Source organism: Mucilaginibacter galii, from assembly GCF_014635825.1.
Classification (GTDB): Bacteria; Bacteroidota; Bacteroidia; order Sphingobacteriales; family Sphingobacteriaceae; genus Mucilaginibacter; species Mucilaginibacter galii.
Genome location: NZ_BMDO01000004.1, coordinates 57672 through 115342, shown reverse-complemented (window position 1 = coordinate 115342; position 57671 = coordinate 57672). Strand labels below are relative to the sequence as shown.

General features: G+C 43.5%; 45 protein-coding genes and 1 pseudogene (1 of these 46 only partly in view). 22 read left to right on the top strand and 24 right to left on the bottom strand.

The window, feature by feature from the left end; all coding sequences use genetic code 11:
* On the top strand, positions 1-1665 hold the 3' portion of the coding sequence (locus IEV61_RS08980) for an Nramp family divalent metal transporter (protein ID WP_188415827.1). Its footprint begins 219 nt before the window's first position; 1665 of the gene's 1884 nt are visible here — the last part of the coding sequence; its start codon lies beyond the left edge, outside the window; its stop codon occupies positions 1663-1665.
* Between the two features lie 23 nt (positions 1666-1688).
* Positions 1689-2138 (top strand): SsrA-binding protein SmpB, encoded by a 450-nt coding sequence (gene smpB / locus IEV61_RS08975; protein WP_188415825.1) that lies wholly within the window; start codon positions 1689-1691, stop codon positions 2136-2138.
* A gap of 83 nt (positions 2139-2221) precedes the next feature.
* Here smpB and IEV61_RS08970 read toward each other — a convergent pair whose 3' ends face one another.
* From IEV61_RS08970 to IEV61_RS08960, 3 genes are all read right to left on the bottom strand, one after another.
* Positions 2222-2878 (bottom strand): protein-L-isoaspartate(D-aspartate) O-methyltransferase, encoded by a 657-nt coding sequence (locus IEV61_RS08970; RefSeq protein ID WP_188415817.1) that lies wholly within the window; start codon positions 2876-2878, stop codon positions 2222-2224.
* Between the two features lie 186 nt (positions 2879-3064).
* On the bottom strand, positions 3065-5551 hold the full coding sequence (gene priA / locus IEV61_RS08965; RefSeq protein WP_188415815.1) for a replication restart helicase PriA: 2487 nt from the start codon (positions 5549-5551) through the stop codon (positions 3065-3067).
* Between the two features lies 1 nt (position 5552).
* Positions 5553-5939 carry a DUF423 domain-containing protein gene (locus IEV61_RS08960; RefSeq protein ID WP_188415813.1) on the bottom strand — a complete coding sequence of 129 codons (387 nt, stop codon included), beginning with the start codon at positions 5937-5939 and terminating at the stop codon, positions 5553-5555.
* 90 nt (positions 5940-6029) lie between these two features.
* Between IEV61_RS08960 and IEV61_RS08955 the strand changes: the two genes are divergently transcribed.
* Both IEV61_RS08955 and IEV61_RS08950 read left to right on the top strand, forming a co-directional pair.
* Positions 6030-7616 carry a hypothetical protein gene (locus IEV61_RS08955; RefSeq protein WP_188415811.1) on the top strand — a complete coding sequence of 529 codons (1587 nt, stop codon included), beginning with the start codon at positions 6030-6032 and terminating at the stop codon, positions 7614-7616.
* Positions 7617-7690: 74 nt separating this feature from the next.
* Positions 7691-9127 (top strand): DUF5723 family protein, encoded by a 1437-nt coding sequence (locus tag IEV61_RS08950; protein WP_188415809.1) that lies wholly within the window; start codon positions 7691-7693, stop codon positions 9125-9127.
* Between the two features lie 6 nt (positions 9128-9133).
* On the opposite strand, the gene tsaB is transcribed toward IEV61_RS08950, so the two are convergent.
* From tsaB to rpmH, 4 genes are all read right to left on the bottom strand, one after another.
* On the bottom strand, positions 9134-9826 hold the full coding sequence (tsaB, locus tag IEV61_RS08945; RefSeq protein ID WP_188415807.1) for a tRNA (adenosine(37)-N6)-threonylcarbamoyltransferase complex dimerization subunit type 1 TsaB: 693 nt from the start codon (positions 9824-9826) through the stop codon (positions 9134-9136).
* An 11-nt stretch (positions 9827-9837) separates the two neighbouring features.
* On the bottom strand, positions 9838-10080 hold the full coding sequence (gene yidD / locus IEV61_RS08940; protein ID WP_188415805.1) for a membrane protein insertion efficiency factor YidD: 243 nt from the start codon (positions 10078-10080) through the stop codon (positions 9838-9840).
* The gene (locus IEV61_RS08935) at positions 10055-10456 is read right to left on the bottom strand and encodes a ribonuclease P protein component (RefSeq protein WP_188415803.1); all 402 of its coding nucleotides are present in this window, start codon (positions 10454-10456) and stop codon (positions 10055-10057) included. The genes yidD and IEV61_RS08935 overlap by 26 nt, the downstream gene beginning before the upstream one ends.
* A gap of 74 nt (positions 10457-10530) precedes the next feature.
* Positions 10531-10689, bottom strand: coding sequence for a 50S ribosomal protein L34 (rpmH, locus tag IEV61_RS08930; RefSeq protein ID WP_188415801.1), 159 nt, complete (start codon positions 10687-10689; stop codon positions 10531-10533).
* 139 nt (positions 10690-10828) lie between these two features.
* On the opposite strand from rpmH, the gene IEV61_RS08925 reads away from it, so the two are divergent.
* Entirely contained in the window at positions 10829-11695 is an 867-nt protein-coding gene (locus tag IEV61_RS08925; RefSeq protein WP_188415799.1) for a ChaN family lipoprotein, read from the top strand.
* Here the strand turns inward: IEV61_RS08925 and mscL are convergent.
* Positions 11692-12081, bottom strand: a complete 390-nt coding sequence (mscL, locus tag IEV61_RS08920) for a large-conductance mechanosensitive channel protein MscL (protein WP_188415797.1) — start codon at positions 12079-12081, stop codon at positions 11692-11694. The genes IEV61_RS08925 and mscL overlap by 4 nt on opposite strands.
* Before the next feature lie 169 nt (positions 12082-12250).
* Here mscL and rpoN point away from each other — a divergent pair, with 169 nt between their 5' ends.
* Both rpoN and IEV61_RS08910 read left to right on the top strand, forming a co-directional pair.
* Complete coding sequence (gene rpoN / locus IEV61_RS08915; protein ID WP_188415795.1) at positions 12251-13726, top strand: RNA polymerase factor sigma-54; 1476 nt, start codon at positions 12251-12253, stop codon at positions 13724-13726.
* A 319-nt stretch (positions 13727-14045) separates the two neighbouring features.
* Positions 14046-14564 carry a DUF892 family protein gene (locus tag IEV61_RS08910; protein WP_188415793.1) on the top strand — a complete coding sequence of 173 codons (519 nt, stop codon included), beginning with the start codon at positions 14046-14048 and terminating at the stop codon, positions 14562-14564.
* A gap of 57 nt (positions 14565-14621) precedes the next feature.
* Here IEV61_RS08910 and IEV61_RS08905 read toward each other — a convergent pair whose 3' ends face one another.
* Positions 14622-14996 (bottom strand): YtxH domain-containing protein, encoded by a 375-nt coding sequence (locus IEV61_RS08905; protein WP_188415791.1) that lies wholly within the window; start codon positions 14994-14996, stop codon positions 14622-14624.
* A 143-nt stretch (positions 14997-15139) separates the two neighbouring features.
* A complete protein-coding gene (locus IEV61_RS08900) occupies positions 15140-17014 on the bottom strand; it encodes a PAS domain-containing sensor histidine kinase (protein ID WP_188415789.1) in 1875 nt (624 codons plus the stop codon).
* Positions 17015-17279: 265 nt separating this feature from the next.
* Between IEV61_RS08900 and IEV61_RS08895 the strand changes: the two genes are divergently transcribed.
* Together IEV61_RS08895 and IEV61_RS08890 are read left to right on the top strand one after the other, a co-directional pair.
* The gene (locus tag IEV61_RS08895) at positions 17280-19511 is read left to right on the top strand and encodes an ATP-binding protein (protein ID WP_188415787.1); all 2232 of its coding nucleotides are present in this window, start codon (positions 17280-17282) and stop codon (positions 19509-19511) included.
* Positions 19511-19930: a response regulator gene (locus tag IEV61_RS08890; RefSeq protein WP_188415785.1), complete on the top strand. Its 420-nt coding sequence runs from the start codon at positions 19511-19513 to the stop codon at positions 19928-19930. Before IEV61_RS08895 ends, IEV61_RS08890 begins: the two co-directional genes overlap by 1 nt.
* Before the next feature lie 114 nt (positions 19931-20044).
* Here IEV61_RS08890 and IEV61_RS08885 read toward each other — a convergent pair.
* Positions 20045-20266 (bottom strand): annotated as a pseudogene (locus IEV61_RS08885) (hypothetical protein); the annotation flags it as partial.
* A 133-nt stretch (positions 20267-20399) separates the two neighbouring features.
* Here IEV61_RS08885 and IEV61_RS08880 point away from each other — a divergent pair.
* Both IEV61_RS08880 and IEV61_RS08875 read left to right on the top strand, forming a co-directional pair.
* Entirely contained in the window at positions 20400-21542 is a 1143-nt protein-coding gene (locus tag IEV61_RS08880) for a putative sensor domain DACNV-containing protein (protein ID WP_188415783.1), read from the top strand.
* A 119-nt stretch (positions 21543-21661) separates the two neighbouring features.
* A complete protein-coding gene (locus tag IEV61_RS08875) occupies positions 21662-24019 on the top strand; it encodes a glycoside hydrolase family 127 protein (protein ID WP_188415781.1) in 2358 nt (785 codons plus the stop codon).
* 60 nt (positions 24020-24079) lie between these two features.
* On the opposite strand, the gene IEV61_RS08870 is transcribed toward IEV61_RS08875, so the two are convergent.
* From IEV61_RS08870 to IEV61_RS08855, 4 genes are all read right to left on the bottom strand, one after another.
* Positions 24080-25483: a glycoside hydrolase family 30 protein gene (locus tag IEV61_RS08870; protein ID WP_188415778.1), complete on the bottom strand. Its 1404-nt coding sequence runs from the start codon at positions 25481-25483 to the stop codon at positions 24080-24082.
* 6 nt (positions 25484-25489) lie between these two features.
* Complete coding sequence (locus IEV61_RS08865) at positions 25490-26950, bottom strand: glycoside hydrolase family 30 protein (RefSeq protein WP_188415776.1); 1461 nt, start codon at positions 26948-26950, stop codon at positions 25490-25492.
* 89 nt (positions 26951-27039) lie between these two features.
* Positions 27040-28908 (bottom strand): RagB/SusD family nutrient uptake outer membrane protein, encoded by a 1869-nt coding sequence (locus tag IEV61_RS08860; RefSeq protein WP_188415774.1) that lies wholly within the window; start codon positions 28906-28908, stop codon positions 27040-27042.
* 21 nt (positions 28909-28929) lie between these two features.
* Entirely contained in the window at positions 28930-32097 is a 3168-nt protein-coding gene (locus IEV61_RS08855; RefSeq protein WP_188415772.1) for a SusC/RagA family TonB-linked outer membrane protein, read from the bottom strand.
* Positions 32098-32809: 712 nt separating this feature from the next.
* Between IEV61_RS08855 and IEV61_RS08850 the strand changes: the two genes are divergently transcribed.
* From IEV61_RS08850 to IEV61_RS08840, 3 genes are all read left to right on the top strand, one after another.
* Positions 32810-34723 (top strand): 7TM diverse intracellular signaling domain-containing protein, encoded by a 1914-nt coding sequence (locus tag IEV61_RS08850; RefSeq protein ID WP_229747078.1) that lies wholly within the window; start codon positions 32810-32812, stop codon positions 34721-34723.
* 64 nt (positions 34724-34787) lie between these two features.
* Positions 34788-35594 carry an alpha/beta hydrolase gene (locus IEV61_RS08845; RefSeq protein ID WP_188415768.1) on the top strand — a complete coding sequence of 269 codons (807 nt, stop codon included), beginning with the start codon at positions 34788-34790 and terminating at the stop codon, positions 35592-35594.
* Between the two features lie 153 nt (positions 35595-35747).
* The gene (locus IEV61_RS08840) at positions 35748-36746 is read left to right on the top strand and encodes a fatty acid desaturase (protein ID WP_188415766.1); all 999 of its coding nucleotides are present in this window, start codon (positions 35748-35750) and stop codon (positions 36744-36746) included.
* A gap of 71 nt (positions 36747-36817) precedes the next feature.
* On the opposite strand, the gene IEV61_RS08835 is transcribed toward IEV61_RS08840, so the two are convergent.
* Both IEV61_RS08835 and IEV61_RS08830 read right to left on the bottom strand, forming a co-directional pair.
* Positions 36818-37522 (bottom strand): DsbA family oxidoreductase, encoded by a 705-nt coding sequence (locus IEV61_RS08835; protein ID WP_188415765.1) that lies wholly within the window; start codon positions 37520-37522, stop codon positions 36818-36820.
* A 91-nt stretch (positions 37523-37613) separates the two neighbouring features.
* A complete protein-coding gene (locus tag IEV61_RS08830) occupies positions 37614-38528 on the bottom strand; it encodes a hypothetical protein (protein ID WP_188415764.1) in 915 nt (304 codons plus the stop codon).
* 212 nt (positions 38529-38740) lie between these two features.
* Between IEV61_RS08830 and IEV61_RS08825 the strand changes: the two genes are divergently transcribed.
* Both IEV61_RS08825 and IEV61_RS08820 read left to right on the top strand, forming a co-directional pair.
* Complete coding sequence (locus IEV61_RS08825; RefSeq protein WP_188415763.1) at positions 38741-38935, top strand: hypothetical protein; 195 nt, start codon at positions 38741-38743, stop codon at positions 38933-38935.
* A 70-nt stretch (positions 38936-39005) separates the two neighbouring features.
* Positions 39006-40163, top strand: a complete 1158-nt coding sequence (locus tag IEV61_RS08820; RefSeq protein WP_188415762.1) for a DUF3810 domain-containing protein — start codon at positions 39006-39008, stop codon at positions 40161-40163.
* Here the strand turns inward: IEV61_RS08820 and IEV61_RS08815 are convergent.
* The 4 genes from IEV61_RS08815 to IEV61_RS08800 all read right to left on the bottom strand — a co-directional run bounded on the left by IEV61_RS08815 (position 40160) and on the right by IEV61_RS08800 (position 43760).
* Positions 40160-40804, bottom strand: coding sequence for a DUF47 domain-containing protein (locus IEV61_RS08815; protein ID WP_188415761.1), 645 nt, complete (start codon positions 40802-40804; stop codon positions 40160-40162). The genes IEV61_RS08820 and IEV61_RS08815 overlap by 4 nt on opposite strands.
* A 158-nt stretch (positions 40805-40962) precedes the next feature.
* Entirely contained in the window at positions 40963-41955 is a 993-nt protein-coding gene (locus IEV61_RS08810; RefSeq protein WP_188415760.1) for an SDR family oxidoreductase, read from the bottom strand.
* 98 nt (positions 41956-42053) lie between these two features.
* Positions 42054-42707 carry a rhomboid family intramembrane serine protease gene (locus tag IEV61_RS08805; protein ID WP_188415759.1) on the bottom strand — a complete coding sequence of 218 codons (654 nt, stop codon included), beginning with the start codon at positions 42705-42707 and terminating at the stop codon, positions 42054-42056.
* Between the two features lie 198 nt (positions 42708-42905).
* Positions 42906-43760 carry a pirin family protein gene (locus IEV61_RS08800; RefSeq protein ID WP_188415757.1) on the bottom strand — a complete coding sequence of 285 codons (855 nt, stop codon included), beginning with the start codon at positions 43758-43760 and terminating at the stop codon, positions 42906-42908.
* Positions 43761-44037: 277 nt separating this feature from the next.
* Between IEV61_RS08800 and IEV61_RS08795 the strand changes: the two genes are divergently transcribed.
* The 5 genes from IEV61_RS08795 to pbpC all read left to right on the top strand — a co-directional run bounded on the left by IEV61_RS08795 (position 44038) and on the right by pbpC (position 53836).
* A complete protein-coding gene (locus IEV61_RS08795; RefSeq protein ID WP_188415755.1) occupies positions 44038-46374 on the top strand; it encodes a TonB-dependent receptor in 2337 nt (778 codons plus the stop codon).
* 20 nt (positions 46375-46394) lie between these two features.
* Entirely contained in the window at positions 46395-47207 is an 813-nt protein-coding gene (locus IEV61_RS08790; protein ID WP_188415753.1) for a DUF4249 domain-containing protein, read from the top strand.
* A 317-nt stretch (positions 47208-47524) separates the two neighbouring features.
* On the top strand, positions 47525-49975 hold the full coding sequence (locus IEV61_RS08785) for a glycoside hydrolase family 2 TIM barrel-domain containing protein (RefSeq protein WP_188415750.1): 2451 nt from the start codon (positions 47525-47527) through the stop codon (positions 49973-49975).
* Between the two features lie 19 nt (positions 49976-49994).
* Positions 49995-51185 carry a mannonate dehydratase gene (uxuA, locus tag IEV61_RS08780; RefSeq protein ID WP_188415748.1) on the top strand — a complete coding sequence of 397 codons (1191 nt, stop codon included), beginning with the start codon at positions 49995-49997 and terminating at the stop codon, positions 51183-51185.
* A gap of 152 nt (positions 51186-51337) precedes the next feature.
* Entirely contained in the window at positions 51338-53836 is a 2499-nt protein-coding gene (gene pbpC / locus IEV61_RS08775) for a penicillin-binding protein 1C (RefSeq protein WP_229747077.1), read from the top strand.
* A gap of 222 nt (positions 53837-54058) precedes the next feature.
* On the opposite strand, the gene fabF is transcribed toward pbpC, so the two are convergent.
* Together fabF and IEV61_RS08765 are read right to left on the bottom strand one after the other, a co-directional pair.
* Complete coding sequence (gene fabF / locus IEV61_RS08770) at positions 54059-55300, bottom strand: beta-ketoacyl-ACP synthase II (RefSeq protein WP_188415740.1); 1242 nt, start codon at positions 55298-55300, stop codon at positions 54059-54061.
* A gap of 132 nt (positions 55301-55432) precedes the next feature.
* Entirely contained in the window at positions 55433-56380 is a 948-nt protein-coding gene (locus IEV61_RS08765) for a Smr/MutS family protein (RefSeq protein WP_188415735.1), read from the bottom strand.
* Between the two features lie 141 nt (positions 56381-56521).
* Here IEV61_RS08765 and IEV61_RS08760 point away from each other — a divergent pair, with 141 nt between their 5' ends.
* Positions 56522-57175 (top strand): phosphatase PAP2-related protein, encoded by a 654-nt coding sequence (locus IEV61_RS08760; RefSeq protein ID WP_188415732.1) that lies wholly within the window; start codon positions 56522-56524, stop codon positions 57173-57175.
* An 83-nt stretch (positions 57176-57258) separates the two neighbouring features.
* Here IEV61_RS08760 and IEV61_RS08755 read toward each other — a convergent pair whose 3' ends face one another.
* Complete coding sequence (locus IEV61_RS08755) at positions 57259-57618, bottom strand: hypothetical protein (RefSeq protein WP_188415730.1); 360 nt, start codon at positions 57616-57618, stop codon at positions 57259-57261.
* Positions 57619-57671 lie beyond the last annotated feature (53 nt).

Below are 57671 nucleotides of genomic sequence, written 5' to 3'. Positions count from 1 at the left end.
TTGCAATCGTTAAGCGCAAGGTTGGGTATTGTACGCGGATTGGATATTGCACAAGCCTCAAAAAAAACCTACCCACGCTTTGTTAATTTTTGTCTGTACGTACTGGCTCAAATAGCCATTATAGCCTGCGATTTGGCCGAGATCATTGGTATGGCTATTGGCTTGCAATTACTATTCGGACTACCGCTAATATGGGGTGTTTCTATTACGATGCTTGATACCTTGCTCCTGCTATTCTTGCTCAATAAAGGTATGCGCCGTTTAGAAGGGTTTATTGTATCGCTCATTTTCATTGTAGGTTTATCTTTCCTGATAGAGATGATCATTGTAAAACCCGATTTGCCCGAACTGGCTAAGGGCTTTTTACCAACGGCCATGAACAATGATGCCCTGTACATTGCCATTGGTATTATTGGAGCCACGGTAATGCCGCATAACCTGTACCTTCACTCCTCGCTGGTGCAAACCCGTAAAATTGACCGCAGCGATAAGGGCATCCGCAGTGCTTTAAAGTTTAATTTATGGGATACCACCATTGCACTAAACCTGGCATTTTTAGTAAACGCCGCCATTTTAATACTGGCCGCCAGTGCATTTTTCAGAAATGGCTACCATCAAATTGCTGAAATAGAAGATGCTCATAAATTGTTGAGCAATATATTCGGCAGTTTAGCACCTAAATTGTTTGCCATTGCGTTGATAGCTGCCGGACAAAGCTCTACCATTACAGGAACTCTTGCTGGCCAAATCATTATGGAGGGGCACTTAAACTTACGTATAGCTCCATGGCTACGTAGGTTGCTTACCCGAATGCTGGCCATTATACCAGCTTTTTTAACCTTGCTGTACGCCGGCGAAACCGGTTTAAGCCGCTTGCTGGTACTAAGCCAAGTAATATTGAGCTTGCAGTTAGGCTTTGCGGTGATACCGCTTATCCATTTCACGTCGGATAAGCTAACGATGGGCAACTTTGTAATTAAGCCGTATATTAAAGTGCTGGCCTGGCTTTGTGCCTTACTTATTGTGGTTTTAAACGGCCGCTTGGTAATTGAAGAAATCACAAAATGGAGCGAAGCTAATCGCGATTCGGGCTTTATCATCCACTTCCTGGTTGTTCCGCTGGCTTTGGCTGTAGGTGTGTTGCTGGTTTACGTGTTCGTAAAACCCTTTATTAGCAAGCGGCAAACCGAGGTGGCCAGTATTCCTCATGGTATTGCATCTGCAATTGGTGATGTGGATGTAATTGCATATAGCCATATTGGCGTAGCTATCGACTTTTCAAAAAACGACCAAACTTCTATTAAACATGCGCTAATGCAGGGAGGCAAAAAAGCCTCTTACACGCTTATCCATGTGGTTGAAACTGCAGGTGCACGTTATCATGGCACACAGGTTATGGATTATGAAACGCAAAGCGACTTTGATAATATGGAGCAGTATGTGAGCGCGCTAAAAGAGTTGGGCTACAATGCCGTAGCACATATTGGTTATGGTGCACGTGGACAAGCGATAGCCGCAGTAGTAAACCAGGAAGCTATCGATTTTTTGGTCATGGGGTCGCACGGGCATAAAGCGGTTAAAGATCTCATTTATGGCACTACTGTTGATACAGTAAGGCACTTGGTAAATGTACCGGTGCTGGTGGTAAAAGCACCCAAAAAATAATTTGCATATTTGCAGGCTCAGCCATGAACGAACAACTTTACATTAAAAATAAAAAAGCATATTTTGAATACGCTATATTAGATGAGTATACCGCCGGTATTAAGTTACTTGGCACCGAGATCAAATCTATCCGCGAAGGCAAAGTAAACCTGGGCGATGCCTTTTGTACTTTCATTAACGAGCAGTTGTATGTGCGAAACATGCACATATCTGAATATACGCATGGCTCATTTTACAACCACGAGTACAAACGCGACCGCGTATTGCTCCTCAATAAAAAAGAACTTAAAAAGCTAAAAACCCGTACCGAAGAAAAAGGGTTGACCATTATCCCACTGGCGATGTTTATTAGCGAGCGTGGTTTTGCCAAATTAAAGATTGGTCTTGCCCAAGGTAAAAAAACCTTTGATAAACGCGAAACCATGAAAGAGCGCGATGTAAAAGTGGAAATGGATAGGGCAATGAAGAGATAATTAACGAAAGAACCGAGAGATAAGAGACAAGAAACAAGACTACTTAGTTTTCAATCTTGGCTCTCGTTTCTTGGCTCTTAGCTCTACCAAGCCTTATCTCCTACTAAAGGCACAAATCTGAAAGTATCTAAAACTACCTTTTCATAGTCGTTTTCAGCAACCTTTAAAATGGTGATCATCTTTTGCTCCTTTTCGTCTCCTACAGGTATAACCAATAAGCCACCTATATTGAGCTGGCGCAATAAAACCTCGGGTACCGTTGGTGCTCCGGCAGTTACAATAATCTTATCGTAAGGGGCGTGTGCCTCAATACCTTTGGAGCCATCGCCCAGGAAGAAGTGCGGTTTATAGCCCATGTAAGGCAGTACCTGTATAGTACGCTCGTAAAGTTTTTCCTGGCGTTCAATGGTATAAACGCTGGCACCTAACTCTAACAAAACGCAAGTTTGGTAGCCGCAGCCGGTACCTATTTCTAATACCTTTTGTCCTTTGTGAATATGCAACAATTCAGACTGGTAAGCCACCGTGTAGGGCTGCGAAATGGTTTGCCCCTCACCTATCGGGAAGGCAATATCTTTATAGGCCTGATTCCAGAAAGTTTCATCAAAAAAGAAATGACGGGGTACTTTATTAATAGCCTGCAACACCTGCTCATCTTCAATACCTTTCTTTTTCAGCAGTTCAACAAGCCGTTTACGTGCACCTTTTTCGCGATAATTATCTATAAACTTATAAGCCATTTCTACGACAAATCTAAGCTAAAAATGACCATTTGAGAAGATTTGCCGTCAACAATTAACCCTCATTCATTTAATGGATTGGTAAATAGCCAAGTAAAAATAATTCTTATTCAATAGAATCAAGCAAGTCCCTGTATAGGCTACACAGCTATTATCACGGCAAATCAGGTTAAGGAGGCAATCGATTTAATAAGGATCAACATCGGGTTGCACAATGCAGCCTTTGCTTAGCTTGGTGGTTTGAAACTCCTGTATAACATCGCGGATAACGGCTTTCACTTTCACGATGGAAATAGTATCGCGCTCAAATTTGAGCATGATAGATTTAATGTAGAAATTACGGATACGGCTGATAAGCGGATACTCGGGCCCTATAACCCGGTCGCCGAAATGCTTGCGCAGCTCAACGCCCAAATATTCTGCCTGGTGATACAGCTTCTCGGCATCCCGGTGTTTGATATCCATTTGTATAATGCGGTAAAACGGAGGATACTTAAAGCTTTTTCGCTCTTCTATCTCAGTTAAATACAGCTCCTTATAATCATTACGAATCACCTGGTCAATTACGCGGTGCTCGGGGTTGTATGTTTGTATAACTACCTTTCCCTGCTTACCACGGCGCCCTGCCCTACCGCTTACCTGTGCCAGCATTTGAAAACTGCGTTCGTTAGCACGGTAGTCGGGGTATTTTAATAAGCTGTCGGCGTTGATGATGCCAATAACCGTTACGTCCGAAAAATCCAGCCCCTTAGCCACCATCTGGGTACCCACCAATATGTCTATACGTTTTTCTTCTAAGTCGTTCAGCAGGTTTTGATAAGCATTACGTGCACGGGTGGTATCCAGGTCCATACGGGCAATGCGAGCATCAGGCAAAAGCACCTGCAGTTCGTCCTCGATCTTCTCGGTACCGAAGCCTTTATACTCCAGATGCGTAGAGCCGCAAGCGGGGCAAATACTCAATGATTCTTCTTTATAGCCGCAATAATGGCAATGCAAATGGCTGCTGCTTTTATGGTAAGTTAAGCTTACATCGCAATTAATGCAACGGGGTGTGAAAGCACAAACGCGGCAAACCAGCACAGGAGCATAACCGCGGCGGTTTTGAAAAAGAATTACCTGTTCTTTACTTTTTAAGGCTTCCTCAATAGCTTCCATGAGCACACTGGTAAAATGCGACTGCATGGTTTTACGTTTCATCTCTTCGGTAATGCTAACCACTTTCGTTTCGGGCAAGCTTACACCGCCAAAGCGCTCCGTTAACTCGGCGAAGCCGTACTTTTTGGTACGGGCGTTAAAATAAGATTCGAACGAAGGTGTGGCCGAACCCAGCAGCACTTTGGCCTGATAACGGTTGGCCAGGTAGATGGCAGCATCGCGTGCATTATAACGCGGGGCAGGGTCAAACTGCTTGTACGAGGTTTCGTGCTCCTCATCAATAATCACTAATCCCAAATTATCGAACGGTAAAAATACGGACGACCGGGCACCCAGCACTACCTTATACTCATGGTTTAAAACTTTTTGCCAAACCTCTACCCGCTCATTATCATTAAAACGGGAATGGTAAACACCAATATCGTTACCGAAATATTTGCGCAAACGCTCAATTACATGCGTGGTCAAAGCAATTTCGGGTAGTAGATACAACACCTGTTTACCAGCAGCAATGGCCTCTTCTACCAGCCTGATGTAGATCTCCGTCTTACCCGAGGATGTTACGCCATGCAGCAAAACCACTTCTTTTTGCTTGAACTGGTCTTGTATATCTTCTAAAACATTTTGCTGCACATCGCTTAACTCAAAAGTTGCAAACTCACTGTTATCTTCATAGTAAAGCCGGCTAACATTCTTTTCTTCGATGAAGAATACCTCTTTTTCTGTCAGCGATTTTATGATGGACGCACCTACTCCGCTGGCTTCCATCAAATCATTTTTGGAGATCTGCTTCTGCTCGCGCGATAGTTTGATGTAGGCGAGTACCGCATCGGCTTGCTTGGGCGCCCGACGTTCTAACTGAACAAACAACTCCTTTAGCATTTCCTGATCCTGATAAAAAGGATTGAGCCTGACGTAGGCACGTTTACGAGGTTTATACCGCTCGCTTACTTCTTCAGAAATATGAATAATGTTCTTATCGAACATCGATTTGAGCACCGGCATCACGATCTTTTGCCCCAGCAGTTTTACAATATCGCTCACGGTGAGTATAGGCTGAATGTCGAGCGCATCAACAATTAAAAACTCTTTATCGTGCAGCAGCGAGCGGTCTACCTCGCCGTCAGGGTTTAACATGATGCGGGTTTCGCTGGCCAGTTTGAGGGCCGCAGGCAGGGCAGCGGCCATTACTTCGCCGGTATTGCATAGGTAATAATCGGCCAGCCATTTCCAAAAGTCGAGTTGCTGGGTGGTAACCACGGGGCGGTCGTCCAGCACTTCCATTAAGTATTTGGCCTGGTATCTTTCGGGAGCAACCTCGGTAATATCATTAATAACAGCAGTATACAATTTGCTTTTGCCAAACTGCACTACTACCCGCTTACCTACTTCTACCACATCATTCAACTCGTAAGGCACACGGTACGTATAGTTTTTGGAAATAGCCAAAGGCAGTATTACCTCGGCAAAAAGCGTAATTCGATCGGTATGTTGAGTTTCATTAAATTCTAACATGTTATTTTTCTTTCCAGGCAGCCAGCGCCAGGGTAAACCAGCCGACTATGAACAGTACACCGCCTAAGGGTGTTATAGGGCCAAGTATACTCATTACGCCCGATGGATGAATACTAAGGAGCGTTAACGCATACAACGAGCCCGAAAACAAAAGAATGCCTAAGGTAAATAACCAGTAACTGGTGTTTATTAGTTTACTACTTGAGCGATTGAGAACTGCCAGAAATAATAACGCAAAAACATGGTAAAAATGATATTGAACAGCTGTACCCCAGGTTTGCAAATATTTGGGAGTTACCAGCTCTTTAAGCGCGTGTGCACCAAAAGCCCCGGTAATAACAGCCACCATACCTAATATAGCCGCAGTTACAACAATTTTTTTATTCATGTACAGGTTATATGCAGCTAAATTAACCAATTGCACGTATTCCTTTATTGGCACAAGGTAAAAATTCTACATTTGCCTAATTATAAAATTATGAAACGACAGATTATCATCACCCTTATTTTATTAGCGGCTACCGTGATGATAACGCTTACCTATTTCAAACACCTCAACCCTCCGGGCAAGCGGGTAAACCAGGTTGTTAATACTATTCCTGCATCCGCAGCTTTCATTTTTCAGTTTAATAACGACAGCAGCTTTTACGACATCTATAGCAAAAGTGAACTGTTCTCCTCAATAACCGGTAAGCAAAAAATGCGAGAGCTGGATGCTTTGCGTCATACCCTGTTAGGTTACCCATTGCTTAAAGAACACTTTTCGGCAGAAGATATTTTTATTTCTATTCATCCACAGGCAACCGATAGTTTAGATTACCTGCTTACCGTGCCTGCGTCAAGCCTCGTAGATCAAGGGTTAACTGAATGGCTAAAAAGCAAGACCGCAGCAAACATTAAATTATCTTCACTTAATATTTCAGGCAAAAAGGCTTACAGCATTCACATAGATTCGCTCGATAAAAATTTTTTCTTTGCCAACCGCGGCAGCAATATATGGATAGGAAGCTTTTCGCGAGCCTTAATTGAAGAAGACTTAAAATATAAACCCAGCGAAAAAAGTGCCTTCAGTTTACTGCCCGACCAGCAAAACTCTACCCTGTTGAGCAGTTTGTATATCAACTATTCACAACTTAATCCGCTACTTGCCCAATTATACAAAACCGACAATACTGACCTTTGGAAAGGTTTAGATTTACTACCGGCCACTACGGCACTCAGCCTCAATTATAAAAGCGATGCCCTGATGTTTAACGGTTTTACCAGCGTTAACAAAAATAAGGCGACCAGCTATCTCAATCTGTTCACGGGGATGAAACCTGTCCCTATGTCGCTCGTAAACTTGTTTCCTGTAACTACTGCGTACAGCAACAGTTACGCAGTCGACGATATGAAACATTTTTTGCAGTTACTGGCCGCATGGCAGCAAAAAGCAGGTTTTGATAAAGAAAAATCTAAACTGTTTTCTCAAATTAAAGCGGAAACCGGCGTACAGTTAGATAAAGAATTTAAAAGCCTGATTGATAATGAATTTGCTGTAGTGACTACTCGTTTTCAGGAAAGGCTGGCTATTATTAAAGTTAAGAACGGCGCATCGCTCAGGCCGTTTTTTAATAACGTTAGTAATATGGTTAATGATGAAATTGGCCAGCTTAATTACAACCAGGTACCCTTATTTTTATTAGGTGATGCTCTTGCACCTTTCAGGCGGCCATATTTCATGATCATGGATAACTACATGGTGTTAGCTAATACCCAGCGCGAACTAAGCAACTACAAGGAAAACTACCTTAACAATGCATTTATTAGCAAGGGCGAAGAGTTTATTGAGTTTAACAACTTAACGGCGCAACGCTGTAATGTAAGCTTCTTTATCCATTTTAAAAATGCCGGCAGTGTATTTAAGCAAACATTGAAAAAGCCTTATGCAAAAGCATACCAACAGCAGCCCGGATTTAAAAATTACTACGCAGCATCTTACCAGCTATCCGCATCCGATAACCAGTTTTATACAAACCTTTGCGTTAAACTCATTACACCCGATACAACCACTGTGCGCAAGTAATGGTCTTGTTACAATAAAGGTAACAAATACAAAAATTTATCGTTCTTTAACAATTACTATTGCTTATACCCTGAATGACTAAACTCTTGATTTGTTGCCTGCTAAGCTTGTTTAGCTTTGCTGCTTATGCGCAGCGTTTTGCCCAATACAATACAGGCACATTGTTCGATTCTTTTGAAAATCCATCTCAAGCAGCTTTTATCCCTGATTCGAGCAGGAATATTGCATTTAATTTTCTAATACCTAATTTTACCATTAACACTTACTTGCAAGGAAACACCCAGTACACCTTAAAATCGAGGCTCTTTTTAGGCAAGTATAATAACGAAGCCATTACTGTAGGGCAAAATCAATACAATAATGCCTTAGCCAACGTAAATGTGTATTTAGGCATGTTAAAGCTGTATACCAGCGTTGGAGGACGGCAGGAAATAGGTATATCATACCAAATTAAAGGCAATGGCCGCGGTCATGTAACCGATGAAACAGTAGCCCTGTTTAACGGGATTCAAAAATTTACTGACAATAATTATCAGGATATATTTAACAACAAAGCCTTCTACGAGAGCTTTCACCAGTTTAGCGCCACGTACCGCGAAAAGGTGACCAAAGATTTTTCAGTGGGGATCAAATTGAGCTTACTATCGGGTATAGCTTACAACAATTTAAAGATCGACGAATCGGCGTTGAACATTATTGATCGTGGCACTAACAATCCGGCGGCAGGTGGCACTGCCGACTGGCGGTTAAAAGGCATATTTCAAAGTACTTACCAATTAGGTAAATTCAGCAAACGCAGTTTATTACCAACCTTTAAAAATATTGGTTTGGCCGGAAGCATAGGTGCTACCTACATTGCCCCCGGCGGCATTATTTTGCAGGGCAACCTTAAAGACCTGGGCTTTATACGCTGGGCAGGCAATGCCACTACCTACACATTCAATAATACTACCCGCATACAAGGACTTAACACTACCAGGCGCGAAATAAATGTAAGCGATGCCTTAACAAGGCTGATAGAAAAAATGCCCGAAACCAAACCCTTCACCAAACCTATTGTAGGGAGGGCTGAGTTTTCGGCGGCTAAAAAGTTTCAGTTCGGTACTATTACTTATTTGCCTACGGCCATTATATCCAGGCAGGTATACGGCTATGGTACAGCGGCAGCTTTAGTTAACAATGTTCAATTCGGCAGTTTTGGAACTACTGTGAGTGGTATAATGAACGAGGATAAGTTGTTTGACCTGGGCCTGCAACTCATGTATAAAACACCCAATTTTGAGTTTTTTATTGGCAGCGAACAACTTAACCGCAGCATGAACCTATATAGTGCCAGTGGTGAGAACGAAGACGCCATTACCAAAACCATGTCGCACTCGGGCGGCAGCATTTACCTTGGCTTCTCCTTCAAATTTGGAAAGAAAATAGAGCGCTGGAAAACGGAAAGCTATTACTCTAATGGTGGGGAACAAGGGCCTTTAGGCAAGGCATGGCGTAAAGCCTTTAATTAAATACTATTATCTCTGCGGTGCAGCCTTTTTACCGGCAATAAAATCTTTCAGGTAAAATGGCTCATAGTAAGCCACATCTGCAAATGCTTGATTGTTGAAGGCGGCTATAGCACCTTGGGTAAGATAAACGGCCGAATTGGCAAATTCAATATCAAAGCTGGCGTTTGCATGTTTACCCAAGACCTCGCGGCATTTAGCAGCGCCATCGCCAAAAAACAAGATCTTGCGTGTGCTAAGCAGTTCGGCGTAGCTGTTTTCGCCAATAATTTCGGCAGATGTTGGCCGGATACGGTTACCCTCAGCATCAAACAAAGCAGTATAAACCTCCATACGGCGGGCATCAATCATAGGGCAAAGCAAAAGGTCCTTATCATTTATAGCGGCAGCCATTCCATCGGCCATGGCTTGCAGCGTTTCTACGGCAATAAGCGGCTTGTCCAAACCGTAGCATAATCCTTTGGCGGTAGATACCCCAATGCGCAAACCGGTATAAGAACCGGGCCCGCTACTAACCGCAATAGCGTCTAATTCTGCGTAAGATTTTTGAGCTTGCTTAAAGAGTTCTTCAATAAAAACGGTAATAACTTCGGCGTGTATATTACGCTCGTTAAGCTCCTTTACAGCCAAAACCTCTCCTTGTTGTACTAAAGCAACTGAGCAGGCCGTGGTGGCAGTTTCTATTTGCAGCAATAAACTCATGTAAGAAACAATTAAGGTACCGGATCTGGACCGTGACCACCCCATGGATGGCAACGGCCTATTCTTTTTAACGTAAGCCATCCACCCTTAAAGGGCCCATGTTTACGAATGGCTTCTAAACCATAGTGCGAACAAGTTGGCGTAAACCTGCACGAAGCTCCTAATATAGGCGATAAAGTAAATTGATACAATTTAATTAAACCAATAAACAATGCGCTTATAGCCCGTTTAAACAACTTTAAGATGGCTTGCATTAATTTGTTCGCTTAATTGAACCAAAAGCTTCACCATCTTTTTATCCATCAAAGCAAAATCATTGATCTCTTTACCAATGTAATTGACCGATAAAATGATTTGCCTGTTTTGCTCCTGTAGCGCATCATACAACAGTTCCTCCTTGTGCATACGGTAAGCCTCGCGTGTACGCCTCTTAATGAGGTTACGATCAACCGCGCGGCGATAACGCTTTTTAGCAACTGCAAATACTACTTGTACAGCAACGGGCTCGGGTAGCGTTGCCTGTAACCACGATACCCGGAAAGGATAGCACAAAAAGGAAGAACCGCTACTAAAAAGCTGTTCTAAAAGCCTTTTATTACATAGCCGTTCTTCCTTTTTAAAAGTGTACATTATTGCTTATACTGGTAAACCGAAAGTATTAAATAACGGCACCAACCCCATTAACATAGGGCAAGCAACCTATATTATGCTTTGTGACGACGTTCGTCAGAAACTGATAATCTTGATCTGCCTTTAGCTCTTCTTGCAGCTAAAATTCTTCTGCCGTTAGCAGTTGACATGCGCTCACGGAAACCGTGTTTGTTTCTTCTTTTACGTTGAGACGGCTGAAACGTTCTTTTCATGATTGTTATGTTGTGTAATCGTTATTCCTTAAAAACGGGAGTGCAAATTTAGCGTTTATTTTTAAGTAATCAAATATAATTATTACTATTTAGTTTTATCAGTTTTTGCCCGTAATTTAACCATTCAAATACCTGCTGAATGAAAAAAACACTATTCATCTTAATGCTTTGCCTGCCTCTTTTAGGCATAGCTCAAGTTAATTATAAAATATATAACACCGCTACACAAAAGCCAGCCACGCTTGATGACATCATTAATGACATGGCCAAAGCCGACGTGTTATTCTATGGTGAAGAGCACAACGATTCAATTGGCCACACCATTGAGTTGGCTTTGCTTACTAAGCTCGCAGAAAAGCATCCGGCTAAAGCTGCATTGTCTTTAGAAATGTTTGAGACAGACACGCAGCCTATCTTAAACGAATATCTTAACGGGCTGATACGTGAGAAAAACCTTATTAGTGATGCACGTGCCTGGCCAAATTATAAAGACTACAGGCCATTGGTAGAACTGGCCAAAGCCAATAAACTGCCTGTTATTGCAGCCAATGCGCCAAGCCGTTATACCAATCGCGTTACCCGCCTTGGGCTAAAAAGCCTGGAACAACTGGATGCAGCCGCTAAAGCATACCTACCTCCCCTGCCTGTTGATACAGCTACAGGCGCTTATTACAACAAGTTTGTAGAAATTATGGGCGGCCATGCCGGTATGGGTGGTATGCAAATTTATCAATCGCAAAATCTGTGGGATGCTACCATGGCCTGGTCAATAGCTAAATACCTTAAAAACCACAGCAGCAGTAAAGTAATGCAGGTTAACGGCGGTTTTCACAGCGAAGATAAGTTAGGCGCAGCAGCACAACTTAAAAAGTATGCACCTGCTGCGCGTATAATCAACGTTGCGGCTTTTGCCAGCGAGCAATTTGACCAGCCCGATTGGAGCAAGTATAACAAAAGCAACAGTTATATCATCATTACCGACGGAAGGCTGCGTAAAAGCTTTTAGGCTTTAGCTGCTAATATATCGCGAATCTCGGTCAGCAATACTTCTTCTTTGGTTGGGGCAGGAACTACTGTTGGTGCTACAGCTTCTTTTTTGTTAAAGCGATTTATGGCTTTAATAAATAAAAATAAAGCAAAAGCTACGATAATAAAAGAGATAATTTGCGACAGGAAATTACCATACTTAATAGCTGTGCCCGGTATTACCAGTTGACTAAGATTTGATAAATTTGCTGCCTTTAATGCAGGAGTCAATATGGCCGGGGTTATAATATCCTCTACCAACGAACTTACAATTTTACCAAAAGCACCGCCTATTACAACAGCAACGGCTAAATCTAATACATTGCCTTTAACGGCAAATTCTTTAAACTCTTTAATAAACGACATGGCAGCAAGTATTTAGTTTGTATAAGGCTAAATTACTATTTCCACGGTCACATTAAAAATTTTTGTTTAGCCAAACAAAAGAACGGCTTTAACATTAACCAATAATCTAACTCAAATTTACTTTTTGTTAATACCGCCTATTCATGTATTTTTGGCGTAGTCTACTCTTATGTTAAAACAGAACCTTCAACAAAAACTTTTACAAAAGCTATCACCTCAGCAAATACAGTTTATAAAGCTGCTACAGGTGCCTACAGTATCGCTTGACACGCGTATTAAGGAGGAGCTGGAAGAAAATCCTGCACTTGAAGACCTGAGCCTCACTAACATGACCGAGCCGGAGGAACAATATCCGGATCGCGACCCGGATGAAGATTATTCATCTGGCAATGAGGAAAGCAATGATTTTGACGAGTTTAATATAGACGATTACCTGCAGGAAGACAATGTAAACGAATACGGCTCACGCTACGACCAAAACGGCGACGATGAGGAAGAGCGTAAAGAAATGCCGATAGCTATTCAGAGTTCTTTTTTTGAAAACTTACAGGCGCAACTTGATCTGTTGCCTTTAGCGGATAAAGACTTTCGTATTGGCCAGCAAATTATTGGTAGTTTAGATGACGATGGTTACCTCCGCAGGCCTATTATGTCGTTAACCGACGATCTGGCCTTTTCGCAGAACGTAATGGCCGAGGATGAAGAGGTGGAAGAAATGCTGAAGGTAATTCAAAGTTTTGACCCCCCGGGAGTGGGTGCACGAACTTTACAGGAATGCCTGCTTATACAGTTACGGCGAAAAGACACCGGCGACCCCATTACTACTAAAGCTATATTGGTAGTTGAACATTACCTCGACGAGTTTACCCGCAAACACTATGATAAGCTGGAAAAATCGTTAAACATGAACTCTATAGAGTTGCGTGGGGTAATTAACGAGATATTAAAGCTGAACCCTAAACCTGGCGACTCTAACGAAGTAAATACAAAACAACACCAGGTAATCCCCGATTTTCACATCAGTAATAACGATGGAGTACTTATATTAACGCTGAACTCTAAAAACGCGCCTGAACTCCGTGTAAGCCGCTCTTACCAGGAAATGTTTGAGCATTACGACAAGGCTTCTCAGCGTGATAAAAAGATGAAAGAGGCGGTGCAATTTGTAAAGCAAAAACTCGATTCGGCGAAATGGTTTATTGATGCCATTAAGCAGCGCCAGCAAACGCTGCTGAAAACCATGAATGCCATTATGCAGTATCAATACGAGTTCTTCCTTACAGGTGATGAAAAGAACCTGCGCCCCATGATATTGAAAGATATAGCCGACCGTATTGGCATGGATATATCAACGGTATCGCGTGTGGCTAACTCTAAATATGTGCAAACTGAATTTGGTACATTCCTGCTAAAATCATTTTTCTCCGAAGCAATTCAAACCGAAAGCGGCGAAGAAGTATCGAACAAAGAGGTTAAAAAGATTCTGGAAGAACACATTGGCGGCGAAGACAAGCGCCATCCGCTGGCAGATGAAAAGCTGACCGAGATCTTAAAGGAACAGGGTTACAACATTGCCCGCCGTACAGTAGCCAAATACCGCGAGCAAATGAACATTCCGGTGGCACGTTTGCGTAAAGAGCTTTAGAAGAGATTGGGTTTTGAAGAGCGAGTTCGGTGTAAAGAGCGGAGACTAACAATGCTTATTTTTCCTTTGCTTTACCGTTGCTAAAATCTCATTTTTTATACTCAAAGCCTTACTGTAATCGCATACATATTAAAAAAAATCAGCCTCTATTTTCAAAAACTTTTCTTTTTTGGCAGCTTGGAAATATAAGTCGGCTAAATTATCCTCTTACATAATTATATTGCAACACAGTTAATTTACGGTTTTTTAAATACAAAATCACTTCTTTATTGTTACAGCATTAATAAGAAAAAAAGCTTAACACTCACCTCACAGACGCATGGATGCAAACTTAATTAACCCCGCAAATTCAGAAGTGATCAAAGAACACTTTGTACACCACCTTAACCGGATTTACTTTGGTAAAAGATATCTTCAAAAACACCTCCCCGATTTAAACAAACTTTCGTCGTTCAAAAAGTTAAAGCAGGGTTTGGACGAAACTTGGGAAGATGTGAATAAGCAGGTTAAGCGTATTGAAAAAATATACGACCTGATTGACGCACAACCTGCCAAAGAAAACTGTGTGCCCATTATAACCGTGTTTAAAGATGCTTTTGAACCGCAGGAATATGGCTTGCAAAGCACGTTATTAAACGATATAGATATTATTCTTTACCTGCAACTTTTAGAGCATATTAACATGACCTCTTACCGCATGCTCAAAATACTGGCGGCAAATATGGGTAAAACCGAAGTTGAGCAATTACTGCTCGAAAGCTTTGACGAATCGAGCGATAACGATAAACTTTTTGTAATGATTGCTGATGAATATGTGCAATTACGGCATAACAACTAGTCATAAAAAAAGCCTTTAGCAACTCACTAAAGGCTTTTTTTATATTATGCTTTTCGCTTATGCGTTTTGAACGGTGCTATTCAAATCATCGGCTTCGCCTTTGAATTTTGATTTACCTTCTTCGTAAGCATCACCTGCGTAAGCTTTAGCCTGGTCAATTTTACCTTCTGCTTCGTCTTTATAGTCAGACAAAGTACCTAATACACCATTAAATTTGGTTTTAGCTTTGTCTACCAAAGTGGTGCTATACTCTTTCACATCGTCGGCAGTAACTTTGGCTTTGTCTTTAGTTTTCTCAACTAAATCGTTCACGTAATCGGCAATGTCTTCTCTAAGCTCAGAGCCACTTTCGGGGGCTAATAATAAACCTATTGCCGCACCTGCTGCAGCACCTACTAAAAGCGCTGCAATAATTTTAGTTTGATCTTTCATATTTTATCTTTTTAGTAGATGATATAATGCTTAACACGAATTGGCCCTTACTGTTTACACATTTTATTAAAATAATTAATTTGAATGGCTTTTAATCAGTAAAGTACAAACATGGCGCTAAAGCATTGTTGGCCTAAAAAAGATCAGTCCTCGAAATTCTGTGGTATGGTAAAATAGAATACCGACCCTTTGTCTTTCTGGCTTTCTACCCAAACGTTACCATCGTGCCGTTTTACAATTTCGGCAGCCACATACAAGCCTATACCAAAACCCGAAAACGTTTGTTCGTTACGCCCTTCAACACGGTAAAAACGGTTGAATATCTTACTTTGCTCGTCGGGGCTTATGCCTATACCATAATCTTGCACGGCTATAACCGCCTCGTTATTATTGATTGATAGGATAACGTCAACCCTGTCGCTCTCAGGAGAATATTTAATGGCATTAGTTAAAAAGTTGGTAATTACCTGGCCAATCCGGTCGCGATCGGCATATATGGTTACCTGCTGTGGGGTACTCATTACAATATCGTGCTGAGTGGCGGTATGCTGTACTTCTTCTACAATTTCTTTGAGCAGGTCATTCAGCACAAATAATTCGCAATTGAGGCTTAAACGGCCTGTTTCCATTTTTGAAACATCGAGCAAGTCGGTTATTAGCCGGGTAAGCTTATTGATCTGCTTATTCACCGTGTTTAAAGATTTCATCAGGAAATCATCATCAGTTTTGTTACGGTAAATAGTTAATAATAACTGTATGTAGGCTTTAATGGAGGTAATAGGTGTTTTAAGCTCATGACTGGCCATGCCAATAAAATCATTCTTAATTTGCTCGTGTTCCTTCATCGCGCTAATATCCATACCCGAACCAATGTAGCCCTCAAACGTACCATCGGCACCAATACACGGAACGCCCTTCATTCCTATCCACCGGTAGCGGTCATCATAACGGCTTTTCATACGATACTCCATATAAAACTCGTGCCGCGCATCAAAAGCTTGCGTATAAGTATCCAATACCCTGTCACGGTCATGTTCGTGCAGCAGATCGCTTTGCAGGTAGCTGCTATCTGATAATAGCTGCATCTCGCTGCCGTAGTGGGTCCAGCTTTTATTTAAGAAAGTAGTATGTTTATTTACCCCGGCCATCCAAATAAGCACCGGTGCCGAATCGGCAATGCTGCGAAAGCGCTCTTCGCTGGCCTTCAGCATCTGCTCTGATTTTTTCCGTTCGGTAATATCCATACACGAGCCTACATAGCCTGCAAACTCGCCGTTAGGTAAATAGCGCGGCTTGCCGGTTGCGGCCACCCACTGTGTTTTACCATCGCTGCGCAGCACCCTAAAGTCTACCTCGTAAGGTGCCCTGTGGTTTACTTCGCGTATATAGCCGCCTATTACACGGTCGCGGTCTTCGGGTTGTACATATTCTATCCAGCCGCGGCCTAAATGAGCCTCGTACGGGCTGCCCGTCCAGTCTATCCAGGTATGGTTAACAAAGGTTATGTTACCACGGGTATCAACCGTCCAGAGGGCGGTGCCGGCAGCATCGGTAATATCTTTAAAAAGCAATTGCTGCTCGGCCAGTTCGCGCCGGGCCTGTACCTTGGCAGTAACATCAAAACCCATTACCATCACCCCTTCAATATCTCCCTGATGGCTGGTATAAGGGGAGTATACAAAATCAAAGAATGCTTCGCTATACTCAGGCTCACTTCCTTTTTTAACATCTACGGCATACTCATAGCTGTGCCTGGTTTTACCGGTATCAAAAACCTGCTCCACCTTTTTATAAAAGCAATGCCCCAACTCGGGCCAGGCTTGGCGCATAGGTATATTAAGCACCTCACGATTTGCCCACAAGCTTTTAAACATGGGGTTTATAAGCTCGCACACCCCTTCACGCCATTTTAAAATAGCCATTAAACTTTGCGTTTGCATAAACAACCGCTTAAGCTGATTATCGGTTTGATAGAAACTACCGGCAGAAAATTCGGGCTCTTCGGTGTCTGGTAACATATGTTGGCTGCTTGTAAACTAATCTCACCATTAAAAAACACAATACCAAAATTAATTTATAATTAACTACCGGTTACAAAAAAAGCATTCGGCAAGCAATTACTCCAACCTCATGAATATTCGCAAACGTTTTAACACTACATTTTTAAAATTAAATAAAGTGATATGTTAATCTATTTAATAATTTTACATTCAAAGTAAAAGATAGGAACCACAAGAAGACGTAGTTATGTACGTTAACAAATCACAATCCTAAGTTATTTAAATGATTGATTATAAGGTAGACTTAACTAACTGCGACCGCGAACCTATACACATTCCCGGAAAGGTTCAATCGCATGGTTTTTTGGTAGCTTTTGATAGCACCGACGTAGTTAGTTACGTTAGTGAGAACGTATTGCAATATCTTAACGTTAAAGCACAAGATGTTTTAGGCAAAACCGTTGCTGAGTTTGAGCCGCTATTACAGCACGCCGAAACGCCAGGTTTCATCAATCATATTTTGCAGTTAGGGCATCACTCCAAGGGTTCTGAAACAATTAATCATTATACCATCGATCTGCGTGAGAAAAGCTTTAACATGATTTTTTCAAAATCCGGTAAACACGCTTTACTCGAATTTGAACCAAATACCTCTGCCAACGACGTTGATTTGCAAAAAACAATAGGCCGCTCGGTTAGCGAAATGCTTTCGGGAAAACAATTGAATGAGTTATTAGATAATGCAGCTCTGCAAATCAAGAGTTTGATAGGTTATGATCGCATTATGATCTACAAGTTTTTAGATGGCGGACATGGAGAGGTAATAGCCGAAGTAAAAGAAGATCATCTCGAGCCTTTTTTAGGCTTACATTACCCCGCCAGCGATATACCGAAGCAAGCACGCGAATTATACAAGGTCAACCTCACCCGGATAATTACTGATGTAAATACTGATGCATCGCCTATTTTAACGCTGGGCACTAATGGCGAGGCCGAACCACTTGATCTTACCCATTCAGAACTAAGGGCTGTATCTCCTATTCATATTCAATATTTAAAGAATATGGGTGTGGCCTCCAGCTTTAGTATCTCTTTACTTTATAAAGATGAGCTATGGGGTTTAATTGCCTGCCATAACTATACACCCCGGTTTATAAATTTCAAGGCACGAGAGGCCTCTAAGTTAATTGGCCAAATCATATCATCGGCTTTAGAGTATAAACAGGATGAAGAAAACGTAGTAAAAAGCCTCAACTATAATGTGGCTTACGATAGCCTTTCGCTTATTTTGCGTAACGGCGGTAACGTAGCCTATGCAATTTCAGGCCATGATACCACCTTGTTAGATATTACCGATGCTACGGGAGCAGCGGTGATTTATGAAGACAAGGTAACCATGTTGGGCAAAACGCCCGGTAAAGAGCAGATAGAGGAATTGGTTAATTGGCTTATTGACCATATGGAAGACCGTATTTTTTACACCCACCAGCTTCCCGAAATATACCAACCGGCGCAGGCTTACAGCGAGTTGGCCAGTGGTGTAATGGTTTGCACCCTATCAAAGGAAATGGGCGAATTTTTGATTTGGTTTAAACCCGAACAAATTGCCACCATAAACTGGGCGGGTAACCCGGATAAGCCCGTTGAAGTTGACAATAACGGCCTGGCCAACTTATCGCCCAGAACATCGTTCGAGGTTTGGTCGCAAACGGTAAAAAACACTTCGGCCCGCTGGAACCGGGAAGAAATCAGCAATGTGCTACGCTTGCGCGAAGAAGTAGTTTATGCCATTAATCGCCAGGCTAATGAGATAAGAACGCTTAATGAGAAACTGAAACAGGCGTACGAAGAGCTGGATACCTTCAGTTTTACCATATCTCACGATTTGCGCACGCCGCTGTCTACCATTAAAAATTATTCAGAGCTTCTGTTAGAATCTAACACCAGTTTAGACGAAGACGCGCGCCGGATATTGAAAAAGGTAATTGGTGGTGCCGATAAGCTTAACTACCTGATCAAAGAAGTATTAAATTACTCAAGGGTTGGTAGAACTGAGGTTATCTACACCGAAATTCCAATGGAGAGCCTCATACATGAGTTGAAAAATGATTTAACTGTAGCTTTTAACACCCACGATTTACAATTTGAGGTAGACAACACACCAGCTGTGTATGGCGATAAAACGATGGTTAGCCAGGTATTTGCGAATGTTATTAACAACGCCATCAAATATTCCAGTAAATCAAATCCTCCTAAAGTAAAAATTGACGGACGAGAGACCAATAGCGAAGTCATTTATACTATTAGCGATAATGGAGTGGGTATTGATTTAAACTACTATGACCGTATATTTGATTTATTTAAACGTATGGATAATGTACGTAAATATGAAGGTACAGGTGTTGGCCTGGCTATAGTAAAACGCATTATTGAGAAACATAATGCTCGTATTTGGGTAGAGAGCGAGCTTGGAGTTGGCACGGTATTTTATATAGCATTTAAAAGAAATATGTAATGGCAGCACCCGATATTTTTTATATTGAAGATAACGAAGACTTTATTGACGTTGTAGAGCGCGCCATAAGCCAGATAGACAATAAGACTATCATGCAAACCATAGATGATGGTGCCCTGGCATTAACAACCCTCAATAGCTTAGCAGAAAACCGTGTTAAACCACGGCTAATATTAATAGACCTGAACTTACCCGGCTTATCTGGCCTCGACCTGCTCAAAAGGATCAAAGAAAACCAGGCGCTGCGCTATGTGCCTACGGTTATGTTTTCAACTTCAGATAACCCCAAGGACATTAAAACATCGCTTGAGTTTGGAGCCAACGCTTACGTAACCAAGCCTATGGGCTATAATAATTTAATTAAATGCTTAAGTGCTGTACACGAGTTTTGGTTGAATACTACTTGCCTGGCCAGTTAAATCTTTTTTTTGCTAAAATTTAATTTTTAAACCGGCATGTATACTGTTTGAGACACAGTTAAGACATTTAGTAGCGTTACAGGCCTTTGACCATTAAATAAGCACAACAAGTCTCTACCCCCCTTCCTGTACTCCATTTACCATACATTGCAGTAACTGTAAAGTTATCAAATCTGAAAGTTTAGTATTTAACGTTCCGGAGGCTTGTATACCATAACCTTCGGCGTTATGCTGAAAGCTAAGCGGATGCTCAAACTCAGAAACCAAATTCCAGTTGGCCTTGGCCGAATACATTACTTGGTGGTAAGTAACCCTACCCGATAAGTTAATCTTATCAGAGACCTGATAGGTACAGAAAAATTAATTTGCTGATCATAAAAATCATTTAAGCGTTATATTAACATCGCAATAGGCTACAACTTTTGTTATGCGGCCGTACATTGTTATCATTGTTCTAAAATAAACCTGTATGTTTTCCGAACCGTCATACCTGGCTGCACGCATGGTGGCCGAAACCATTGAAACTCATTTTGCCGAACATTTGGCTATTGCACGCCAGCTTGGCGAAAAAGATTTGGCTACGGCGCTTAGTTCAAACATTATTGAGGCGGTAATTGATGTGGCATTTTGGGCCAGCTTAAGGCGAGAGGAAGGCCACTCCCCTGCTATTTCCCTGGCATTATTACAACCTTCGCAGGCAGATAAGCCTTTGATTTTTGGCCAACGCTTACGCCTTACCCCGCAAAGTCTGGTTAAGCTTGCCCCTGCGGTTGAACAGCCGGGCATTCACCTTGGTGTTTGGCATGAGGGCGATGAACTTTATATTTGGGGAACCACGCATACCGTTCCGGGCATTTGCTTCGTGCTGGAGGTGGTAGAACCGGGCCTCTTAGTAATTAAACACCGCCGACTGGCCGGCTTCGGTAAATTTGTGAATATTGCCGTGCTGCAGGGGGATCAGATCAAGGTGCTTGACGAAAAATCGATGGGAATAGCTGAGTGCCCGGCGTTGATGGCTTCTTTAGACAGTATGTCGCTCCCCTCTTTTATGGGCGAATCGTTTAACGTGCTTTTACAACTGGCTGCTGCTGTGCGTATACACAAGCGCGGCGGACTGGTGCTTATCGTTCCAAGAAATTCGGAAGAATGGAAAACCTCTATTGTACACCCTGTAAAATACGAGGTTACCCCACCATACACCGTTATTGCCGATTTAATGAACGAAGAGGAACAGGAGCATAAGAAGTTTGAATGGCAGGAATCGCTTTTGCAGGCTATTGATATCATCGGCGGCTTTACTGCTGTAGATGGTGCCACGGTAATTACCCAACAATACGATCTGCTGGCCTTTGGTGCCAAGGTAGCCCGGTCTGACAAGAGCGTGCCTGTTGGGCAGATCATTATTACCGAACCTGTAGCAGGCGTACAAGCCAGCCGCGTACATCCGGCACAAAATGGTGGCACCAGGCATTTAGCGGCCGCACAATTTGTGCATGACCAGCACGATGCCGTGGCATTAGTTGCATCGCAAGACGGACAGTTTACCGTGTTTGCCTGGTCAGAAAAATTAAAGATGGTGCACGCTCACCGCATAGATGTATTGTTGATGTAAATGAATTATTTAATTCGAAATATTGTCGAAAAATATATTTTATGGGTTAAATGGATATTTCAATCGATTTAACTATAATTGTATAATTGACAATTATAAACCACCTATAACTTCTTGTTATGCATTTAAATAAGCTTGGTTGCACACTTGCCTTAGCTTTATCGGCTTTAACCGGTTTTAGCCAGGTAAAACCGCTGGAGGCATTTCCATTATCATCTGTACATTTATTAGAAAGCCCTTTTAAGCAGGCGCAGCAAACCGATATGAAATATATGCTGGCGCTTAACCCCGATCGCTTGCTGGCACCGTATCGTCGTGATGCTGGGATAGAAACATCAACAGCCTCCTACGGCAACTGGGAAAACACCGGGTTAGATGGCCACATTGGCGGACATTACTTGTCAGCGTTGTCGTTAATGTATGCATCAACCGGCAACGCAGTTGTTAAGCAACGACTCGATTATATGATTACCGAACTGCAAAAATGCCAGCAAAAGAACGGTAACGGGTACGTTGGCGGCATCCCGGGTGGCAAGGCCATGTGGAAAGAAATTGAAGCAGGCAATATTAACGCCAATAGCTTTTCGCTTAATGGTAAATGGGTGCCCTTGTATAACATTCATAAGCTGTATTCAGGGCTGTACGATGCCTGGGCGGTTGCAGGGAATGCTACGGCTAAAGATGTACTGATCAAGTTAACCGATTGGTTTATGAATCTGACTGCTAATTTATCTGAAAAGCAGATACAGCAGATGCTACGCAGCGAGCATGGTGGATTAAATGAGGCTTTTGCCAATGTGTACGCCATTACCGGCAATAAAAAATACCTGGAACTGGCACGCAAATTCTCTCACCAGGCCATACTAAACCCGCTATTGCAAGATAAAGATGCGTTGAACGGCATACATGCCAATACGCAAATACCTAAAGTAATTGGCTACGAACGCATCGCCCAACTAAGTGGCGATACATCGTGGAGCAATGCAGCAACTTTCTTCTGGAATACGGTAGTTAACCACCGTACAGTAGCTATTGGCGGTAATAGTGTGCAGGAACATTTCAACCCGGCCAATAATTTCTCGTCGATGATAGAATCGCGCGAGGGACCGGAAACCTGCAACTCCTATAATATGCTCAAACTTACCAAGGAGTTGTTTTTATCGAACCCATCGGGCGCTTATATGGATTATTACGAGCGCACCTTGTATAACCACATTCTTTCTTCGCAACGGCCCGAGGGTGGTTTTGTGTATTTTACCCCTATGCGCCCCGGCCATTACAAAGTTTACTCGCAACCACAGGAAGGTTTTTGGTGTTGCGTAGGCTCCGGGCTGGAAAACCATGGTAAATATGGAGAGCTGATTTACGCTCACCAAAACAAAGATCTTTTCGTTAACCTGTTTATTGCTTCATCGCTTAAGTGGAAAGAAAAAGGCCTTACCCTATTGCAAGAAACAGCATTTCCATACAGCGAAAGTTCTAAAATATCTTTAAAGCTTAATAAGCCAAGCCGCTTTGCTATGCACTTTCGCTATCCTTCATGGGTAGAAAAAGGTAAATTAAAGATCAATGTGAATGGCAAGGATCAACCTATAAAAACAGACTCTGAAGCATACGCAAGTGTAGAACGAACATGGAAAACCGGCGATGTTGTGACCGTAACTTTACCTATGCATACCAGCACCGAGTTTTTGCCCGATGGCTCTAATTGGGTTGCCTTTTTACATGGCCCAATTGTATTGGCCGCCGATATGGGCAAGAAAGACCTTGTAGGATTAAATGCTGATGCCAGCCGCATGGGCCATATTGCTTCGGGTCCGCTTATGCCGCTTGACGAGGCGCCGCTGATCGTTTCTGCCACCAAAAACATGGAGCCGGAAGTAACCCCGGTTTCTACTGCAGCCATGAACTACGGTGCATCCAAATTGATCTATCAGGAAAAATATAAAGATCTAAAACTGGTGCCTTTTTATACCCTGCAAGATACGCGCTATGTAGTATACTGGCCGTTTACCACCACATCAGACTTGCCTAAGATTATTGCAGCAAGAAAAGCGGAAGAAAAAATTAAGCAAGAGCTTGATGCACAAACGGTAGACAGGGTGAGCACCGGCGAACAACAACCCGAATCGGACCATAATTTCAAAGGAGAAAAAACGGAGAATGGCACCTTTGCCGACAGACACTTTAGAAATGCCACGGGTTGGTTTAGCTACGATTTAAAAAATGATGCCGGTAATGCTACCAAACTCAGGGTAATTTACTTTGGCCGCGAAAAGAATAAAAACTTTAATATACTGGTAAATAACGTATTGCTTAAAAACGTTACTCTCGAAGGAACAGGTGAAAATAAATTTGTAGAAGTATTTTATAACCTGCCTGCTGAAGCAATAAAAGCTAAAGTGTTGACCGTAAAATTTGAAGCCGCGCCACAATCGTCGGTAGCTAACGTATACGAAGTAAGGCTAATGAAATAAAGTAACTGTTTGTGCCTGATATAGAATCATATTCAGGCACAAACAGTTAATCAGTTGCAGTTACCAAATATAGGTAGCTACCGATCCGGCTGCTAAACCGGCCTTTGTTGTTGTTCCCTTATATTTAATGTTGAAATTGCTTGCCGCAGTTCCGTTGTTAATTACAATGAGTACCGTTTTACCATCGGGCGTTCTAAAGGCAACGTTTGGCAAATCGGTCAACATATTGGTGGCAATACGTACCGAACCCGGCCTTACAAATTTAGCCGCATGGGCAACCACGTAATAGGCGGGATTGCGCATCACATTGTCTTTATCAATGGTAATACCTCCCATGCATGATGAACAACCGCCCCTATCGGTATGCGGGTTGCTGTTTGCGTCGGCGGCAAGGTTCCATTCAATAACGGTACGGCTCCAGTTACGTGTGGCACCAATGGTAAGTTTGGTAATGTGGCTGGAAATATCTCTTTTGAAATTAGCAGGAGTACCCATCCATTGCTCAGTGAAATAAACGGCTTTATCGGGGTGAGCATTGTGCACCTCGCTTAACGCTTCAATTTTCCCGGCATACAGGTGAAATGCCGACCCTACAATGTACTTCTTAGCATCCGGATCGTTCAGGATGCTGATCGGATACTCAGGCTTATCGCAGTTATGATCGTAAATGATGATCTTGGTCTTCAAACCCGCCGCTTTAAAAGCTGGTCCTAAATTAGCCTTTACAAATTGAGCCTGATCGGGTGCCAGCATTAGCATACTGGGGTTATTGCCCGGGTGCAGAGGTTCGTTTTGTACGGTGATAGCATCTATGGGAATGCCTTCGGCTTCCATCGCCTTAATATATTTAACGAGGTAACGGGCATATACATCGAAGCAATCTGGCTTTAAACTACCACCACGGGTGTCGCCGGTGGTTTTCATCCACACCGGTGCCGACCATGGCGAACCTAATATTTTAATTTTAGGGTTAACTGCCAAGATTTCTTTCAGTACCGGTACTACATCTTTTTTATCGGGCCCTAAGTTGAATTTGGCTAACGTAGGATCGGTTTGCCCGGCAGGCAGATCATCGTACGAAAACACAAACTCGTTAAGGTCTGATGCCCCAATACTCACCCGCAGGTAGCTGATACCTACATTGCGGCCATTGATTGCGAACAATTCCTGAATTAACGCCTTGCGAGCCGCAGGTGTCATTTTCATCATCAGTTGGGCGCTGCCACCTGTTAGGGTAAACCCAAATCCGTCTATGGATTGATAAGTTTGCTTAACATCCACCACAATGGTAGAATCGTTACCAGAATTTTTGCTAAACACCAGCGGTTGTGCTTGTTTTGCAAACAGTGCAGATTGATCGGCATTGGTGAGCCAAACATCGGCCGTACCTTTTTTTTGAGCATATGAAGATGTGATGCTCAAGGCAAGGGTGCCCGTAATCACAATTTTAGAGAGAGTTATCATATTCAATTAGTAGACCATTAAAGTGGCTATAGAGTGTGGTAAGCTTGATACAGCGACGGTTTTGCCCTTGATCCATAAGCTGTAATCAACTTTAGCATCGTTAGGGTTCATGACCACCACTGCAATTTTGCCATCGGGGTTAAGGTAAGCGGTAGTTAACAATTTATCGCGGCTGGAAGAGCTTACAATGCGCTTAGCACCGGGTTTGATGTATTTGGAGAAATGGCCTATGTAATAATATTCGTTGGTGTAGTGCAGACTGCCATTACGGGTGTCGGCATGTATGGGGGCAAAGCAAAAATTACCCACATGGTTTGGGCCGCCCTTTTCGTCCAACAGTATGTTCCAGTCTGTCCAGGCTACGGTGCCGCTGTTGAAATCGTTGATCATAGATAAACCGTACCGCTCGCCCAATGCCCAATCGTCTAAACGGTTGTAGTCAAACTTTTCGATACAGCCTTCGGTGAAAACCAGATTTTTACCAGGAAAAGCCTCATGCGTGCGGCGTGTACTTTCAAACTGCATGCCGCCGCCGGTCCAGGTTTCGTACCAGTGAAAGCCTATCCCCCAAACGTATTTTGCAGCCTCTGGGTCTTCTAAAATGGTGCTGGCGCGCTGGTACATGAGGTCGCGGTTATGATCCCATACAATAAGTTTCTTGTTTGCCAAGCCTTCTTTGCGAAGCGTTGGACCTAAATACTGCTTCACAAAATCGCGCTCTTCTTCGGCTGTATACATGCACGATTCCCACTTTTGTTTAGCCATGGGTTCGTTTTGCACACTCAGGCCCCAAACAGGAATGCCCTCCTTTTCATAAGACTTAATAAATTTAGTGTAGAAAGTTGCCCAGCTTTGGCGATACTCGGCCTTTAGCCTGCCGCCATGCAGCATATCATTGTTATCCTTCATCCAGGCAGGTGGACTCCATGGACTTACAAACAAGTTAAGCTTTCCCCCTGCCGCTTGCTGCGCTTTTTTAATAAACGGAATGCGGTATTTTCTATCGTGACTTATATCGAAACTCTTTAACGTAACATCGTTTGTTGATACATAGCTATAAGTATCGCTCGAAAAATCGCAGCTTTGAATATTGGTGCGGGCAAAGGTGTAACCTATCCCCTTTTCCTTACCGTAATAGGCCGCTAAAAACTCCCGTTGCTTGTCGGCAGGTAATTTGGCAAAGGTTTCGGCCGAGGCATCGGTTAGTGCCCCTCCTATCCCTATCATGGTTTGAAAGGTTTTAGCCGGGTCTACAAATACCACTGTCTCTGTTTCGAGCGGCTGCGCTTTGGGTTGCAGGTTGAGGGTTTCGGTGGATTTAAGACGGTAATCGGTCCCCTTAGCGGTAACATAAACCGTTACATGATTTACGCTTTTAACAGTCGGCTTTTTAGCGGTAGGTTTTACTTGTGCACTTGCCGTTAGCGCACAACCTACTAACAAAGGAACTATAAAATATTTTTTCATCAGGATATAAAGATGCATGCGTGTTACCTAAAAAAACGTATGCAGCCATTACGCTGCATACGTTAAGATAAATTGTGATATGTTTAGAATTATTGAATTTTATCTAATGCCGGAACATTAAGTTCTGCACCTGCATAGCCCTTATTTTGGTTAATGCGGCCGCTGGTATTCAAATCAATGTCATGTTGCGGAATAGGCCATAATACGTGATAAGGGGAAATAGTGTAATGGTTACCCGAGTTAGTTACCACATTAGGATTTTTGTAGAAATCGTTCTTCTCCATGATGCGATCATAAAAGAAGTTGTTGGTAGAGAAACTGGCCATGTTGTACGATTTACCATTGTAAGCCGCAATACCTGTTTGGGCAAATATGTAAGCCATACGTGTAAGCTCGGTTTTACGCGGTTCTTCCCAATACAATTCACGTTGGCGCTCGTCAAGCACGGTTCCAATATTTACAGCACCTGCATCTGTTAAAAGCTGTGCTTGTGCACGTGCTCTTACCATATTAATATCGGCCATAGCCGATGCCGTTTGCCCTTTCCAGATATAGGCTTCGGCGCGCAGCAAATAGGTTTCGGCTAAGCGGAATATATACCAGTCGGTATTGGTACCGCGTGGCGGGCTCCACCATTTATCGCTCGCAAACTGCGAAGAACCGATAAACACTTTATAATGCGGCCAGCTAAACCAGGCACGGATGGTATCTTTGGCACCGTTTAGAAAACGTTGATTAACATTAGCCGGGGTGTATTGCTCCAGCTTCTTACCGTACCAGGTAGGGTCGCTGGTCTTGATAGCTGAGTTATTATACACGAGGTCGGTCATGTTCATCCAGTTACCGGGTGCATGGCGAAGGTCGGTATTATCGGTCCAGATATATTTGGTGGCATAAGGTGTAGGGCGCAAACGGCCAATACCTCTTCCGTATAACAAAGTAAGCGGAAACTCGGCGGTAACAGCATCAGACATACCGGGTTTCAGCGCACCGGGAGTTAAGATGGTACCGTTGTGCCACATAGGGCAGCAGTTACGCATTACTTGTGATCCGCTTGGCGTTGCACCGTCTAAGGTTTCGCGGTCTAAAACTACGTACAGTGCCTCGGTGTTGGTAGCCATGGCCTTGTTTTCCGGGCGATGCATATCCCATATCACGTTTTTCGACGCATCAACGGCATTGACTCCAAAACGGGCTGTCATTAACTTATAAGGACCGTTGATGGCTACGTTACAAGCCGCAATAGCATCATCAAATAAACCCAAGGCTAAATCTACCTTGGCCAGCAGGTGAGCTGCTCCACCTTTGGAAATATCCCCTTTGGCATTGCCATCGGTTAAGTTAGCCACGGCAAATTCCAGGTCTGCTTTCATCTGGCGCAAAATAACCATGCGCTGTGTGCTGAAGTAAGATTTATTGATGGTGCTTTCTTCTTTTAACACCAAAGGCACATCTCCAAACTCATGCACTAAACGATAGTAACGGTAAGCCCGGTGAAAATAAGCTGAAGCTAACACGCTATTACGATCTGCCGGTGAAGACCAGGTAGCATTATCGATACGTGAAATAATAACGTTGGCATCTTTTATTCCTGAATACCAGGCGTACCAGTAACGGCCTATTTTATTATAATCATCACTATCTAAATTGGCTGTAGGCGTAATGCGCACATTTAAATCCTGGGCGGGTGTAGTTTTATCGGTGGTACCGTCAACAGCGGCATCAGTAAAAATTGACTCGCTAAGCAAGGGGGCCGAATCACCAAAGAACTCAAAACGCAAGCTTGGATTTAAGGAAGCCAGCGCGTTTCTGAAAGCTGCCGGTGTAGTTAACGTTACATCAGGGGTAAATTTTGAAGGCGCTTCGGGATATAATTCACTGCGTTTGGTGCAGCCGGAAGCCACAAACACAGCCGTTAATGCCAGGCCGGCTATTATATTTTTATTAACTGTTTTCATAATTACAATCTCTTAATCTGGTTAAAAAGTTACGTTCACACCTGCAGAAAGGTACCTTGGTGTAGGGCCGTTGTTTTGCGGATCCCATAGGTCCCAATTAGAAAATACAGCGGCATTTGCAGCGTTCACATAAATTTTGGCGCTTTGCATACCAAAGCGTTTGATCAGTTTTTGATCGAAAGTATAACCTAATGATACCGTTTGCAGGCGCACAAATGATGACTTACGCCAAACGTTGATGGTTGTACCTGATGACCCGGAGTTTAAGCGGGCGTAATCGTTAATCGGGTTATCGGGTGTCCAGTATGGTAATGCATACGAGTTCATGCGGAAGTAGCCTACACTGCCCGGGTTGTTTAAAGCTTGGTTGTATTGTGATAGCTGGCCAATGCTCGACACCAGTAAGAATGAGGCATCAAAATGTTTCAGAAAATTAAAATCGTTACGCAACGACCAATTGAACTTAGGACTGCGCGATCCCAAAAACTGCTTATCAGCGTTGGTGAATTTAAAATCGCCGTCTACATCCTGTAATTTAAAGTCGCCGGGACGTGCGCCATATTTAGCGGCCTCGGTAGCTTCGGGGGTTTGCCAAACACCTAAGATGTTGTAATCCCATACCACGTTAATATCCTTGCCTATAAACCAACCGTTACCAATATCATTGGCTTCAACCATGCTGGTGTTTCCGTTTGCATCTACTACCGGCACTTCACCATACAGGTGTACAATTTTATTGCGGTTTAAGAAAAATGTACCACCGGCGTTCCAATTAAAGTTTTTGCTTTGATAAACTTTGCCTTCTAATGATAACTCAAATCCCTTATTGGTAACCTCGCCAATGTTAGTTAACGAGTTTGAACCATTACGGCCACCTATTATGATGTTATTACTATTGTTGAAACCTTGTACGTAAGACAGCTCTTGCGAGGTGATCATGTTGGTTGTTTTACGGTTAGGATAAAACTCAACAGATCCGCTTAAACGATTTTTCAGCACGGCAAAGTCTAAACCAAAGTTTAAACCGGTTGTACGTTCCCAGGTTAGGTTTTCGTTTTGTAAAGATGCTTTCCAAACACCTATATTATTGGTAACCACTCCTGCCGCATTACTGGTTGGGTAACGGGTTGGGCTAAGGGTAGATAATGCCAAAGTAGGATCGGCGGTACCTGTAGATAAGCGGTTACCGTTTGAGCCAAAGCTCATACGTAACTTACCATAGTTTAACCAATTTAGAGCATCGGTTTTCATAAAGTTCTCTTGCGTAAATACCCAGGCTAAGCCACCAGATACATAGTTTTGGCGTGGACTACGCAACCCAAAAGGTGAAAACCCATCGCGGCGAACGGTAGCGGTTAGCAAGTAACGGCTCATTAATGAATAGTTCAACCGGCCCATTAACCCATCGGCGTTGTAAATACGGTCGTCGCTGCTAACAACAGGCAGTGCGCCAGAGCCAATGCTATGATAACCTAATACATCGCTCGGGCTCAACTGAGAGTTATCGGCCCTGGTATACCAGCTTTGGTACTTTTCTTTATTCAAGAGAAAGGTTGCATCAAAATTATGTACGCCAAAGGTTTTATTCCAGGTAAGTATGTTATCTAAATTATAGCGGTACCTGCTTTCAACCGTGCGTGCAGCAGTACCACCGGCCAGTTCGTTAGGGTTTGCAACAGGGCGGAAGAAAAAGTTACGATACGCCTCAATTTGCGGCGAAAAGTTCATCGTGTACTTAAAGCCAAAAGGTAAATCAACTCTTGCAAATAAGGTTGAAAACAAAACGTTTTGTATGGCAACGTTTTGATTGTATGCCTGCCCTAAAAACGGGTTACGCTGGTTTAAACCGTTATCATCGGTAGCAATACGACGTAACGTTCCATTGGCGTTGTACACATCGCCGTAAGGGGATGAATTTGCAATTTGAGTCCAGTCGGCTTCATGGCCATCACCATTACCACCTAAAGTACTTGCATCGCTTTCATCGCGGCTTGCAAATTGCGCATTAACCCCTACTGTTAAAAAGCTGGATGCTTTACCTTCTAAGTTAACACGAAAACGGGCGTTCCGGTAATCGCCGCCTTTGATGAGGTTCTCATTTTTAGTATAATTACCAGACATGTAGTAACTCACTTTTTCTGACCGGCCCGAAAGACTGGCTGTATAATCCTGGCGGAGGCCATTACGGAAAATGAGGTCGGACCAGTTAGTCACTTTGCCTGCCTGGTAGTTGGCAATTTCATTGGTAAACAAACCAACGCGTTGCAAATAAACAGTAACCGGGTCGCCTGTTGATGACCCCATAAACTGTGCAAGCGTAACGCCTTCGGGTAATGCCCGTGGGTCGCTGTAAAAATAGTATGGATTTGCAACGTTATTAGCACGGGCCACGTCACCGCGCCAGCGTAAAAAGTCTTCGCCCTGGTAATACTTTTGCTTTTGCAGCAGTTGGGCAATACCGGTGTTGGCATTTATGGTGATCTGAACACCATTGCTACGACCTTTTTTAGTAGTAATAGCTACTACACCACCTGCAGACTGAGCACCGTATACCGCCAAAGCACTCGGGTCGCGCAGTACATCTACCCTTTCAATGTCATTCGGGTTAATGTCGGCCAGTTGGCCGAAGTAGATCACACCGTCTAATACGATTAAAGGCTGAACGTTACCGCTTAAAGATGAACGGCCGCGAACCTGCAAATCGCCGGTGTTACCACCTTTAGCCGAGGTATTTAAACCCACGCTGATGCCGGGAATATTACCCCTGATAATGTCGGTAACACTGGCCGGGTTTTCGTTTTCAAGCTTTTCGGCTTTGATACTTGATATGGTACCGGTTACATCTTTAACCGCACGTGTGCCGTAACCTATTACCACAACATCATTTAAGTTATTGGTGGTTTCGGTTAAGGTAACGTTGATAGACGTTTGCGAACCAACAGGTACGGTTTGCGGTGCAAAGCCCACATAGGTAAATGTAAGTGTACCATTCACAGCCGGCACAATGGTAAATTTACCATTCACATCTGTAATGGAATTATTGTTGGTTCCATCGGCTTTAATGGTTACCCCCGGCAAAGGCTGACCGGATTTATCTTTGACCTGACCTTTAACGGCAGATACTTGGGCCATTACAAGCGAACACTGAATAGAGAGTAATAAAATTAGTAGCGTAAATAGTTTTCTCATAAAATTAATTGATATAAATGAAATGTTAGATCTCTGCAAACACAGGTTTGCCAAAACGCTGATGTCGGGCATCAGCCATACGCTGTTAAGTAGCTCATAGTTGTTGTATTGTTGGTTAATTGGTTTACTGTAATGGGCAAACAGGGATGCTGCTACATTACAGGGTCAAAAATATCAAAAAGCAAACGACTTTTGCAAGTAGCAAAATACATAAAACCCTGTAAATTAACTATTTACAATATTTTTAATACGCTTCATGCGCAAAATACAAATTGGATTTAGTGCTGATAATTAACCAACTGCATTGTTTTATACATTTAATTTTCGGGGGGGCTAATACGTTTAAATCCTGAGTAAAAATTTGAATTATTTTTTGAAGACTTAGTGAGTTCCGTTATGTAATCGATTTAAAGGCTGCCTATTTACCTCTGTAAATTTTAACGAGGTATAATCAGCGAATAAATAGCCCGAAACAGATCGAGGTGAGGTATAAATCCACCATGAAAATTCAAGGAATTAACCTCATTTTACCAAGAGAAGTTATAATAATATAGAACATCATTGTGTAGCTTTGTAACCTGTATCCTGCTGTTAAGGCATGATCTTTAACCAGTTATTTATCAGGACATCTCCTGCTATTATTTAATTATTGCGTATGATTAGAAGTTTATTCACTAATCTTTTTACCTGTTGTTTAATATTACTAAGCTACATGGCCGGGGCTCAAGCACCTGTGCAAATCAATAGCAAAATTGACCAGCATGTATTCATCAACAACGAGGTTGAGTTTTTACATGAAAAGGGCAGTCACTTATCCCTGAATGAGGTTCAATTAGCCGACAAACAACATCAATTTAAAACCAGTTCCTCGTATTTTCCCGATAGTGAACCGCACTCCTCCTACTGGTATAAGATCAATATCCATATAACTGAATCTTTGGAGTCGCACAGTGCCGTTATAGAATTTTTTGATCAAACCACTAACTATATTACGGCCTACCTACCAACGGCACAAGGCAATTATGTAAGCAGCCGCTCTGGCGCCGATTTTAACTTTGACAAACGCTTATATAAGCACAAGAATTTTGAATTTCAGCTGCAGCCACTCCCCCCAGGCAACTATACCTGCTATTTTAACGTACGTGCCACCGATGGGGTTAATATTATTATTGTATACCGTAAGCTTACTTTTTTTATACATTATGCATTAACCGAGTACCTTACTTACGGCCTGTTTTACGGCATCATACTTATTTTTAGTTTTCATAACCTGTTAATGTACCTGGCCATTAAGCGCAGGCAATACCTTTATTACGTATTGTATATATTAAGTGTAGGGCTTTATGAAATGAGTACCGATGGTATTGCTTTTCAATATATATGGCCCAATGCCCCTCATTGGAACCATTACGCCTATGGTTTTGCCTTGTACAGCCTTAGCTTTTTTGCGCTGGTATTTACTAAGGAGCTGTTGCATGTACGCAAAAAAGCGCCTGCCTTGTACCGGCTTATCAACGCCGTAATTGTGCTGCGCACTATTTACTTTTTGTACTGCCTGCTGTTTAACAAGGGCTTGTTCTACTATAAATTTGTAGAATTTATACCCTTGAGCATCGCGTTTTACACTGGCATTGTTATTTGGGCCAAAGGCTTTAAACCCGCAAGGTTCTTTGTGCTGGGCTACACCTTTTTGTACATGGGCTTTATTTTAAAAGCTATTACGGCGCTGGGCTTTGCACGCATTATACCAGGGCTGGTATCTAATTATAGTTTGGGTTTTAGCTTTGTATTAGAGATGTTGTTCCTCTCGTTCTCCATTGGCGACCAGGTTCGGTTGCTGCGCAGGCAAAAACAAAAAGCGCAGGATACCGCCATGAGGCAAATGCAGATCAATTACGAACTTAAAGACTCTATTAATAAAGAGCTGGAAATTAAAGTAAATGAGCGTACTCGCGAGGTGGTAGAAAAATCGGAGGAGATCATTCAGCAATCGCAAGTTATTGAAGTGCAGAACCAAGAATTGCTGAACATCAATCAACAATTGGAAGCGCAAGCATCAGAAATTACACGCATGAATGTGTTGTTGGAAAGCGACAACATTCAGCTCAAAACAAATATTGAAAAGGTAACCGACGCCCGTGCCCTTTCTACCGAACTTTCCTTTGATGAGTTTAGCCTGAAATACCCCGATCAGGAAACTTGCAATAAATTCTTAGCCGATATTAAGTGGGCTAAAGGGTTTGCCTGTATTAAATGCGGTAACGAAGTTTACAAGAACGGCCGGGCACCATACAGCAGGCGTTGCTCTAAATGTAATTACGAAGAATCGGTGCTGTACAATACCATATTTCAGAACAACCGCATTCCTATTAACAAGGCATTTTATATTGTATACCTTATATATACCAGCAAAGGCAATATCTCTTCGTACCAACTTTCGGAGAAATTACAGATAAGGCAAAGTACCTGCTGGCAATATGCCTTGCGCATAAAACGGGTAATGGAAGATCATAAAAAAGGCAAGAAAGATGCGCGCCAAGGCTGGAGTAAACTGATACTTGACCATGCACCGCCGGCAATGGTTAAGAACACAGCAGCATTAACCAGTAATGGTTTACAACCATAGTTTGTAGATGCTTTTCAACAAATATACACGGGCATTTGTAGTTAGTTTATATTAACAACTACTTATGAAAACGATTATTTTTATTCATGGCATGTTTCAGAATGCCAAAAGCTGGGAGCCTTGGGTTGAATATTTTAGAGCCAAAGGTTATAATTGCATAGCCGAATCGTGGCCATTGCACGAAGGCGAACCTGCAGATTTGCGCGCTAATCCACCCACTGGTTTAGGTGAGTTAAAGTTGGCTACGGTTATCGAAAAATACAGACAACTGGCAGCCAGCCAAACCGAAAAACCTATTTTAATTGGTCATTCGGTGGGAGGCTTAATTGTACAAATATTGGTAAATGAAGGACTGGCTTTACTGGGCGTGCCTTTAAGTTCGGTAGCGCCAAATGGTATGATATCGCTCGATTGGGGTTTCGCTAAAAACAGTGCCCTGATCATGAACCCGTTGAAAGGTGATGAACCATTTATAATGGACCTGGAAGGATTTCAGGGAGCTTTTGCCAATACACTCTCTTTGGAACAGGTTAAAGAACCATTTGAAAGAACCGCCACAAATGATAGCCGCAACGTATTGCGTGATTGCCTGGGCGATGATGGCAAGGTTGATCTTGACCTGCCACATGTTCCACTGCTTTTTATAGCTGGCGAAGAAGATCAAATAATTCCGTATGAGCTTTGCGAAAAAAACGCCAATGCTTACACAGATGAAATAAGCAGCACAACCTATCGTAAATTTGCAGGTAAAAGTCATTTTATTTGCGTTGAACCGGGTTATGAGCAAGTGATCAACACCGTAAGCGAATGGATAAATGCACACGAAAACGCGCCTGCATATGAGGTTAATGAGATAAAAATAGATAATTAATAAAATAGAAACTTTGAAAAAAAATCCCTGCAGGTAGCGTTATAAGTGCTACTTGCAGGATTTTTTTTGTACTTTACATTACTTAAACATAAAAGTCATAATTTTCGTAGAAAATGTTTTACCTTTATTTACTCTAAGTAACAGCTATAAAGTATGAAGAAAAAAAGTTTCAGATGGTCTGATGAGGTCGAACCGCATAAAGACCGCACTAAAACTATCATTAAATTACATCCCGAAATTCGCAACCTTATTGGTCGCAACCCTTACACTTTCTTAGTTATTGCATTATGCGTAGGCGTACAATTGGTTACGGCCTATTTGCTTAAAGATGCAGCCTGGTATTGGGTAGCACTTGCCGCTTACGGTATTGGTGCATTTGCTTGCCACTCGTTGTTCGTTTGTATACATGAGTGTGCACACAACTTGATCTTTAAAAACCGTGTAGCCAATACCTGGTCGGGCATATTTGCTAACCTGCCTACCCTATTGCCAAGTTCGGTTTCTTTTCAAAAATATCACTTAAAGCACCACTCTTTTCAGGGTGTTGAAGCTTTAGATGCCGATATGCCTTTCCATTGGGAAGCTAAAATGATCAATAATTCTTCATTTGGTAAAGCCATGTGGTTGTTGTTCTATCCTATATTTCAGGCGCTGCGCCCATTCCGTTTAAAAGAAATTAACTTGTTTGATTCCTGGACATTGGTTAACTGGGTAGTTCAAATTGCATTTACTGCCGCAGTAGTTTATTTCTTGGGTTGGACTGCCATACTTTACCTGGCTTTAAGCTTCTTCTTCTCAGTAGGATTACACCCACTTGGTGCCCGCTGGATTCAGGAGCATTTCTTAACCCACGGTGAGCAGGAAACCAAAAGCTATTATGGTCGCCTAAACTTAACCAACCTTAACGTAGGTTACCACAATGAGCACCACGATTTTCCATCAGTGCCATGGAACAACCTGCCTAAAATTAAGGCTCTTGCAGGTGGACATTATGATACCTTAGGTTATCATACTTCGTACACCCGCCTGTTGTTCGAGTTTTTGTTTAACCGCGAACTATCTGTGTTTTCACGTACTGCGCGTTCAAACCGTGGTACTAAGATTACCGCACCCACAGCTAAAACACAAGACCCAAGCGCTATGGTAGCATAACGCAACTGATATAAACAAAGAAAGGCCTGTATTTTGCATACAGGCCTTTCTTTGTTTATAAGATATATGGTTTAACAGTTACCGTCAACGTCGCAGCTTGGCCCTTCGGTTACGCTGAACCCGTTGCCTTCTTCTTGCTCCCATTCCTGATAGGCTGTATTTAGTGTATTTAGAAATACATCAGTAGTCTGCGCACCCGATACGGCATACTTGTCGTTCATTACAAAGAATGGCACCCCTCTAATGCCGAGAGTCTCAGCTTCAGAGATGTCCTGACGAACCTCACCGGCGAATGCTTCCGTATTATTCAGCATTTCGCGCACTTCATTCGCATCTAAACCTATTTTAATTCCTAATTCAACCAGTGTGTCCTGGTCGTCGATATTCAAGCCATCGGTAAAATAAGCCATGAACAATTGCTCTTCCGCAGCATCGCCTAAATTATGCCGTTTGGCAAAATGGCTAAAACGATGTGCGTTAAAACTGTTTGCCACCACTGCATGGTCAAAGTTAAAATCAAGCCCTACCTGTGATGCCATTTCTGCAACCTGGCCGGTTACTTGTTTGGCGTAATCCAGTTGCCAGCCTTTACTATCGGCTAAAGATTGGTAAACGCTTATTTGTGTATCGGTTTTTAAGGCCGGGTTCAGTTGAAAGCTTTTCCATTCAATTTCAACTTTATCTTGCTGGCCAAAAGCGGTTAACGCTTCTTCAAACCTGCGCTTGCCAATGTAACAGAACGGGCACATTACATCCGACCAAATTTGTACTTTCATTGTTAATGGAATTTAAACAAAGGTAATCATGCCTGCCCATAAGGCGACACGCAAGAACTATTGATTACCGCTTTATGACAATGTACATCACTCACGGTTTAGGTACCGCGTAGTGGAATATAGGTTGCTTTGCACCCTCGCTTACTGTATAATAACTCTTGCCATTAGGCGCAAAGCCTACGGCCTCGCCTAACCTTTCCTGTTCGTAAGCTGGCTGCCGGGGCTTGCGTTGCAGCGTTTGCCAAATGGGCTCGTTACCCTCGCGTTTCCAGTAATAAATGCGGCTGTAACTTTTCAAGATCACTTGGCTACCATCTTTGCTAATGTCGCCGCTTACTATCCACTTAAATGGCTGTAAACCTCTGAAGTGAAGCTCGCAGCGCTTGGTGAGTGTAACGGTGTGGCCTGCATTAAACTTTAACGGGGCTGTATAAACACCTACGTCACTGCCGCGCTTGGTTACAATGTACAGCAGCTTTTCAACAGGGTCTATCATCAGCGTTTCGGCATCCCGGGGTGCATCGGGGTATTTTAAATACAAGGGTGCGCTTTTCAGGTTTTGAGCGTTGCTTGCATCGGTTGGTATTTGGGGTTCGGCTATGCGGTAAACCGTTATGTGTGGATTGTTCGATGCATTATCACCAATATCGCCCATGTAAACATAACTTTTACCAGCCTCCGGGCCCTCGCCAACAGCTATATCCTCACAGTCTTTTACACCGTGCGTTCCGCCGCCGGTTGCAGCATAATTAAATATACCCTTCAGTTTTCCATCAGGTGTTATGGCAAAAAAACGGCTGGTATCGCCGCTGTCATTATGAATATAAAAGATATTTGGATGATCAGTAGAAGCGGCAATACCTGAAGTTTCCTTATTCAGATCGCTTTGCAATTTGCCCGAAACATAATTTTTATCGTCGCCTTTATTTTGAGCATAGGCTGCCAGTTCCAGTGCAAAAATGAGCACTGGCCATAAAAATCGTCGTCGTTGCAAACCTTTTAACATATTGCCTAATTAAAGGCAAAGATGGAATTTTAATATAATAGTTATACTAACTAAATTATATTGTTAAAATAATGATATAGGTAACATTATAACTTAGTTAAAATAGTAATCATGACCTGCAAAATTAGCCTAGCAACTAAACCGCTTTTAGAACTTACAGGCATTTAATGTGTTACTGTTATTAAGCAGTTGCTCACTTAAACCATTAAGCTATGGAAACTCCGGTGAAACACTATAAATTTGTAAACAGCAAAACTGGTAATATTATATATTACTATTCTGTAGACGGAACGCTTAACCCAGAAAAGGTTAAAGAACAGCTTGACATTATAAAAGCCCAGGTAGCCGTAAACAACGGCATGTTTTTAGAAACCGTTTATTGGGAGGAACTGAAAGAAGAAGATTAATTTATTGCTACATTCTCTAATAATCTACATTTAAATTGCAGATGTACGCTTATGCGGTTTACTTTGCTGCATGAACAAGTACGCACCGGGCAATACGTTAACAACAAAAAAACTACTCTTTGTTATAGCCGGCTTGTGTTTACTGTTGCTTTTACTTTTTACTACAGGCAATTTTCCCAACTTTACTGAGAGATACTACTCTACCGGCTTGTATCGCTGGATAAGCTTTCTTTGGCATCTTTTATTAGGCTGGCTTCCGTTTAGCCTGGGCGATGTTTTTTATACCTCTATCATCATTGTTGCCATAGTATCTCTATGGAAGATCATTCGCCAGCTTTTTCGAAAGCAATATCGGCAGGCGGGTTCAGTTGGTTTAAGACTGGTGATCGGTATACAGGTTTTTATAGCTGCCTTTTACCTTTTATGGGGTATGAACTATTTCAGGCCGCCGGCAGCCAAAATATTATCGTTGCAAGACAGCACTTATACTTTTGAACGCCTGCAAACCATTACCCTCTTATTGATAGACAGCACCAACGCCAACCGGGCTCTACTGACTTCATCACAGCAAAACCAAAGCAATAAAGCTATTTATCAAAATGCGGTAAAAGCTGTGCGGCAATTGGCGCATCGGCATAAGGCTTTACGGAGCATTTATCCTGCTGTAAAACCTTCTATATTTACCTTCTTGCTTAATTATATGGGCACGGCCGGCTACTTTAACCCTTTTAGCGGCGAGGCGCAAATTAATTATGCCATGCCCGTAGTAAACAGACCAGTAACAGCCTGCCATGAAATTGCACACCAAATGGGTTTTGCGCGCGAAGATGAAGCTAACTTTGTAGGGTTTTTAGCTGGAGAACGATCGCACGACCGCTTGCTGAGATATTCAGCTTATTTTATGGCCATGGAAGAATTTATGCACCAGGTTTACCGGCGTGATACCGTGGTATATCATCAGCTAAAGACGAACATATCACCTGCCGTTAAGAGCGATATCAAAGCAGACCAGGATTACTGGGAACATTACGAAAACCAAATAGGTTACATTAGCAGCCTTTTTTATGACCGCTTTTTAAAGATCAATAACCAGCCCGAGGGTTTACGCACTTACAACCGAATGATCAACTTAACCATGGCTTATTACGCAAATGGTAAATCGCTGCAGGGCAGGAAGTATGGAGATAAAAGCCAACCTCGCCCAAAAATACATGGAAGAGTTAATTAACTGTTCTTGATTAGGATACTTTCGATAATGTAGGTAACATCTTCGCACCTGTCGGTAGTACGTTCAAGAGCGCCCAATATTTCACTGTATTTAATGAGTTGAAAAATATCGGTTTCTTTGGCGTTCAACTGGGCAAAAGCTTCGTCGTAGATATCATCAGCCTTATGTTCTAATTGCTTAACCTCGTTGCACAATTGAGTGATCAAATCGGGCTCGCTGATATTGCTCAACGCTTTTACACATTTTTCAAGTTGCTGGGTAGCCTCCATAATAATGCGGCACAACTCGTGGATAGATGGGGTTATAACATCGATAGAATATAAATTGATGCGGCGTGCAGATGAATCTATATAGTCAGACACGGCGTTAACGGCAGAAACCAGTGCATACATATCGTTACGCTCAAAAGGAGATACCAGGGCTTTGCCCGATACGGCATACACCTGTCTCTTTATATCGCTCGAGTTAGTTTTAAGACGGCTTATTTGAGCAAATTCGGTTTTATGTTCAGGGTCCCAGTCGCCGCTAACTGCTTCAAAAAGCAATTTGGCCATGGCAGCGCTGTTAGATGTTGCCCGGTTAAAAAGGTTAAAAAATACTTTATCGTTATCTGGTAAGAACCGGGTGAGTATATTTTTCATCTGGGCGTAAAGGTATAAATAAGATAAGCGGCTACACGATTAATTATAAAAATGACACTGCCCACAAGCATTTGTACATTTTAAGCGAAGGTAACCACATTAATGTTAAATTAACGTTAAGCTAGGGTAAGCAAACCATTAACAACCCAACTCGATATTTATTTCAGTTTTTTGAGAAGGTACAAAGTGCCGGCAATTACGCCAACCACACCTGCGTAGCGAGCAGCTTTTTTGTTGCTTACTTTTTTAGAAGTATACCCGCCCGATATTTTATTATTCTCGCGTGTAGGTTCAAATATGCTGCCATTGGTAACCGGGGCGGGCTCCGCATTTTTAAGATACAGCATCATGAATTTGGCCGTTGCCCAACGGGTAAGTTTAGGCGATACCCATTGGCTAAAGCGGGCCATATACGCGGCGCTGCCCAAGGTAACCGAATCTTTAGGCCGCTGTGCAAGCGATACCACCGTATGTGCAACCTTGTAGGTGGGCACTACAGGCGGTGCAGGCTTTAATAATTTGCCCGTGTAATTTCCGGCATGGCTTGGTCCCGGCGTATCTACAAAGCCCGGAAACACATCACAAATGTAAATACCCGGACAATCATGCAACTCGGCACGTAAAGCTTCTGAGTAACCACGCAAACCAAATTTGCTGGCCGTGTATGATACCGAGTACGGGAACGCCACAAAGCCACCTACCGAATTTAAGTTTATTAATATACCTCGTTTTTGCTTTTTAAAATGCGTCATGGCGGCATGGGCGCCGTTAATATAACCCAACAGATTAGTTTTTATTACCTGATTATGCACTTCAATAGGTATGGTAGTAAACTCGCCTAAAGCGCCAATACCCGCTACGTTTACCCAAACATCTAAACTGCCACCAAAAACGCAGGCGGCCTTAGCCAACTGGGTAACCTCTTCGGGTTCGGTAACATCGGTTACCACGGCAATAGCTTTTCCACCCAGGCGGTCGCACAGGTCAACCATTTCATCCAATACATCTTTTTGACGGGCAGCCAGTACCAGCTTGGCACCATAACGGGCAAACTCCAAGGCTGTTGCGCGGCCAATGCCACTGGTTGCACCGGTTATTACAATGGTTTTTTTATTTAATGGCATAGCCGGCATGTACTGAGAAGATGTCATAAAAAGAAGTATTGCTGAGTTTTGAATATAACCTTAATTTTAACTAAAGGTTTTATTTTGTAACGTGATAAAACTTTGAAAAAGTGGATACTACCACATTAATAACCGTATTTATGCCGTATTTGATTGGCCACACGGCGTTGCTTAACTGCCGGATAAAACAGATAGCCGATGAACACGCCGCTAATAAGGCCAACAATATGAGCCACATTATCTATCCCGCTGGCAAAGCCATACAGGTAATAGTAAACTATAAATACCACCACGATACCTATCACAATCTTGGCAGCGCTCCAGTTAATAATGGGCGAAATAAGCATGGAAATAAAAACACCTATTAAACCAAATATAGCCCCTGATGCGCCCACACTCACGGCCGAATACCACAACATACTCCCTACCCCGGCAGCAATACCGGTAAAAAGGTAAGCCACCAAATACCTGCCCGATCCTACCATGGGCTCTAAAAACAATCCTATCACCAGCAGGAAAACCATATTCATCCCAACATGCGCTATACCGCCATGCAAAAATATACTGGTAAGCAAGCGCCACCACTGCCCGCCCATAGTGTACGGGCGATAGTTGCCGCCTAAAGCCAACAAATCGGCTGCATTTATTTCATTAAAGCCCAAACCTGCAATTACCATCAGGAAAAATATGATCACATTCATATCTATAATAATGGGCGTTACCACGAAACCCGGGCGGGGTTTAAAAAAGAGCAGGTAATCGAGCAGGGGTGTTTTCATTTGAGGGAGCCGTTTTATGCAATACTAAGTTAATTATCGAAATATATTTAGGCCTATAAAAGCGTGTATATTTCACAACATAAAAACCATGTCATTGCGAGCGACAGCGCGGCAACCGCACGCGATATTGTAGCCTTGTGATTGCCACGTCGCTATTGCTCCTCGCAATGACATTTTCAATTATCCTCATTAATGCTCTTACTCCTCCCACGTACCAAACTTACCCATGCGGTAATCCTGGTAGGCCTGCGTAATTTCCTGTTGCGTATTCATTACGAATGGGCCTTGCGATACTACGGGCTCATTAAATGGCATGGCGTGCCCTAAAAGTAAAACGCTATCGTTTTTGGCGCTGATGATAAGGTCATTACCATCGTTGTTAAACTCGGCCAGATGTAGCGAACGTACCGATGTGCCGTTCACATTTACCTCACCGCTGATAACGTAAAAGAAAATGTTGTGTGCAGCAGGGATAGTTACTTCTATTTCCGAATCCGGCTTAAATGCAATGGTGCTCAAAAATATACCAGTAGATGATTCGAATGCGCCGTTCACTTCTTTCCACTGGCCCGAAATGAGATTAGCGGTTACCTTGCCTTCGTCAAACTGTAGCACCGGAATTTCTTCCGCCTGTTTACCGATGTAGTATGGGTCTGCCATTTTTAAACTGGCAGGCAGGTTTACCCATAGCTGCAATATTTCAAGGTCGCCGCCCTGCTCTTTAAATTCGTCTGATGATATTTCGGCATGGATCAATCCGCTGCCCGCCCGCATCCATTGAATACCGCCGGCTTTAATTACGCTTTCGTGGCCGCTGCTATCCTTATGGGCAATATCGCCGGTTAAAATAAAGGTCACAGTTTCCATACCGCGGTGCGGGTGCGGACCAAAAGGCAAACCGTTATTGTGAGGCGCGTACACCTGCGGGCCATGATGATTCAAAAACAAAAACGGATCAATGTACTCTACCGACTGGGTGGGCAACGCCCGGTAAGTAACCAGATCGGCAATGGGCGAGTATACCGCCTGGTGTATTTTCTTAATAGTTCTCATAATTTTTAATGTGACTTTTGATGTTGACAATTACTAAAATACGGTGTCATCCCGAAAGATAGTGAGAGATCCTGTTCAAAAATACAGGTTAGTCACCGGCTGCATCAAACAAGATTTCTCGCTATCACTCGAAATGACATGAAGTTCCATTTGATAAGAAATAAAACCGACCTCAATATTACAATAAAAGTGCGTTCGTCTTGTTTAGTTTGTGGTACCGATCTGCAAAACGTATCTGCGCATAATTATTACCTTTGGGCAGTTCTACAACTCGAGCATGTCATTTAAACCTGTTTACTGTATTTTTTTGTTCTTTATACTGTTCCATAGTTTAACCGCGTTGGCCCAAAAACGTTTTACTTTAAGCGGAAGCGTAAGAGATGCGGCCACGGGCGAAACACTTATCGGGGCTTCTGTACGATTAGAAAGCGCTACCGGAAAGGCAGGAGCTATTACCAACGCTTACGGCTTTTACGCGGTTAGTGCTAATGAGGGAACTTACACGCTCACTATAAGTTATATAAGCTATAAAACGGTAGTTCAAACCATAGTTCTCAATAAAAACATCAACCTTAATGCCGATTTGCAAGCCGGAAAAGAGTTACAGGAAGTGGTGGTTAAGGCCGGTGAGCGCAAGAACGAGAATGTGCGCAGTCCGCAAATGGGTGTGGAAAGGCTGGACATGAAACTGTTAGACAACATCCCGGTACTCTTTGGCGAAAAGGATGTGTTGAAGACCATCCAGCTGCTACCGGGCGTAAAATCGGGTGGAGAGGGCACGACCGGCTTCTTTGTACGCGGCGGTGCATCCGATCAGAACCTAATTTTGCTTGACGAGGCAACCGTATATAATTCTTCTCACCTGCTGGGCTTTTTCTCCACCTTTAATGCCGATGCCATTAAAAACGTTGACCTTTATAAAGGCGGCATGCCGGCGCAGTACGGCGGAAGATTATCGTCGGTTTTAGACGTAAAGATGGACGATGGCAACAACAAGCAGTTTAGTATGCAAGGCGGTTTGGGGCTTATTTCTTCGCGACTGAAAGTAGAAGGTCCGCTTATTAAAGACAAGAGCTCGTTCATGATCAGCGCCCGACGCACGTATATCGACTTTTTGCTGAAAGCAGCCCCCGACACTTCCATCAGAGGCAATACACTTAACTTTTACGACCTAAACGCCAAGGTGAATTACAAGTTCGATGATAAGAACACCATTTACCTGTCTGGCTATTTTGGCCAGGATAACATAGGCATAAAAGACCTGTTTGATAATTCATGGGGAAACACAACAGGAACGTTACGCTTTAACCACGTGTTTAACAGCCGCTTATTTTCCAACACCTCACTCATTTACAACAAATACAATTACACGGTAAAGCTTATAGATGATGTAAACAATTTTACGCTTACCTCCCTTATTCGTGACATTAACTTTAAACAAGACTTTCAATATTTCAGTAATAAGCACACCCTGCGGTTCGGTATTCAGGGCACGCATCACCGCATAGCACCATCCGATATCAGCACGAGTGCTAATTCGAGTTTTAACCCCCTATCTGTCGAGAACCGTTATGGATTAGAAACATCGGGGTATATTTCTGATGAATATGTAGTTAACCCGCGTGTCACTCTGCTCTATGGCTTAAGGGTAAGCTTATATAATTTACTGGGACCAGGCACTTTTAATACCTATGCCGCCAATGGCGATATAACCAGCTCGGCTACTTATGGCAGCGGCAAATCGGTGAGCAATTATTTTAATCTTGAACCGCGCTTTTCGGCCAGCTACATCATCAATGATGAAAACTCGGTAAAGGCTTCGTACAACCGTAATACGCAAAACATCCACATCCTGTCTAACTCGGGCTCAAGCTCGCCAACAGACCAGTATGTGATGAGCAGTAACAACATCCGCCCCGAAATTGCCGACCAGGTGGCCCTTGGATATTTTAAGAATATACAAGATAACGCCTACGAGTTTTCGGGCGAGGTGTATTACAAAACCATGCAGAACCAAATTGAGTACAAGAACGCAGCCCGCCTTATAGCCAACGCTAACGTAGAATCAGAACTGCTCTTCGGCCATGGCCGCGCTTACGGTTTAGAGCTTTATGCCAAGAAAACCAAGGGCAAGCTAAGCGGCTGGATAAGCTACACCCTATCGCGCACTGAGCGTAAGTTTAACGAGCTGAATAACGGCAACTACTTCCCTGCCCGGCAAGACCGTACGCATGATGTTGCCTTGGTTGCCATCTACAAACTGGGCAAACGCTGGACGCTATCCGGCAACTACATTTACAACACAGGTAACGCCGTAACCTACCCGGCGGGCAAGTACCAGGTGGGTGGCAATACCACCTACTTTTACACCGAACGCAACGCCAACCGCCTGCCTTACACCTCGCGTTTGGATGTAAGCGCTACGCTTGAAGGTAAAGATACGGGCAAGCGTTTTCACTCGAGCTGGTCTTTCGGGTTGTACAATGCACTGAACCGGAAGAACCCTTATTCTATAGATTTCAGGGACGTAGCGTCGGACCCAACTCGCACCGAAGCCGTGCAAACGTCGCTGTTTGGCATCATTCCGTCGGTAACGTTGAATTTTAAGTTTTAATGAAGTTTTTTGAGCAAATCATGAAGAATTTTATAAATATATATATTGCAATCGTATTGGTCTGTTTGGCATTTACCTCGTGCCAAAAGGTGATCGATATTGAGGTAAATTCGTCTGCTTCCCAGTTAGTTATAGAAGGAAATATTACCAATATTCGCGGCACACAATACGTAGACATCAGCCGGTCAGTAGCTTATACAGAAACTAACAACTACCCGGGCGTTACCGGTGCCGATGTGCAGGTGACTGACAATTTGGGCAACACCTATAAATTCAGCGAGATGCAGCGGGGGCACTACGCTTTTGGTCCTTTACGCGGGCAAACTGGCCGCACCTACACTTTAACCGTTAAGGTAGATAACAACACTTACACCGCCACCTCGATAATGCCTGCAGCAGTACTTGTCGATTCGCTGAGCCTGAGCAAGGTTACCTTTGGCAGTACAGAACGCAAGTTGATTGCTGTTAACTACACTGATCCTAAAGGCATTGCTAATCAGTACCGCTATATTCTGCGCATTAATGGCAAAGGAGCTAACCGCATTTACGTGGAAGACGACCGCCTGACCGATGGCAACGTTATTAAGGAAGAATTATACCCTTACGACAATAATGACGAAACGGAAGACGTCAAATCGGGCGACTTAGCTTCGGTAGAAGTTCAGTGCATTGATAAGAACATCTTCAATTACTGGTTTACCCTGCGCTCGCAGCGCCGTGGCGGACCCAACGGGGGTACTACACCGGGCAACCCGCCATCTAACTTAAGTAATAATGCCTTGGGATATTTTAGTGCTCATACTTATCAAACACTCGATATTGTCATTCCTTAACTGCATCTTTCATGCGTTTACTTAATGTTCAAGCTTAAATATTCGTAAAAAATTGATTGCTCACTAACCGTATATGGTTTGAGTTGATGTAGATTGCAAACACGTAAAAATATGCTGCTACATATCAGAAATCCATTTTTTCATACCTGTTCATTAAGCGTATTAAATTGTTGACCAGCTCCTAAAAGTTGAAAAATAACTTAATGTATATTGATCGCTGTGTTATAAATTTACTGCAACAACAACCAATTGTAAGCAGTAAAGCAGTCAGCAAAACACAATTTTGACTGCACTTTGCTCCGAAACAGAATCAGTATATGATCAAAAAGCTTATTACCACGCTGGCCTTTTTAATAACGGCCATTACCGGCTATAGTCAGCAAACCACCCGCCTTAACAGCAACTGGGAATTCATAAGGCAGGATCTAGGCGGCATATGGGAAGCCGTAAGGCCTGTACCACCAGGTGGCCCGGAAAGTGTTCCCCTTTGGCAAAACGTAACCCTACCCCATTGCTTTAATGCCCGCGATGCCGTTGACCCTGATGTAAACTACTACCAGGGACCAGGCTGGTACCGTACACAGCTTGCTATAGCTAACCCATATGGCAATGGTCGCACGCTACTGCACTTTGAAGGTGCCGGGCAAAAAACCGACGTTTACGTGTACACCACCAAAGTAACATCGCACTTAGGCGGTTATGATGAGTGGACCGCCGACATTACCGAAGCGGTAGCCGCTTTCAAAAAAACAGAAGCTTTCCAAAAGCAGTTTAAAGGCAAAGTACCTGTTTCCATCCGTTGCGATAACTCCCGCGATCTGGAGACCATCCCCTCCCAGATGTCAGACTTTAACGTTTATGGTGGCCTGTACCGTTACGTAAATCTGGTTTACCAACCACTGGTATCCGTCAATAAACTATTTGCTGCAGCCACATTAAGTAAAGACCTTAAAGAGGGCTGGATTGATGTTAAAGCTACTTTCGATGGCTTAACTCAAGCACAAAACGCTTTGGGCAATGTGGTTGTTAAAGATGCCGCGGGTAAGACGGTAGGTAGCGGTAAATACGTGGTAAGCAGCCCGGCCTTTCAGGGCACTTATAGTTTAAGCAAGTTACGTGTTGGTAAGCCTAAAATATGGTCGCCATCTTCGCCTTACCTGTACACGGTGCAAATTACGGCAACAGCTAATGGCGAAACCTTTACACAAACTGAAAAAATCGGCTTTCGCAATTTCGAATTTACGCCACATGGTCCTTTTATGTTGAACGGCAAACGGCTACGGCTTCGCGGCACACACCGCCATGAAGACCATGCAGGTGTAGGCGCTGCCATGACCGAGGCCATGATGCGGCAGGAAATGCAGCTGATGAAAGATATGGGTGTTAACTTTATCCGCCTGGGGCATTATCAACAATCGCGCATTGTGTTAAACCTATGCGATAGCTTGGGCATCTTGGCCTGGGAAGAAGAGCCCTGGTGTCGCGGCGGTTTAGGTGGGCCGGGCTACCAGGAGCAAGCCCGGCAAATGATGACCAACATGATTGAGCAGCACTACAACCACCCTGCCATTATTTTATGGGGCTTGGGTAATGAGAACGATTGGGAAGGCGATTTTGCAGAGTTTGACAAAGAAAAAATCAGGACATTCATGAAGGAGCAGAATGACCTTGCCCACAAACTTGATCCCTCACGCATGACCTCCATACGCCGGTGCGAGTTTTGCAAAGATATACCTGATGTATACTCTCCCTCTATTTGGGCTGGCTGGTACAGGGCCAAATACACCGATTATAAGCAAATAAGCGAGGATGAATTTAACAAGAACAACCGCTTTTTTCATGCCGAATGGGGCGGCGACAGCCATGCAGGCCGACACGCCGAAAACCCTGATACTTACTTGAACACGCCACAACCGACTGATCCTAAAACCGGCAAAACCAAAGATCCGCTGGCCTCAAAAGATGGCGACTGGAGCGAAACTTACATATGCAATTTGTTCGACTGGCATTTGAAAGAACAGGAGAATATGCCGTGGCTAAGCGGTTCGGCATTCTGGACGTTTAAAGATTTTTCCACTCCATTACGTCCCGATAACCCTATCCCCTACGTTAATCAAAAAGGCGTGGTATCGCGCGATATGACGCTGAAGGAGTCATATTACGTCTTTCAATCCTATTGGACAGATAAGCCCATGGCACATATTTACGGCCATACTTGGCCGACGCGTTGGGGCAATGCCGGCGAAAAGAAGCAGATTAAAGTTTACTCCAACTGTACCCAGGCCGAACTTTTTGTAAACGGTAAAAGCTACGGCACTAAAAAACGTAACAGCCAGGATTTCCCGGCAGCAGGTTTACGCTGGGATGTGCCTTTAAGTGCAGGCAGCAACGCAATTAAAGTAATTGCCAAAAAAGGAAACGTTATCATTACAGATGAAATTAAGCAGGACTATCAAACTGAAAAGTGGAATAAGCCTGCAAAACTGGTTTTAGAACAGGTAAACAGCCAAAACGGTACCACAACGGCACAAGTCAAATTGCTGGATGAAAAAGGCATACCCTGCCTCGATGCAATTAACTGGATTACCTTCAGATTAACGGGCGATGGAGAATTATTGGACGATTTAGGCACCTCTGGAGGCTCGCGCAGAGTGCAGGCCTATAACGGCCGGGCTACCATCCAGGTAAAAACCATGAAAGGGCAAAGTATTTTAAGCGTTCAATCACCCGGAATGTCAACTGTATTCTTAAATTTAGCCGGTAAATAACATCCATCAACATAATACCATGAGTTTAGAACAAACATGGCGCTGGTACGGCCCTAACGACCCGGTTTCTTTAGCCGATGTAAGGCAGGCAGGCGCTACAGGCGTAGTTTCCGCATTACACTATATTCCTAACGGACAGGTTTGGCGTGTTGAGGAGATCAAAAAAAGGCAGGCTATTATTGAAGAAGCCGGCTTAACCTGGTCGGTAGTAGAAAGCGTGCCTGTACATGAAGATATTAAAAAGCGCAGCGGCAACTATGCGCAATATATAGAGAACTATAAACAAACGCTGCTTAACCTAGGCCAATGTGGAATGGACATTGTTTGTTACAACTTTATGCCCATACTCGATTGGACCCGTACCGACCTGGACTACCGCCTGCCCGATGGTTCTACCGCGTTGCGCTTTGATGTAACCGCCTTTGCCGCGTTTGAACTGTACCTGCTTAAACGCCCCGGCGCGGAGCAAACTTATACGCCCGAACAACAGGAAGCTGCTCAAAAGTATCTGCAGGGTATGACCGAAGAGGACAAAGCACTGCTGATAAAAAATATAATTGCAGGCCTACCCGGTTCGGAAGAAGGTTACACCGTAGCACAGTTTTTAGAGATACTGGCTTCTTATAACCATGTAGATGATGCTGCGCTGAAAGCAAACTTGTATTATTTCCTAGAGCAGGTTATCCCATCGGCCGAGCAAGCGGGTGTGTTGATGTGTATTCACCCCGATGACCCGCCTTACCCTATTTTAGGTTTACCCCGCGTAGTAAGTACCGAGGCCGATATACATGACCTGTACAACGCAGTGGATAACTACCACAACGGCTTAACATATTGCACGGGCTCGTTTGGCGTACGTGCCGATAATGATTTGGCCGGCATGGTGGCACGCCTGGGCCACCGCATTCACTTCATTCACCTGCGTGCCACACGCCGCGATGAAATGGGTAATTTCCATGAAGCCGACCATTTGAATGGCGATGTAGATATGTTTTCCGTAATGAAAGCATTGATCAACGAGCAAAACAAACGCAAGGCAGCCGGCGAGAAGCACCTGCGCATGCCTTTCCGCCCGGATCATGGCCACAAAATGCTCGACGATCTGCATAAGAAAACCAACCCTGGCTACTCTGCCATAGGCCGTTTAAGAGGCTTAGCAGAATTGAGAGGCCTGGAGTTGGGCATCAGAAAGTTTATGGAAAATAGCTAAGAAGCTCATATAAAATATGTCATTGCGAGCGATGGCGCGGCAACCCCCCTACGCCCGGTAACAAAGCGTAAAGAGATTGCCACGTCGCTATCGCTCCTCGCAATGACATTTATTGTTTAGACCGTCATTGCGAGGTACAAAGCAATCGCTGTATGACAGGTATACAGGCTACTTTTCCACGCAAAGATTGCTTCGTACCGCGCAATGACGTTTTGTATATCAACTGGAGATATAAATTAGCAGGCGCTGATATGATACGCGATCATCAATTCTTTAAATACCTGCGCAAGCGGCCAAAAACTTCAATAACGGCAGTTATACTTTTGATTGCCGTAATTGCTTTTGCGTTTTGCCTGCCCCGTCCGCTTTTTAACAGTCCTACCTCTTATGTAATCGACGATGACAGCGGTCAACTTCTGGGGGCAGCTATCGCGTCCGACGGACAGTGGCGTTTCCCCTATTCCGATTCGGTTCCTGATAAATTTAAGCAGTGCATCATCGCTTTTGAAGATAAGCGTTTCCTACACCATTTCGGGGTAGATCCGCTGGCGTTCGGGCGGGCTATTCGTCAAAACTTAAAATCTAAACGGGTAAGCAGCGGTGGCAGTACGCTCACTATGCAGGTAATCCGCCTGGCCACGCATCATAACCGCACGGTTTGGAACAAGCTGCTGGAAATGGTAATGGCCACACGGCTTGAAATTTCGAACAGCAAAAACGAAATACTGGCTTTATATGCCAGCAACGCACCTTTTGGTGGCAATGTAATTGGCTTAAACGCAGCATCATGGCGATATTTTGGCCGCGGTCCCAATAAATTATCCTGGGGCGAAATGGCTGCTATGGCTGTGCTTCCAAATGCTCCGGCGCTGGTACATCCCGGCAAGAACCGTAAAGTATTGTTAAAGAAACGCAACCAGTTATTAGATAAGCTTTGCACTTTAAAAATTATCGACCAAAGCACGGCCGATTTAGCTAAGTTGGAACCCATGCCCGATAAGCCCTTGCCACTTCCCCAACTCGCCCCTCACCTGCTCGAACGGTTTAAAGCCGAGCATCCGGCTAAAAGCATCTCAGCTACCCGTTTAAAAACGACACTCAAAGCTGGTTTGCAGCAACAGGTAGCAGAAATATTGGAACGTAACCACCGCATTTTAAAGGCTAACCAAATTAATAATATTGCCGCTGTGGTGCTTGATGTAGAAACAGGAGCTACTATTGCTTACGTTGGCAACATATTTCATCCGCAAGATGCCGGTTTGGAGAGTAGCGTAGATGTGGCCAATGCACCGCGTAGTCCGGGCAGCACGCTAAAGCCACTGTTGTACGCATCTATGCTGCACGATGGCTTTATTTTACCCAACACGCTTATAGCCGATATACCTACACAGATAGCAGGCTACCACCCCGAAAACTTTGATTTAGGCTATGATGGTGCCGTGCCTGCCTCGCGTGCACTGGCGCGATCGCTCAATGTGCCTGCGGTAAAAATGCTTCAAAAATACAAGTACGAACGCTTTTACGAGGTATTGAAAAAGGCAGGAATCACTACACTTACCCAGCCTGCCGATCATTACGGACTATCGCTTATTTTAGGCGGATGCGAAAATACACTTTGGGAATTAACGGGAGCATATGCCGGCATGGCACGGGTGTTAAACCATTACAATCAAACGGGTTATTACTATGATGATGATTTTCATGCGCCGGTATATCAATCAGTAAAGGCAGATAAATCATCCAAAGAAAAAAACGGTTTGCTGGATGCAGGTTCTATCTATTATACTTTTCAGGCGATGGAAGAAGTGATGCGGCCGGGCGAGGAAATGCTTTGGCAACAGTTTGGCTCCACCCAGCGCATTGCATGGAAAACAGGAACCAGCTTTGGCTTTAGGGATGGCTGGGCCATTGGCGTAACCCCTAAATATGTAGTGGGCGTATGGGTGGGCAACACCACGGGCGAAGGCAGGCCCAACCTTACCGGCATCAACACAGCGGCCCCGGTCTTATTCGAAATATTCAGGCAGTTACCCGTTACACGCGAATGGTTTAAAGCACCGGTAAACGCCATGGTGAAAGTGGATGTTTGCCGCGAAAGCGGGCAACGGGCAGGCGAATACTGTGAACACATTGACCCTACCTGGGTGCCTGCAGGCGGACTAAAGTCGCCCGTGTGCCCCTACCATCAACTGGTGCATTTGGACTTGACAAGAAAATGGCAGGTTAATACCGATTGCGAATCGCCAGAGCGTATGGTGCATCAGAAATGGTTTGTATTGCCACCTTCTATGGAGTATTATTATAAGGCACGCAATTACCAGTATCGCACTTTGCCGCCATTCCGTAGCGATTGCGGTGTGAGCGATAAAACCTTACCCATGGAGGTAATTTACCCTAAAGACGATGCGAAGATCTACATCCCCATCGAAGCCGATGGCACCCGCGGCCGCATGATCTGCAATGCCGCCCATCGCCAGCCTGGCATGAAGGTCTTCTGGCATTTAGACGACCAGTATATAGGCGAAACCAAAGATTACCACCAGGTAGCGATTAATCCGCAGCCGGGCCCGCATGTATTAACGCTGGTTGATGGAACCGGCAGTACAGTGAAAGTGCGGTTTAGCGTGTTGGATAAAGATTCAGGGAAATAGAGATTTTTCCTGATAAACTTCAAAAAACTTCATATTTCTTTATTTAATTGAATGCTCTACAGAATAGCTCAAAACAACCTATATCGCAAGAAAATACTGCCCTAACAGATTCAAAAAATTTCAAGTCTCGCATTTACCAGTATCTAGCAATCCATGTCAAAGTTTAGCGGTAAGCTATTCTCTGCATAGATTGCTTCGTACCTCGTAACAACTCGTATTGTCTTAAACTTTTTTGAACACCACCACCGCGTTGTGTCCGCCAAAGCCGAAGGTATTGCTCATGGCTACATCCACATTCTTCTCCTGCGATTGGCCAGTGACGATCTTTAACCCGGCAGGCAACTGCGGATCTAAGGTATGAGTGTTTATGGTAGCAGGTATAATGCCATCCGTTATGGCCTTAACCGATATAATGGACTCTATTGCGCCGGCGGCACCTAACAAGTGACCGGTCATAGATTTGGTGGCACTAACTGAAAGGTTGGCATCATCGCCGAAGGCAGCGTAGATGGCCTTAGCTTCACTGATATCGCCTACCGGGGTTGAGGTGGCATGGGCGTTTAGGTAATGAACATCACTGTGCGTTAAACCCGCATCTTGCAAGGCCAATTCCATGGCTTTGATGGCGCCTTTTCCTTCGGGGTGCGTGGCGGTTATGTGGTAAGCATCGCTGGTCATGGAGGCACCGGCCAATTCGGCGTAAATAGTGGCGCCACGCTGTTTGGCGTGTTCGTATTCTTCCAATACCAGTACACCGGCACCCTCACCCATTACAAAGCCATCGCGCTCCACATCAAACGGGCGCGAAGCTGCCTGAGGGTCATTGTTGCGGGTAGACAAGGCTTTAAGCGCATTATAACCACCAATCGACCCCTCGGTGATAGGCGCATCGGCACCACCGGTAATAATGATCTTTGCTTTACCCCAACGAATGTAGTTCAGCGCGTCCATAATAGCGGTATTGGCGCTGGCGCAGGCAGATACGGTAGTAAAGTTTATGCCCATTAAACCATATTTAATGGAGATGAGTCCTGCGGCCATATTCACCAATGTTTTAGGGATGAAGAACGGATTGAAATGCGGCTCATGATCTTTAGCTGCATATTCTTTAATCTGTTGCTCAAAGGTATCAAAACCACCCTGTGCCGAACCAAATATCACACCAACATCATAAGGCGACATGGTGTTGATATCAAAGCCAGAATCTTCAATGGCCTGTTTAGCTGCAATAAGCGCATACTGGGTGTACAGGTCGTTACGCTTAATTTCGCTCCTGTCTAAATATTGGGTAGCATCAAAATCGTAAGGTAACTGTGCTGCAAACTGTGTTTTAAATTTGCCGGCATCAAAATGGTTAATGGGTTTAGCACCGCTTTGGCCATGGGCAATATTGTTCCAAAATGTGCTTACATCTGTGCCTAATGATGACACTACACCCATTCCGGTTATCACTACTCTTTTCATTCGTATTATTCTGATTACACCAATGTATTTGGATTACACCGATGCTTATAATTTTATAAATTTTACTGATACCGTATGATTTTACTAATAATCGGTGGAATCATATAAAATCTGTGTAATTTAAATTAGATATTATTTCAACAGTACTTTAGTAGCCCCATAGCCAAACTTCTCTTTACGGGCATCTAAAAAGGTTTGCACTTTGGGGTGTTTACCCAATTGCTTGTGCAGTTCGTGCCGTAAAATACCATTGCCTGCGCCGTGGATGAATGTAATTTCGGGCAGTTGATGCACAATAGCGGCATCCAGCGCTTTTTTGAAATGATCTAACTGTATACGCTGAATTTCGGCACTGCCTATAAACTGGTAATCGTCGCGCAGCTTTTCAATGTGCAGGTCAACTTCGCTGGTAGGCTTATCAACTACCTGCTGCTTTTCGGCGGCCGGTTTAAAAAAGCTCTCTTTGAGTTTTTGCGCATCAAGCACTATTTCGGGCTCATCTATACGCATTAACCAACCTTGCTGATTAATAACCGGCACATTCTTTTTGGCTCCGCTGAAGTCTTTAGCTTTAAACTTTTCACTGAAAATCAGCGGGGCCTCAGGTGCCATATCTTGTGCGGTATAGTACAGCACTTGCAGGTTAAACTTGGGCCAAAGCTGTATATCGGCCAGTTGAGCCGAATATATTACTGCCGATGACTTTGGTGCAATAATGCCAATATACTCGCCTTTAAACTGCTGTTTCTCGGTTTTTAAGGTAGCTAACAATTGGTAAGAGGTATCGTTCACCAGGTGAAAATGCACTACTGACGCCGCCTTAGCATCGCTTACCACACCCAGCCAAATGCCTTTGCTTACAAACTCGGCTGCAGGTATAACTACCGACCCGGATTTGCCGCTGCCCGCTTGCCCGGCACTTTGATGCCCATGCACGGTGGTTACCTTACTGGCTAATACGGGTATTTCAAAATCATCATCGCCGGTTACGCCAATCATGGTTTCGTCGAATATCCGAGTCACATACCCCTCTCTCCGTTCATCTACAAAGCGCACAAAATCGCCTAACTTATATTTCATATAGTGTTTTTAGCGGCGCAAAGTTAGGTAATATAACATACATTTATAAGCCTATTTAACAGGCACATAATATTGACAAAATTATTATTTAACATATCATACTAAAGCGTTAATTTTGACGACCCATTTTAGTTTAAACATTTGAACCGTAACAATACCATATCATTAAAGCAAAACTGGAAAGCCACCTGGGCTTCGGCGTCGCAACGCTCGCTAATGCTTACAGGGTCGGCCATAGTGTCGGTTATATTACTGGCTATGCCGTTCTTTTTCCAGTATATTGAACGCAGACCCGGCGTGCAACTGCACGATGTTGTGCTGGCGAATATACCGGCACACGATGTTTCCCTGTACATATTTATGATTATTTGGGGCATGGCTGGCTTAACCCTCTTCAGGGCCATACAAACACCGGCCATTTACGTGCGCTATGTGTGGCTTTATATTGTAATTTGTATTACCCGAATGCTCACAATATTGATGGTACCCTTGGCGGCGCCAGCCGGTTTGGTAGAACTGGTTGACCCGCTTACCGGTGTATTTTACGGCCATACGGTAATTACTAAAGACCTGTTTTACTCGGGCCACACTGCCAGCTTGCTAACCATGTATTTTTGCCTTCCCAAGAAATCAGACAGGATGCTGGTATTAATCGCTACCCTTATTGTAGGCTGCCTGCTGCTGGTGCAGCATGTGCATTACACCATAGATGTTTTGGCAGCACCTGTATTTGTTTTCCTGCTTAACAGCATTATGAAGTCTACCTTATTTGCCAACGAAAAATTCAATAATTGATTTAGAGATAAGTTTCTCTATGAATAGCAAAAAGGCGGCCCTGGTTTTACCAGGGCCGCCTTTTTGCTATTCTTTGAATTTCTTTATTGTGTTTTGCTGCGTTTAAGTGTGGTCATGAAATCAGTTCCTTGGTAGGTGATCTTCAAATTTATGGAGTCGGCAAATATACGGCCGGTGTGCGTAGCAGTTTCGCCGTTAAGGTCTACTTTGAAAGTGAGTACATCTTTCTCAATTTTACCGTCCTTAATTTCACTGGTACCTAACGGCGTTTCTGAAGTCCCGATAATTTTATCGCCATCGGTCTTAAAATTGTAGGTGAGCGGTATATTGCTGCCGTTATAATCGATATTACCACTCCATTTACCGTTTACGTCGGCCAAGATTAAACAGAATAATACGCCGCAAATGGCCAGTACAAACGAGTTAAATAATTTTGTATTCATAAGTATCAATTTGTTATAAATATATGTAAATAATACAGTTAAGGCTATAAGTA

Coding starts and splice junctions, on each gene's coding strand:
- smpB (WP_188415825.1), top strand. CDS start 1,689: ATGAACGAACAACTTTACATTAAAAATAAAAAAGCATATTTTGAATAC.
- IEV61_RS08970 (WP_188415817.1), bottom strand. CDS start 2,878: ATGGCTTATAAGTTTATAGATAATTATCGCGAAAAAGGTGCACGTAAA.
- priA (WP_188415815.1), bottom strand. CDS start 5,551: ATGTTAGAATTTAATGAAACTCAACATACCGATCGAATTACGCTTTTT.
- IEV61_RS08960 (WP_188415813.1), bottom strand. CDS start 5,939: ATGAATAAAAAAATTGTTGTAACTGCGGCTATATTAGGTATGGTGGCT.
- IEV61_RS08955 (WP_188415811.1), top strand. CDS start 6,030: ATGAAACGACAGATTATCATCACCCTTATTTTATTAGCGGCTACCGTG.
- IEV61_RS08950 (WP_188415809.1), top strand. CDS start 7,691: ATGACTAAACTCTTGATTTGTTGCCTGCTAAGCTTGTTTAGCTTTGCT.
- tsaB (WP_188415807.1), bottom strand. CDS start 9,826: ATGAGTTTATTGCTGCAAATAGAAACTGCCACCACGGCCTGCTCAGTT.
- yidD (WP_188415805.1), bottom strand. CDS start 10,080: ATGCAAGCCATCTTAAAGTTGTTTAAACGGGCTATAAGCGCATTGTTT.
- IEV61_RS08935 (WP_188415803.1), bottom strand. CDS start 10,456: ATGTACACTTTTAAAAAGGAAGAACGGCTATGTAATAAAAGGCTTTTA.
- rpmH (WP_188415801.1), bottom strand. CDS start 10,689: ATGAAAAGAACGTTTCAGCCGTCTCAACGTAAAAGAAGAAACAAACAC.
- IEV61_RS08925 (WP_188415799.1), top strand. CDS start 10,829: ATGAAAAAAACACTATTCATCTTAATGCTTTGCCTGCCTCTTTTAGGC.
- mscL (WP_188415797.1), bottom strand. CDS start 12,081: ATGTCGTTTATTAAAGAGTTTAAAGAATTTGCCGTTAAAGGCAATGTA.
- rpoN (WP_188415795.1), top strand. CDS start 12,251: ATGTTAAAACAGAACCTTCAACAAAAACTTTTACAAAAGCTATCACCT.
- IEV61_RS08910 (WP_188415793.1), top strand. CDS start 14,046: ATGGATGCAAACTTAATTAACCCCGCAAATTCAGAAGTGATCAAAGAA.
- IEV61_RS08905 (WP_188415791.1), bottom strand. CDS start 14,996: ATGAAAGATCAAACTAAAATTATTGCAGCGCTTTTAGTAGGTGCTGCA.
- IEV61_RS08900 (WP_188415789.1), bottom strand. CDS start 17,014: ATGTTACCAGACACCGAAGAGCCCGAATTTTCTGCCGGTAGTTTCTAT.
- IEV61_RS08895 (WP_188415787.1), top strand. CDS start 17,280: ATGATTGATTATAAGGTAGACTTAACTAACTGCGACCGCGAACCTATA.
- IEV61_RS08890 (WP_188415785.1), top strand. CDS start 19,511: ATGGCAGCACCCGATATTTTTTATATTGAAGATAACGAAGACTTTATT.
- IEV61_RS08880 (WP_188415783.1), top strand. CDS start 20,400: ATGTTTTCCGAACCGTCATACCTGGCTGCACGCATGGTGGCCGAAACC.
- IEV61_RS08875 (WP_188415781.1), top strand. CDS start 21,662: ATGCATTTAAATAAGCTTGGTTGCACACTTGCCTTAGCTTTATCGGCT.
- IEV61_RS08870 (WP_188415778.1), bottom strand. CDS start 25,483: ATGATAACTCTCTCTAAAATTGTGATTACGGGCACCCTTGCCTTGAGC.
- IEV61_RS08865 (WP_188415776.1), bottom strand. CDS start 26,950: ATGAAAAAATATTTTATAGTTCCTTTGTTAGTAGGTTGTGCGCTAACG.
- IEV61_RS08860 (WP_188415774.1), bottom strand. CDS start 28,908: ATGAAAACAGTTAATAAAAATATAATAGCCGGCCTGGCATTAACGGCT.
- IEV61_RS08855 (WP_188415772.1), bottom strand. CDS start 32,097: ATGAGAAAACTATTTACGCTACTAATTTTATTACTCTCTATTCAGTGT.
- IEV61_RS08850 (WP_229747078.1), top strand. CDS start 32,810: ATGGCCGGGGCTCAAGCACCTGTGCAAATCAATAGCAAAATTGACCAG.
- IEV61_RS08845 (WP_188415768.1), top strand. CDS start 34,788: ATGAAAACGATTATTTTTATTCATGGCATGTTTCAGAATGCCAAAAGC.
- IEV61_RS08840 (WP_188415766.1), top strand. CDS start 35,748: ATGAAGAAAAAAAGTTTCAGATGGTCTGATGAGGTCGAACCGCATAAA.
- IEV61_RS08835 (WP_188415765.1), bottom strand. CDS start 37,522: ATGAAAGTACAAATTTGGTCGGATGTAATGTGCCCGTTCTGTTACATT.
- IEV61_RS08830 (WP_188415764.1), bottom strand. CDS start 38,528: ATGTTAAAAGGTTTGCAACGACGACGATTTTTATGGCCAGTGCTCATT.
- IEV61_RS08825 (WP_188415763.1), top strand. CDS start 38,741: ATGGAAACTCCGGTGAAACACTATAAATTTGTAAACAGCAAAACTGGT.
- IEV61_RS08820 (WP_188415762.1), top strand. CDS start 39,006: ATGAACAAGTACGCACCGGGCAATACGTTAACAACAAAAAAACTACTC.
- IEV61_RS08815 (WP_188415761.1), bottom strand. CDS start 40,804: ATGAAAAATATACTCACCCGGTTCTTACCAGATAACGATAAAGTATTT.
- IEV61_RS08810 (WP_188415760.1), bottom strand. CDS start 41,955: ATGACATCTTCTCAGTACATGCCGGCTATGCCATTAAATAAAAAAACC.
- IEV61_RS08805 (WP_188415759.1), bottom strand. CDS start 42,707: ATGAAAACACCCCTGCTCGATTACCTGCTCTTTTTTAAACCCCGCCCG.
- IEV61_RS08800 (WP_188415757.1), bottom strand. CDS start 43,760: ATGAGAACTATTAAGAAAATACACCAGGCGGTATACTCGCCCATTGCC.
- IEV61_RS08795 (WP_188415755.1), top strand. CDS start 44,038: ATGTCATTTAAACCTGTTTACTGTATTTTTTTGTTCTTTATACTGTTC.
- IEV61_RS08790 (WP_188415753.1), top strand. CDS start 46,395: ATGAAGAATTTTATAAATATATATATTGCAATCGTATTGGTCTGTTTG.
- IEV61_RS08785 (WP_188415750.1), top strand. CDS start 47,525: ATGATCAAAAAGCTTATTACCACGCTGGCCTTTTTAATAACGGCCATT.
- uxuA (WP_188415748.1), top strand. CDS start 49,995: ATGAGTTTAGAACAAACATGGCGCTGGTACGGCCCTAACGACCCGGTT.
- pbpC (WP_229747077.1), top strand. CDS start 51,338: ATGACAGGTATACAGGCTACTTTTCCACGCAAAGATTGCTTCGTACCG.
- fabF (WP_188415740.1), bottom strand. CDS start 55,300: ATGAAAAGAGTAGTGATAACCGGAATGGGTGTAGTGTCATCATTAGGC.
- IEV61_RS08765 (WP_188415735.1), bottom strand. CDS start 56,380: ATGAAATATAAGTTAGGCGATTTTGTGCGCTTTGTAGATGAACGGAGA.
- IEV61_RS08755 (WP_188415730.1), bottom strand. CDS start 57,618: ATGAATACAAAATTATTTAACTCGTTTGTACTGGCCATTTGCGGCGTA.